The 52,866-nt window shown below is 70.1% G+C and carries 61 protein-coding genes (2 of these 61 running past the window's edge); 33 read left to right on the top strand and 28 right to left on the bottom strand.

Annotation, left to right across the window (positions count from 1 at the left end):
• The 8 genes from CNO20_RS01385 to CNO20_RS01355 all read left to right on the top strand — a co-directional run.
• Positions 1-792, top strand: partial view of a carbohydrate ABC transporter permease gene (locus CNO20_RS01385; RefSeq protein WP_101294243.1) — the 3' portion only. It extends 126 nt beyond the left edge of the window; the window shows 792 of its 918 coding nt (coding positions 127-918); its start codon lies off the left edge, out of view; its stop codon occupies positions 790-792.
• Between the two features lies 1 nt (position 793).
• A complete protein-coding gene (locus CNO20_RS22860; protein WP_158237349.1) occupies positions 794-934 on the top strand; it encodes a hypothetical protein in 141 nt (46 codons plus the stop codon).
• Positions 934-1,827: a carbohydrate ABC transporter permease gene (locus CNO20_RS01380; RefSeq protein WP_101294985.1), complete on the top strand. Its 894-nt coding sequence runs from the start codon at positions 934-936 to the stop codon at positions 1,825-1,827. Before CNO20_RS22860 ends, CNO20_RS01380 begins: the two co-directional genes overlap by 1 nt.
• A 120-nt stretch (positions 1,828-1,947) precedes the next feature.
• A complete protein-coding gene (locus tag CNO20_RS01375; RefSeq protein ID WP_101294242.1) occupies positions 1,948-2,958 on the top strand; it encodes a Gfo/Idh/MocA family protein in 1,011 nt (336 codons plus the stop codon).
• Between the two features lie 2 nt (positions 2,959-2,960).
• A complete protein-coding gene (locus tag CNO20_RS01370; protein ID WP_101294241.1) occupies positions 2,961-3,749 on the top strand; it encodes a hydroxypyruvate isomerase family protein in 789 nt (262 codons plus the stop codon).
• A gap of 348 nt (positions 3,750-4,097) precedes the next feature.
• Complete coding sequence (locus CNO20_RS01365) at positions 4,098-5,447, top strand: sulfatase family protein (RefSeq protein WP_101294240.1); 1,350 nt, start codon at positions 4,098-4,100, stop codon at positions 5,445-5,447.
• A 206-nt stretch (positions 5,448-5,653) separates the two neighbouring features.
• A complete protein-coding gene (locus CNO20_RS01360) occupies positions 5,654-6,259 on the top strand; it encodes a TetR/AcrR family transcriptional regulator (protein WP_101294239.1) in 606 nt (201 codons plus the stop codon).
• Positions 6,256-7,674, top strand: coding sequence for an MATE family efflux transporter (locus tag CNO20_RS01355; RefSeq protein ID WP_101294238.1), 1,419 nt, complete (start codon positions 6,256-6,258; stop codon positions 7,672-7,674). The genes CNO20_RS01360 and CNO20_RS01355 overlap by 4 nt, the downstream gene beginning before the upstream one ends.
• A gap of 30 nt (positions 7,675-7,704) precedes the next feature.
• Here CNO20_RS01355 and CNO20_RS01350 read toward each other — a convergent pair whose 3' ends face one another.
• Together CNO20_RS01350 and CNO20_RS01345 are read right to left on the bottom strand one after the other, a co-directional pair.
• Entirely contained in the window at positions 7,705-8,145 is a 441-nt protein-coding gene (locus tag CNO20_RS01350) for a hypothetical protein (RefSeq protein ID WP_101294237.1), read from the bottom strand.
• Between the two features lie 90 nt (positions 8,146-8,235).
• Positions 8,236-9,030, bottom strand: coding sequence for an HpcH/HpaI aldolase family protein (locus CNO20_RS01345; RefSeq protein ID WP_101294236.1), 795 nt, complete (start codon positions 9,028-9,030; stop codon positions 8,236-8,238).
• Between the two features lie 143 nt (positions 9,031-9,173).
• Here CNO20_RS01345 and CNO20_RS22495 point away from each other — a divergent pair, with 143 nt between their 5' ends.
• Positions 9,174-9,323: a rubrerythrin-like domain-containing protein gene (locus tag CNO20_RS22495; protein WP_143423124.1), complete on the top strand. Its 150-nt coding sequence runs from the start codon at positions 9,174-9,176 to the stop codon at positions 9,321-9,323.
• A 27-nt stretch (positions 9,324-9,350) separates the two neighbouring features.
• Here CNO20_RS22495 and CNO20_RS01340 read toward each other — a convergent pair whose 3' ends face one another.
• A complete protein-coding gene (locus tag CNO20_RS01340; protein ID WP_101294235.1) occupies positions 9,351-10,568 on the bottom strand; it encodes an MFS transporter in 1,218 nt (405 codons plus the stop codon).
• A 263-nt stretch (positions 10,569-10,831) separates the two neighbouring features.
• Here CNO20_RS01340 and CNO20_RS23160 point away from each other — a divergent pair, with 263 nt between their 5' ends.
• The 3 genes from CNO20_RS23160 to CNO20_RS01330 all read left to right on the top strand — a co-directional run bounded on the left by CNO20_RS23160 (position 10,832) and on the right by CNO20_RS01330 (position 11,943).
• Positions 10,832-10,999 (top strand): HVO_A0556 family zinc finger protein, encoded by a 168-nt coding sequence (locus CNO20_RS23160; protein ID WP_199174737.1) that lies wholly within the window; start codon positions 10,832-10,834, stop codon positions 10,997-10,999.
• A 158-nt stretch (positions 11,000-11,157) separates the two neighbouring features.
• The gene (locus tag CNO20_RS01335; protein ID WP_101294234.1) at positions 11,158-11,475 is read left to right on the top strand and encodes a DMT family transporter; all 318 of its coding nucleotides are present in this window, start codon (positions 11,158-11,160) and stop codon (positions 11,473-11,475) included.
• A gap of 156 nt (positions 11,476-11,631) precedes the next feature.
• Positions 11,632-11,943, top strand: coding sequence for a hypothetical protein (locus CNO20_RS01330; RefSeq protein WP_101294233.1), 312 nt, complete (start codon positions 11,632-11,634; stop codon positions 11,941-11,943).
• Positions 11,944-11,953: 10 nt separating this feature from the next.
• On the opposite strand, the gene CNO20_RS01325 is transcribed toward CNO20_RS01330, so the two are convergent.
• From CNO20_RS01325 to CNO20_RS01310, 4 genes are all read right to left on the bottom strand, one after another.
• Positions 11,954-12,778, bottom strand: a complete 825-nt coding sequence (locus CNO20_RS01325) for a phosphosulfolactate synthase (protein ID WP_101294232.1) — start codon at positions 12,776-12,778, stop codon at positions 11,954-11,956.
• A 95-nt stretch (positions 12,779-12,873) separates the two neighbouring features.
• Positions 12,874-13,386, bottom strand: a complete 513-nt coding sequence (locus tag CNO20_RS01320) for an HPP family protein (RefSeq protein ID WP_101294231.1) — start codon at positions 13,384-13,386, stop codon at positions 12,874-12,876.
• A 132-nt stretch (positions 13,387-13,518) separates the two neighbouring features.
• Positions 13,519-14,874, bottom strand: a complete 1,356-nt coding sequence (locus CNO20_RS01315; protein WP_101294230.1) for an MmgE/PrpD family protein — start codon at positions 14,872-14,874, stop codon at positions 13,519-13,521.
• Positions 14,875-15,019: 145 nt separating this feature from the next.
• Positions 15,020-15,982, bottom strand: coding sequence for a transcription initiation factor IIB (locus tag CNO20_RS01310; RefSeq protein WP_101294229.1), 963 nt, complete (start codon positions 15,980-15,982; stop codon positions 15,020-15,022).
• A gap of 373 nt (positions 15,983-16,355) precedes the next feature.
• Here CNO20_RS01310 and CNO20_RS01305 point away from each other — a divergent pair, with 373 nt between their 5' ends.
• Positions 16,356-16,553 (top strand): DUF7501 family protein, encoded by a 198-nt coding sequence (locus CNO20_RS01305; RefSeq protein WP_101294228.1) that lies wholly within the window; start codon positions 16,356-16,358, stop codon positions 16,551-16,553.
• A gap of 70 nt (positions 16,554-16,623) precedes the next feature.
• The gene (locus tag CNO20_RS01300; RefSeq protein ID WP_101294227.1) at positions 16,624-17,184 is read left to right on the top strand and encodes a metal-dependent hydrolase; all 561 of its coding nucleotides are present in this window, start codon (positions 16,624-16,626) and stop codon (positions 17,182-17,184) included.
• Between the two features lie 40 nt (positions 17,185-17,224).
• Here CNO20_RS01300 and CNO20_RS01295 read toward each other — a convergent pair whose 3' ends face one another.
• The 3 genes from CNO20_RS01295 to CNO20_RS01285 form a co-directional block, all read right to left on the bottom strand.
• Positions 17,225-18,007: an ABC transporter permease gene (locus tag CNO20_RS01295; RefSeq protein ID WP_101294226.1), complete on the bottom strand. Its 783-nt coding sequence runs from the start codon at positions 18,005-18,007 to the stop codon at positions 17,225-17,227.
• Positions 18,004-18,990 carry an ABC transporter ATP-binding protein gene (locus tag CNO20_RS01290; protein WP_101294225.1) on the bottom strand — a complete coding sequence of 329 codons (987 nt, stop codon included), beginning with the start codon at positions 18,988-18,990 and terminating at the stop codon, positions 18,004-18,006. The genes CNO20_RS01295 and CNO20_RS01290 overlap by 4 nt, the downstream gene beginning before the upstream one ends.
• A 184-nt stretch (positions 18,991-19,174) precedes the next feature.
• Positions 19,175-20,992 carry an L-aspartate oxidase gene (locus tag CNO20_RS01285; protein ID WP_101294224.1) on the bottom strand — a complete coding sequence of 606 codons (1,818 nt, stop codon included), beginning with the start codon at positions 20,990-20,992 and terminating at the stop codon, positions 19,175-19,177.
• A gap of 203 nt (positions 20,993-21,195) precedes the next feature.
• Between CNO20_RS01285 and CNO20_RS22855 the strand changes: the two genes are divergently transcribed.
• The 5 genes from CNO20_RS22855 to CNO20_RS01270 all read left to right on the top strand — a co-directional run bounded on the left by CNO20_RS22855 (position 21,196) and on the right by CNO20_RS01270 (position 24,097).
• A complete protein-coding gene (locus CNO20_RS22855) occupies positions 21,196-21,357 on the top strand; it encodes a hypothetical protein (RefSeq protein WP_158237348.1) in 162 nt (53 codons plus the stop codon).
• Positions 21,358-21,691: 334 nt separating this feature from the next.
• Positions 21,692-22,027: a hypothetical protein gene (locus CNO20_RS01280; protein ID WP_101294223.1), complete on the top strand. Its 336-nt coding sequence runs from the start codon at positions 21,692-21,694 to the stop codon at positions 22,025-22,027.
• A gap of 57 nt (positions 22,028-22,084) precedes the next feature.
• Positions 22,085-22,291 carry a hypothetical protein gene (locus CNO20_RS22490; RefSeq protein WP_143423123.1) on the top strand — a complete coding sequence of 69 codons (207 nt, stop codon included), beginning with the start codon at positions 22,085-22,087 and terminating at the stop codon, positions 22,289-22,291.
• Between the two features lie 193 nt (positions 22,292-22,484).
• The gene (locus CNO20_RS01275; protein ID WP_143423122.1) at positions 22,485-23,534 is read left to right on the top strand and encodes a hypothetical protein; all 1,050 of its coding nucleotides are present in this window, start codon (positions 22,485-22,487) and stop codon (positions 23,532-23,534) included.
• Between the two features lie 47 nt (positions 23,535-23,581).
• Positions 23,582-24,097, top strand: a complete 516-nt coding sequence (locus CNO20_RS01270) for a DUF4112 domain-containing protein (protein ID WP_101294221.1) — start codon at positions 23,582-23,584, stop codon at positions 24,095-24,097.
• Positions 24,098-24,168: 71 nt separating this feature from the next.
• On the opposite strand, the gene CNO20_RS01265 is transcribed toward CNO20_RS01270, so the two are convergent.
• A complete protein-coding gene (locus tag CNO20_RS01265; RefSeq protein WP_101294220.1) occupies positions 24,169-25,191 on the bottom strand; it encodes a DMT family transporter in 1,023 nt (340 codons plus the stop codon).
• Between the two features lie 214 nt (positions 25,192-25,405).
• On the opposite strand from CNO20_RS01265, the gene CNO20_RS01260 reads away from it, so the two are divergent.
• The 4 genes from CNO20_RS01260 (at position 25,406) to rnhB (ending at position 28,464) form a co-directional block, all read left to right on the top strand.
• Entirely contained in the window at positions 25,406-25,966 is a 561-nt protein-coding gene (locus CNO20_RS01260; RefSeq protein WP_101294219.1) for a hypothetical protein, read from the top strand.
• A 197-nt stretch (positions 25,967-26,163) separates the two neighbouring features.
• Positions 26,164-27,444: a tRNA pseudouridine(54/55) synthase Pus10 gene (locus CNO20_RS01255; RefSeq protein WP_101294218.1), complete on the top strand. Its 1,281-nt coding sequence runs from the start codon at positions 26,164-26,166 to the stop codon at positions 27,442-27,444.
• Between the two features lie 79 nt (positions 27,445-27,523).
• Positions 27,524-27,682 (top strand): hypothetical protein, encoded by a 159-nt coding sequence (locus tag CNO20_RS22850; protein ID WP_158237347.1) that lies wholly within the window; start codon positions 27,524-27,526, stop codon positions 27,680-27,682.
• 134 nt (positions 27,683-27,816) lie between these two features.
• A complete protein-coding gene (gene rnhB, locus CNO20_RS01250; protein WP_101294984.1) occupies positions 27,817-28,464 on the top strand; it encodes a ribonuclease HII in 648 nt (215 codons plus the stop codon).
• Positions 28,465-28,869: 405 nt separating this feature from the next.
• On the opposite strand, the gene CNO20_RS01245 is transcribed toward rnhB, so the two are convergent.
• On the bottom strand, positions 28,870-30,450 hold the full coding sequence (locus CNO20_RS01245) for a preprotein translocase subunit SecD (protein WP_101294217.1): 1,581 nt from the start codon (positions 30,448-30,450) through the stop codon (positions 28,870-28,872).
• Positions 30,450-31,328, bottom strand: coding sequence for a protein translocase subunit SecF (gene secF, locus CNO20_RS01240; RefSeq protein ID WP_101294216.1), 879 nt, complete (start codon positions 31,326-31,328; stop codon positions 30,450-30,452). Before secF ends, CNO20_RS01245 begins: the two co-directional genes overlap by 1 nt.
• A gap of 120 nt (positions 31,329-31,448) precedes the next feature.
• Between secF and CNO20_RS01235 the strand changes: the two genes are divergently transcribed.
• Complete coding sequence (locus CNO20_RS01235) at positions 31,449-31,775, top strand: DUF7968 family protein (protein WP_101294983.1); 327 nt, start codon at positions 31,449-31,451, stop codon at positions 31,773-31,775.
• 59 nt (positions 31,776-31,834) lie between these two features.
• Here CNO20_RS01235 and CNO20_RS01230 read toward each other — a convergent pair whose 3' ends face one another.
• Positions 31,835-32,332 carry a DUF5812 family protein gene (locus CNO20_RS01230; protein ID WP_101294982.1) on the bottom strand — a complete coding sequence of 166 codons (498 nt, stop codon included), beginning with the start codon at positions 32,330-32,332 and terminating at the stop codon, positions 31,835-31,837.
• A 231-nt stretch (positions 32,333-32,563) separates the two neighbouring features.
• Between CNO20_RS01230 and CNO20_RS01225 the strand changes: the two genes are divergently transcribed.
• From CNO20_RS01225 to CNO20_RS01215, 3 genes are all read left to right on the top strand, one after another.
• On the top strand, positions 32,564-33,166 hold the full coding sequence (locus CNO20_RS01225; RefSeq protein ID WP_101294215.1) for a GNAT family N-acetyltransferase: 603 nt from the start codon (positions 32,564-32,566) through the stop codon (positions 33,164-33,166).
• A gap of 147 nt (positions 33,167-33,313) precedes the next feature.
• Entirely contained in the window at positions 33,314-34,009 is a 696-nt protein-coding gene (locus tag CNO20_RS01220; protein WP_101294214.1) for a CDP-alcohol phosphatidyltransferase family protein, read from the top strand.
• The gene (locus CNO20_RS01215; protein WP_101294213.1) at positions 34,006-34,824 is read left to right on the top strand and encodes a CehA/McbA family metallohydrolase; all 819 of its coding nucleotides are present in this window, start codon (positions 34,006-34,008) and stop codon (positions 34,822-34,824) included. Before CNO20_RS01220 ends, CNO20_RS01215 begins: the two co-directional genes overlap by 4 nt.
• Before the next feature lie 64 nt (positions 34,825-34,888).
• Here CNO20_RS01215 and CNO20_RS01210 read toward each other — a convergent pair whose 3' ends face one another.
• Entirely contained in the window at positions 34,889-35,401 is a 513-nt protein-coding gene (locus CNO20_RS01210; protein WP_101294212.1) for a DUF8056 family protein, read from the bottom strand.
• 114 nt (positions 35,402-35,515) lie between these two features.
• Here CNO20_RS01210 and CNO20_RS01205 point away from each other — a divergent pair, with 114 nt between their 5' ends.
• Positions 35,516-36,835, top strand: coding sequence for a hypothetical protein (locus CNO20_RS01205; RefSeq protein WP_101294211.1), 1,320 nt, complete (start codon positions 35,516-35,518; stop codon positions 36,833-36,835).
• A 73-nt stretch (positions 36,836-36,908) separates the two neighbouring features.
• The gene (locus CNO20_RS01200) at positions 36,909-37,658 is read left to right on the top strand and encodes a CPBP family intramembrane glutamic endopeptidase (RefSeq protein ID WP_101294210.1); all 750 of its coding nucleotides are present in this window, start codon (positions 36,909-36,911) and stop codon (positions 37,656-37,658) included.
• Positions 37,659-37,721: 63 nt separating this feature from the next.
• Here CNO20_RS01200 and CNO20_RS01195 read toward each other — a convergent pair whose 3' ends face one another.
• Positions 37,722-38,180 carry an NOB1 family endonuclease gene (locus tag CNO20_RS01195; RefSeq protein WP_101294209.1) on the bottom strand — a complete coding sequence of 153 codons (459 nt, stop codon included), beginning with the start codon at positions 38,178-38,180 and terminating at the stop codon, positions 37,722-37,724.
• A complete protein-coding gene (locus CNO20_RS01190; RefSeq protein WP_101294208.1) occupies positions 38,181-38,420 on the bottom strand; it encodes a PRC-barrel domain-containing protein in 240 nt (79 codons plus the stop codon).
• Positions 38,421-38,714: 294 nt separating this feature from the next.
• Here CNO20_RS01190 and infB point away from each other — a divergent pair, with 294 nt between their 5' ends.
• Together infB and CNO20_RS01180 are read left to right on the top strand one after the other, a co-directional pair.
• Positions 38,715-40,517, top strand: a complete 1,803-nt coding sequence (gene infB, locus CNO20_RS01185; protein ID WP_101294981.1) for a translation initiation factor IF-2 — start codon at positions 38,715-38,717, stop codon at positions 40,515-40,517.
• Positions 40,518-40,707: 190 nt separating this feature from the next.
• Positions 40,708-40,932 carry a DUF8015 family protein gene (locus CNO20_RS01180; RefSeq protein WP_101294207.1) on the top strand — a complete coding sequence of 75 codons (225 nt, stop codon included), beginning with the start codon at positions 40,708-40,710 and terminating at the stop codon, positions 40,930-40,932.
• Positions 40,933-41,145: 213 nt separating this feature from the next.
• Here the strand turns inward: CNO20_RS01180 and CNO20_RS01175 are convergent, their stop codons facing one another.
• The 4 genes from CNO20_RS01175 to pepF all read right to left on the bottom strand — a co-directional run bounded on the left by CNO20_RS01175 (position 41,146) and on the right by pepF (position 45,303).
• Entirely contained in the window at positions 41,146-41,529 is a 384-nt protein-coding gene (locus CNO20_RS01175) for a DUF5811 family protein (protein ID WP_101294206.1), read from the bottom strand.
• A gap of 52 nt (positions 41,530-41,581) precedes the next feature.
• Positions 41,582-42,052 (bottom strand): pyruvoyl-dependent arginine decarboxylase, encoded by a 471-nt coding sequence (locus tag CNO20_RS01170; RefSeq protein WP_101294205.1) that lies wholly within the window; start codon positions 42,050-42,052, stop codon positions 41,582-41,584.
• A gap of 105 nt (positions 42,053-42,157) precedes the next feature.
• On the bottom strand, positions 42,158-43,384 hold the full coding sequence (gene pan2, locus CNO20_RS01165) for a proteasome-activating nucleotidase Pan2 (protein WP_101294204.1): 1,227 nt from the start codon (positions 43,382-43,384) through the stop codon (positions 42,158-42,160).
• 119 nt (positions 43,385-43,503) lie between these two features.
• Entirely contained in the window at positions 43,504-45,303 is a 1,800-nt protein-coding gene (gene pepF / locus CNO20_RS01160; RefSeq protein ID WP_101294203.1) for an oligoendopeptidase F, read from the bottom strand.
• 157 nt (positions 45,304-45,460) lie between these two features.
• Between pepF and CNO20_RS01155 the strand changes: the two genes are divergently transcribed.
• The gene (locus CNO20_RS01155; RefSeq protein ID WP_101294980.1) at positions 45,461-46,879 is read left to right on the top strand and encodes a M28 family peptidase; all 1,419 of its coding nucleotides are present in this window, start codon (positions 45,461-45,463) and stop codon (positions 46,877-46,879) included.
• A gap of 22 nt (positions 46,880-46,901) precedes the next feature.
• Here the strand turns inward: CNO20_RS01155 and CNO20_RS01150 are convergent, their stop codons facing one another.
• From CNO20_RS01150 to hisS, 5 genes are all read right to left on the bottom strand, one after another.
• Positions 46,902-47,132, bottom strand: a complete 231-nt coding sequence (locus tag CNO20_RS01150) for a hypothetical protein (RefSeq protein WP_101294202.1) — start codon at positions 47,130-47,132, stop codon at positions 46,902-46,904.
• Between the two features lie 41 nt (positions 47,133-47,173).
• Positions 47,174-47,776 carry an HAD family hydrolase gene (locus CNO20_RS01145; RefSeq protein ID WP_101294979.1) on the bottom strand — a complete coding sequence of 201 codons (603 nt, stop codon included), beginning with the start codon at positions 47,774-47,776 and terminating at the stop codon, positions 47,174-47,176.
• 206 nt (positions 47,777-47,982) lie between these two features.
• A complete protein-coding gene (truA, locus tag CNO20_RS01140) occupies positions 47,983-48,792 on the bottom strand; it encodes a tRNA pseudouridine(38-40) synthase TruA (protein WP_101294201.1) in 810 nt (269 codons plus the stop codon).
• 159 nt (positions 48,793-48,951) lie between these two features.
• Positions 48,952-49,404, bottom strand: coding sequence for a universal stress protein (locus CNO20_RS01135; RefSeq protein ID WP_101294200.1), 453 nt, complete (start codon positions 49,402-49,404; stop codon positions 48,952-48,954).
• Positions 49,405-49,627: 223 nt separating this feature from the next.
• Complete coding sequence (gene hisS, locus CNO20_RS01130) at positions 49,628-50,929, bottom strand: histidine--tRNA ligase (protein WP_101294199.1); 1,302 nt, start codon at positions 50,927-50,929, stop codon at positions 49,628-49,630.
• A 149-nt stretch (positions 50,930-51,078) separates the two neighbouring features.
• On the opposite strand from hisS, the gene CNO20_RS01125 reads away from it, so the two are divergent.
• Positions 51,079-51,525 (top strand): universal stress protein, encoded by a 447-nt coding sequence (locus tag CNO20_RS01125; RefSeq protein ID WP_101294198.1) that lies wholly within the window; start codon positions 51,079-51,081, stop codon positions 51,523-51,525.
• A 7-nt stretch (positions 51,526-51,532) separates the two neighbouring features.
• Here CNO20_RS01125 and CNO20_RS01120 read toward each other — a convergent pair whose 3' ends face one another.
• Positions 51,533-52,624, bottom strand: coding sequence for an S-adenosylmethionine:tRNA ribosyltransferase-isomerase (locus CNO20_RS01120; RefSeq protein WP_199174695.1), 1,092 nt, complete (start codon positions 52,622-52,624; stop codon positions 51,533-51,535).
• Positions 52,612-52,866 carry the 3' end of an SDR family NAD(P)-dependent oxidoreductase gene (locus CNO20_RS01115; RefSeq protein WP_101294197.1) on the bottom strand. 453 nt of this gene lie beyond the right edge of the window, so 255 of the gene's 708 nt are visible here — the last part of the coding sequence; its start codon lies off the right edge, out of view — the gene reads right to left on this strand; its stop codon occupies positions 52,612-52,614. The genes CNO20_RS01120 and CNO20_RS01115 overlap by 13 nt, the downstream gene beginning before the upstream one ends.

The raw sequence follows: 52,866 nt of genomic DNA, 5'->3' as shown, positions 1-52,866 counted from the left end.
GTCGTCTACCCGACGGTGAGCGGCGTCTGGATCAGCCTGTTCGAGCAGTCGCTCATCAATCCGGGCGACGCCGAGTTCGTCGGCCTCGGAAACTACGCGCGGATGGTGGCGGACCCGACGTTCTGGCTCGCGTTCAAAAACTCCGTCCTGTTGACGGCGGTCGCCGTCTCGCTGGAGTACCTGCTCGGCCTGGGCCTCGCGCTCGCGCTCAAGGAGAAGGTGCCCGGGATCGGCCTCTTTCGGAGCGTCTCGATGGTGACGTGGGTCCTGCCGATCATCGTCATGGTGATCATCTTCCGGTGGCTCGTCCAGCCCGACTTCGGGTTCGTCAACATCGTGCTCGACTGGCTCGGGCTGCCGACGACCTACTGGTTCGGCAACGAAACCTGGGCGTTCCCGCTCGTCGTCGCGATGCACGTGTGGCGGAACGTCCCCTTCTTCGCCATCGCGCTGATGGCGAGCATGCAGTCGGTCCCGGAGTCGCTGTACGAGGCCGCCCAGCTCGACGGCGCGGGCCCCCTCCAGCGGTTCCGGTACATCACCCTGCCGCAGATCTCCTACGTGTCGATGATCATGATCGTGCTCCACGTCATCTTCACGTTCAACAACTTCGACATCGTCTACCTCTCGACCGGCGGCGGGCCCGTGAACAGCACCGAGGTCCTCGCGACGTACGTCTACAAGCAGGCGTTCACCTCGTACGCGCTGGGCTACGCGGCCAGCGTCGGCGTGGTGATGCTGATTCTGCTTTTGACGTTCACCGCGGTGTACGTGAAACTGGAGGAGACCTGAGATGAGCGACGAACCGACGACCGACGCGAGCGCCGGAGACGACCCCCACTGGCTCGGCGTCACCGGCAGCCACCTCCCGGCCGGCGCGCGCCGCGCCCGCGCGCTCTGCGGAGCCCACCGGACGCGCGGGAGGTGGCGCTGATGGCGACGCGCGACGTCGGCGGTCGGGGGCTCCTCGGTCGGTTCGACGACTGGCTCGACGAGGAGACGAGCCCTCGCCGCGCGCTCGCCGTCTACGGCGTCCTCGCCGTCTACTTCGGCTTCCTCCTGCTCCCCATCGCCTGGCTGATCCTGTCGACGCTCATGTCGACGGAGGTGATGTACTCCGGCCGGGTCGTTCCGGCGGCGGACGAACTCACCCTGCGGAACTACGCGCACGTCCTGGCGCGCCCGGAGTTCCGGCGGTACTTCGTCAACTCGACCGTCGTCGCGACCGCGACCACCGCGCTGACGCTCGTGTTCGGAACGCTCGCCGGCTACGCGCTCAGCCGCTTCGAGTTCCCCGGACGGAGCGTGCTCCTCCTGGGGTACATCTCGACCCAGATGCTGCCGTGGGTGCTCGTGCTCATCCCCTTCTTCCTCCTGATGTTCGAGCTGGGGCTCGTCGACTCGTTCACCGGCATCGTCCTCGCGCACACCGCCTTCGCGCTCCCCTTCGCGACGTGGATGCTGAAGGGGTACTTCGACGACATCCCGGAGTCGCTCGACGACGCCGCGAAGATGGACGGCTGTTCGCAGGTGGACGTCCTCTGGCGCGTCATCCTGCCGCTGTCCGCGCCGGGGATGGCCGTCGCCGGGTTCTACACGTTCGTCCTCTCGTGGAACGACTACCTCGCCGTCTCGGTCCTCTCTCAGACCGCCGCGACGCGCACCCTGCCGTTCGGCCTCCAGCTGTTCCAGACGCAGAACCAGATCAACTGGGGGCTCGTGCTCACGGCCGCCGTGATCACGATGGTCCCCGTGATCCTCCTGTTCGCCGTCGTCCAGCGGTGGCTGGTCGAGGGGCTGGCGAACGGGGGAATGAAAGGGACCTGACCCCGAAGCAACCCTTCCGGAAGCCCCTCCGTTAGCCTTATTTGCGCATTATTCCCAACTAATGGAGACCGTTTCCGTGAAAGGTAGGTTAAAGTGCCGGCGATTTCCTACTGAATCTGTATGACGGTAGCGTTAGCCTTCATCGGAGCGGGCGGCATCGCGTCGATCCACCTCGGAAACCTCGAAGCGCGCGACGACGTCGACGTCGTCGCCGTGTGCGACGTCGCGGAGGAGGCGGCCCGGCGGGCCGCAGAGCCGCACGGGGCGTCCGTGTACACCGACCACCGGGAACTCCTCGAAGCCGAGGATCCGGACGCGGTGTTCGTCGCCATCCCGCCGTTCGCGCACACGGATCAGGAGGTGCTGGCCGCCGAACGGGGGTTCGACCTCTTCGTGGAGAAGCCGATCGGGCTGCGGACGGAGACGGCCGACGAGGTCGAGGCGGCGATCGAAGACGCCGGGGTCGTCTCGCAGGTCGGACACATGCTCCGCTACGCCGACGCGGTGGAGAAGGCCCGGGAGCTGATCGGCGACCGCGACGTGGCGCTCGTCGACGGGCGGTGGGTCGGCGGCGTGCCCGGCGCTAGCTGGTGGGGGATAAAGGAGAAGTCGGGCGGACAGGTCGTCGAGCAGACCGCGCACGTCTTCGACCTGGTGCGGTACTTCGGCGGCGAGGTCGAGAGCGTGCGCGCGGTCGGCGGCAAGCGGGTCGTCGGCGACGAGATCGACTTCGAGGACGCCGTCTCGGCGACGATGAAACACCAGAACGGGACCGTCAGCCACGTCTCGACGTCCGCCGCGTCCCCCGGCGACGACGTCGGCCTCCTGCTCGTCGGGGACGGGTTCCACCTCGAACTGTCGTTCGGCTTCGCCGACGGCTCCCCGCCGGAGTCGACCAGTTCGCTCGAAGGCGTTGTCGACGGCGAGGAGATCGAGTTCGAATCCGAGGGCTGTGCGTGGCGCTCGGAGGTCGACGCGTTCGTCGAGGCGGTGAAGGCGGGGGGCGGCGACGTCCGGTCGGCGTACGCCGACGCCCGCCGCACGTTCGACCTCACGCTCGCGGTGAACGAGGCGATCCGCCGCGACGGGCCGGTCTCGCCGAAGCGCGAGCGGCAGGCGGTGGTCGAGTGACCATGGTGAGGATCAGCGCCACGCTGCCGATGGCCCTCCGAGCGGACTCGCTCGAAGCCGGCATCGAACGGGCCACCGCGATCGGCGTCGACGGGTTCGAGTTCTTCCGCTGGGAGGAGCACGACGCCGGGACCGTCGGCGAACTGTGCGACGAACACGGGGTCGAAGTCGCCGCGACGCTCTCGGCGGGGGGCGGTTCGAACATCGACGACTTCGACGGTCCCGCCATGACCCGACCCGAGTCGGTCGAGACGGTCGTCGCCGACGTCGAGCGCTCCCTCGACGCCGCGGCCGCCCTCGGCGCTCGGAGCCTGATCGTCACGACCGGGCCGGAGCAGCCGAACCTCGACCGGGACGCGCAGCGGGCGAGCGTCGCCGAGGTCCTCGACCGCGTGGCCCCGGCCGCCGAGTCCGCGGGCGTCACGGTCGTCGTCGAGCCGCTGAACGTGGCGGTCGACCACCCGGGGTACTTCCTGACCGACTCCGAGGAGGCGTTCGAGATCGTCGAGTCGGTCGGCAGCGATCGCGTCCGGGTGCTCTACGACGTGTACCACCAGCAGATAACGGAGGGCAACATCATCGAGACGGTGCGAGAACGCGTCGGCCTGATCGGCCACTTCCACGTCGCCGACGTGCCGGGCCGCCACGAGCCCGGAACCGGGGAGTTGAACTACCCGAACGTCCTGGCGGCGATAGCCGAGACGGGGTACGACGGGTACGTCGGCTGCGAGTTCTTCCCGGCCGGCGATCCGGACGAAGCCGTCCGGTCGGTCGTCGACATGGCTCCCTGACCGCCGGATCCGCGCGGTTTCGACCACCCGTCGTCCGCCGGCCGATCCGGGCTGCGACCGTCTGTGGCGCGGTTCGACGACTGTCAGATAGAATAATTCGTATTTACCAATTTTCCCGCGTCTTTATTTCATTATTTATTCTTTGTATATAATATAGACGAGTCTTTACCTTCGACTTACTGTGCATATTGCGCGATACTCCTAATATTACAACAAATACGTAACTCCTCTTGATCGGAGCGGTCTAATAAATAACGTTCAGGTGGGGGCGAGACGAGCCGTCGATTCGGTCGACCCGCCGTCGCATCGAACGGTTCTTATGCGTCCTTCGGGTTTGTCTCCGGTACGATGTCGGACGGCGGCGAGTTCCCCCCGAACGTGCTCATCGTGTTGACCGACCAGCAGCGCTGGGACACCGTCGGCGCGTACGGCTGCCCGATGGATCTGACGCCCAACGTCGACGCGATGGCCCGGCGGGGGGTCACGCTGGAGCGCGCCTTCTCGGCGCAGCCGCTGTGCGGACCCGCCCGGAGCGTCCTCCAGACGGGGCGGTACGCGACGCAGACCGGCGTCTGGCGGAGCGCGATGCCCCTCGCCGAGGGCGAGCGGACGCTGGCACACGAGTTCGCGGACGAGGGGTACGAGGTGGGCTACGTCGGCGACTGGCACCTCGCGGGAACCGTCGACGATCCCGTCCCGGCCGAGCGACGGGGGGGATACGCCGACTACTGGCTCGCCGCCGACGTCCCCGAGTTCACCTCCCGACCGTACGAGGGCGTACTCTACGACGGCGACGGGGAGCCGGTGGAGTTCGACGGGTACCGGACGGACGCGTTCACCGACTTCGCGGTGTCGGCGCTGGAGGCGCTTTCGGAGCCGTACCTTCTCACCGTCGCGTACCTCGAACCGCACGACCAGAACGACGAGTGGACCTTCGTCGCCCCGGACGGCTACGCGGACCGGTACCGGCGAAACCCGCACGTACCGCCGGACCTCCGCAACCGCCCCGGCGAGTGGTACGAGGAGCTCCCGGACTACTACGGGATGTGCAAGCGGATCGACGAGTGCGTCGGCAGGCTCCGTTCGACCCTTGAGCGCCTGGGGCAGACCGAACGGACGATCGTGCTTTTCACCTCGGACCACGGCTGTCACTTCCGGACGCGCCCCGGCGAGTACAAGCGGAGCTGCCACGAGGCGTCGATCCGCGTCCCCGCGATCCTGTGCGGTCCCGGCTTCGACCGCGGACGGACGGTGTCGGAGATCGTGAGCCACGTCGACATCCCGCCGACGCTCCTCGACGCGGCGGGGTGCGACGTGCCGGACCGGATGGAGGGGGACAGCGTCGTCCCGCTGCTCTCGTCCGCGGACGCCGAGTGGTCCGACGACGCGTTCGTCCAGATCAGCGAGTCGGAGATCGGGCGGGCGATCCGGACGGACCGCTGGAAATACGCCGTCTCCGCGCCGACGATGAACGGGTGGCGCGGGGGCGTCGGAGAGGAGAAGAGCGACCTGTACGTCGATCGGTACCTCTACGACCTCCGCAGGGATCCCGCCGAACGGATCAACCTCGTCGGCCGACCCGAGTACCGGGACGTGGCCGACGACCTCCGCGAGCGCCTCCGGGAGTACGTCCGCCGGGTCGAGGGGGACGACCCGGAGATCCGCCCGTTCGAGAATCCGGGATACCGCGAGTACTAGCCTCGGACGGCCGCGGGCGCGGGCGTCCCCGACGGCTCGGACCTCGACGGGCTCGGCGTCGACGCCCGCGACGCGGGGAGCGGGCGGTACGTCGGCGAGTCGGCTCTTCGCGCGGGTCCCGCTCTTCGAGGATTCTTCGCGCGGATTCCGTTATCCGAGGATATTTGACTGACCGGCCAGTTAGTTACGACGAGAACGGGTCCCCCATGAGCGAAGACACGACCGAAGAGATCATGGGCGCGACGTACTGCGCCCTCTGCAAGCACGGGTACGCCGCGCTGACGATGCAGAACATCGCGGACGAGTCGGGGCTGAGCAAGGCCGCCCTCCACTACCACTACGACAGCAAACGCGACCTCCTCCTGGCGTTCCTCGACTACCTGCTCGACCGGTTCCGCGAGCGGATCGACGCCGCCGACGCCGACGACCCGGCCGAGCGCCTCGCCGCCTTCGTCGACGTGGTGTTCACGCCGCGGCGCGAGGACACCCACCGGGAGTTCAAAACGGCGGTCCTGGAGATCAAAGCGCAGGCGCCGTACGACGACGGGTTCCGCGAGCGGCTCGCCGAGTTCGACCGGCTGATGCACGACCGCGTCCGCTCGATCGTCGCCGACGGGATCGAGCGGGGCGTCTTCAGGGGCGACGCGGACCCGGACGACGTCGCCTCGTTCGTGATCACGGTGATGAACGGCGCGAACGCGCGGTACGTCGCGGTCGGCGCGCCCGTCGGGGACGCCCGTCGGACCCTGATGGCGTACCTCGAAACGCAGCTCTTCGCCGACGGCCGCGACCCGGAGGTCGCCGCCGAATGAGGCTGTTCAAGGGCAGGGACGAGTTCGACCTCACCTCGGGCGGCATCGCGTGGCCGCTGTTTTACCTCTCGCTGCCGATCGTCGTCACGAACCTGCTGCAGACGGCGTACAACCTCGCCGACACGTTCTGGCTCGGCCAGCACAGCACCGAGGCGCTGGCGGCGATCAGCTTCGCCTTCCCGATGGTGTTTCTGCTCATCGCGCTGGCGATCGGGATCTCCATCGCCGGCAGCGTCCTCGTCGCGCAGAACGTGGGCGCGGGCGACGAAGCGCGCGCCGAGTACGTCGCCTCCCAGACGATGAGCTTCGCCATCCTCGCCGCCCTGGCGCTCGGCGGCGTCGGCTACTTCCTCGTCGAGGACTTCGTCGCGCTGCTCGGCGCTTCGCCCGCGGTCCTGCCGCTCGCGGCCGGCTACATGGAGGTGTTCTCGCTCGGGCTGGTGTCGGTGTTCGGATTCGCCGTGTTCATCTCGCTGATGCGCGGCTACGGCGACACCGTAACCCCGATGCTGGTCATGTTCGGCTCGGTCGTCGTCAACATCGCGCTCGACCCGTTCCTCATCTTCGGCTGGTGGCGCTTTCCGGCGCTGGGCGTCGAGGGCGCGGCCGTCGCCACCGTGTTCTCGCGCACCCTGGCGCTGGCCGTCGGGCTGTGGATCATGCTCCGCGGGACCCGGGGCGTCCAGATCCACCCGAAGCAGATGATCCCTGACCCGGCGTTCGCCCGCAGGATATTCGAGGTCGGCGCGCCCGCCTCCGTCGAGGTGACGGGTCGCGCCCTGTCTGTCAACCTGCTCCTCGTCATCGTCGGGCTGTTCCCGACGACGGTCGTCGCGGCCTACGGGATCGGCGCGCGCGTCTTCTCGGTCATCTTCCTGCCCGCGATTGCCGTCTCCCAGGGCGTCGAGACGATGACCGGCCAGAACATCGGAGCCGGCGAGCCGGACCGGGCGGCCGCCGCGAACCACTTCGCCGCGAAGGCGATGTTCGCGATCCTCTCCGCGGTCGGCGTCGTCGCGTTCGTCGCCGCCGAACCCGTCATCTCGGTGTTCACGTCCGACCCCGACGTGATCGGCGTGGGCGTCGATTTCCTCCGCTACACGGCGCTGACGTTCGGCGGCATCGGCATCATGCGGGCGTACACCGGCGGCTTCCGCGGCGCCGGCAGGACCCTGATCGCGGCGGCGGTCTCCGTGCTCATGCTCGGGGTCATCCGGCTCCCGGTCGCGTGGGTCGGCGCGGAGGTCGTCGGCGCGACGGGGATCTGGATCGCGTTCGCCGTCTCGAACGTCGCCGGGGCCGTCATCGCCTACCGGTGGTTCGAGCGCGGCACCTGGCGCGGAGCCGACGTGACCGGCGCGGGCCCCGCCGCGCCGGGCGAGCTCGGGGCGGAAAAGAGCGCCGCGGACGATTAGGGTCCGACGGATCGGCGGTCGACGGCCGCGTTACTCGCTCTCCGGGTCGTCGCGCTCCGCCCAGATCGCGGGGTCCCCACCGAGAGCGTCGTCGTCCTCGGTTCCGTCGTTCCCTTCGGACGTTTCGACCGCTTCGGGCGCGTCGCTCACCTCGGTCCCCTCCGCCCGCCCGAAAGAGAGGGAACAGACGGCGAGTCCGACGACGACGGCGAGGGCGAAGGCGAGGCTCACCGAGCCCCACGCGACGCTCGTCGGCAGACCGAGCGCGACGTCGAGGGGCCTGATCGGTGCCGGCCGCACGTCGACCGGGAGGGACGCGAACGCCGCGTTGACGCCGCGGCGGGCGCCGAGCGCGATGCACGCGTAGACGAAGAAGTACGTGAAGACCCCCGCGCGCTTCAGGCGCCGCAGGTTGATCGATAGGACTCTCGAGCGCAGTCGACCGAGCAGCGTCGTGTGTTCCGTTGCCATCGGGACCCGTCCTCTCGGTGTGACGTCTCCCTCTCGTCGGCTACAGGGGGAAAGGTTTGCGGTCGCGCCGGTGGCGATCCGCGTGCCCGCTCAGGGACGGTCGCCCTCGAACGCCTCCAGTCGGGACGAGACCATCTCGGAGACCGCTGCGATCGAACTCCCGACGTTGAGGATCTGATAGCCCCTCTCCGCCTTCTCGTTCACGTCGTCCATGCCGAATCCGAGACCGCCGACCGTCACGCCCGCCTCCAGGCTCCGTTCGCGGATCGTCTCGACCGCCTCCTGCACGTCGGGGTGGTCGACCTCGCCGGGGTGGCCGTACGCGACCGACAGGTCGTACGGGCCGATGAAGACGAACCCGAGTTCGGGGACCGCGAGGATCTCGTCGAGCGCGTCGAGCGCCGACGGGTTCTCGACCGTGACGCCGACGAAGATCTCCCGGTCTTCGACCGTCGCGTAGTCGTCGGCCAGCCCCCACCGGCTCGCCCGCGGTGCCGCCAGCCCGCGCTGACCGGGGTCGCCGTCGTACCGGAACCGGGTCGCCCGGACGGCCTCGCGGAGCTCGTCGGCGGTCTCCACCCGCGAGAAGAACACGTTGCGGACGCCGGCGTCCAGCGCCTTGCGTGCGAGCGCCGGCTCGGCCTTCGGGAGCCGGACGAGCAGCTCCGTGCCCGTCGCGTCGGCGGCGCGGAGGAGCGCTTCGATCGCCTCCGCGTCCCACGGGCTCGGCCCGGCGTGCTCGAAGTCGTGCCAGACGAAGTCGAGGCCGAGCTCCCCGCAGAGTTCGACGGTGGTCGGGCTGTAGAAGCCGTCGAGGACGCCGAGTGCGACGTCCCCCGACTCGACGGTCTCGCGCAGGGCGTTGGTTCTGAGGTCGTCCTCCATAGGAGGGGGTGCGACCGACGGACGGATAACGGTGCGGGCCCGCCCCTTCGACCGAATGTCCGGCGGAGGTGAGGGTCGCCGCCGCGCGACGGACAGGGCTACCGTCGGAAACCGCTTTGGTCCCGTGCCACGTATTCGCACGCATGACCGGAAGCCGACGACCGGAGGTGAAACGGATGCACACGTACGAGTGCGACGACTGCGGGTACCGAGTCCGCGCGGAGCGGTCCCCGGGCACGTGTCCGGACTGCGGGAGCCAACTGCGGAACATCGGCGTCGCGCGCGAGCAGTGAGCCGACTGACGGATCCGACGCGGGCACTCAGTCGGCCCCGCCCGCGTCGGTCGCCGGGCTGACGCTCCCGGTGTGGGCGTACGCGCCGGCGACCAGCACGATCCCCGCAAAGAGGGGAATGAGGGCACAGGCGGCGTACACCGGGGCGAAGCCGACCGCCTCGACCAGCGGCAGCGACACGAGGGGACCGAGCCCCCCGCCGACGTCCCCCAGGACGTTGTTCGTGCCGGTCGCCCGCCCCATCCGCTCGGTCGGCGTCAGGTCCGCCAGGAACGCCATGAGGGGGCCGCCGACGCCGCCCTGCCCCGCGCCGATGAGCAGGCAGCCGACCAGCAGGAGCGGGAGGGAGTCCGCGACGACGAGGAGCAGAAAGCCGACGGACGCCAGCCCGAGGAAGGAAAGGAGGATCGGGACCCGCGCGCCGAGGAGGTCGCTCAGCTTGCCCCCGAGCAGCATAAACGCGGAGCCGGCGAGGACGGTCGCCGCCATGAGAAAGCCGGAGGTGCCCTGCGCGGAGTAGCCCAGGAACGCGAAGCCGCGGACCTGGAGGAACAGCACGAGCGTCGAAAAGAGCACCCCGGCGTAGGAGAAAAAGAGGCCGAAGTTGACGAGCCCGGCCGTGAGCGCCGGGACGCTCCGGTCGACGTCCCACGGCGTGGAGGTCGCTCGGTCGGTGACGTGCGTCTCGGGAACCACGAGGTACGCGACCACGCCGGCGACGAGCGCGAACGCGGCGGCGAGCGCGAACGCCGCCGACACGCCGTAGACGTCGCTCACCACCCCGCCGAGGACGAGCCCCGCGGGGAACCCGAAGGTGATGCCCGCGCGGACGAGCCCCATGCTGGTCCCCCGCGACTCGCGGGCGCTCACGTCGGCGGTGATCGTGTAGGCCGTCGCGAACACGAGCGCGCTGCCGAGCCCCCACGCGACGCGGGCGGCGAGGAACCACGCCTCCGGCGCGGACGAGCCGAGCGCGGCGACGTACCCGAGGGTCGCGATCCCCTCGACGACGAGACCCGCGACGAACGGTTTCCGCGTTCCGATGCGGTCGACGAGCGCGCCGGCCGGCGCGTTCGCCACGAGCCGGGCGAACCGGTTCGCGCTCAGGATGAGTCCGACCAGAAACGGCGAGATCCCGAGCACCGTCCCCAGGTTCGGCAGGATCGGGAAGATCACCCCGCCGCCGAATCCGACGAAGAACGTGCTGGCGATGACCGCGAGAACGATCGTCCGGGCCCGGGTCACCGTCGGATCGCGACCCCCGTCGTCGACTGTCGATCCGCGCGGTGGACGTCTTTCCTCATTCGCAACAGCGCCGGTAGGAACCGGGAGCGCAAATATCCCGCTATCGCGGAAGTTCGTGCGGTGCCGGTGCCGTCGGCGGCGCGTCCGGATCGACGCGCCGTTCGTCCCCGAACCGTGCCGCGGTTTACCGAACCCCTCTGGCAGAATAATTCTACCCTTTCTTATAGAAATTTTTATCCCGCGGTGGAAACAACCCACTCCCGATGAGCGTTATCGAGCAGGCGGAGGACGGACGCGAGGCGCTGCTGGAGGCCGTAGACGGGCGCGAGTGCGAGTACTGCGACGGCGGGACCGTCGAGATCGGGACGTACAAGGACAACCGCGCCGCCGTCTGCGAGGAGTGCGGGTCGCCCGTCGTCCAGCTGTACTAGCTGTATCGAACCACCCACCGGGAGGAGTTCGACCGCGAACGCCCCCGACGATGCGCCTTCTTCGTTCCGGGCTACCCGCTCCGAGAGCCGCGCGCGAATCCGGTTTCGCGGCGGACGGAAACCGCAACCGCCATCCGAACCGATCCCGAGGAGCGGCCATGTCCTGGGGCACCCTCTTCGTCGCTGGACTGTTCGAAATCGCGTGGGCCATCGGTTTGAAGTACGCGGACGGGTTCGAGAACGTCCCCGCGACCGTCGCGACCGTCGTCGCGCTCGTCCTCAGCATGGTGCTGCTCGCGCGCGCCGTGGAGACGCTCCCGGTCGGCACCGCGTACGCGGTCTGGACGGGCATCGGCGCGGTGGGGACCGCGTCGCTCGGCATCGTGCTGTTCGACGAGCCGGGCGATCCCGTCCGCCTCCTGTGCATCGCCGTCATCGTCGCCGGAATCGTCGGTCTCCAGACGACCGCGGCGTAGCGACCCCGGTCGGACCGGCGCGCTCGCGCGCGACGCGGCGAGGACTCGTCTCGCGCGACCGTCGCGGGGTCGACGAGCGCGTCGGCCGCGCCGACGTGTCCCCGCGGCCGCCGACGGCCAAAGAATATGTCCGTGAGCCGTGTTCGTTCGGACGAGATGGGGACGCCAGACACGGAAAGCTGGGGAGACGAACCGACCGGGGGGCCGCCGCCCGCTGCCGACTCGTGGCTCGACGCGTTCGAGGAGATCATCGTCACGATGGAGCGGCGGCCGGAGGTCGTCGAGTGCACGTTCGAGGACGTGCGGGTCGACGTGCCGATGGGGATGGGGGAAGAGGCGGCGAGCGCGAACTGGCGGCTCGACGGGACCGTGCGCGTTCGCGTCGAGGAGTGGACGCGACCGCTCGTCCAGTGGCTCCGCTGGTGGCGACAGCAGACGCGAACCGAGCGGGCGCGAGACGAACGGTAGGCGGGGAGGGCTACTCGCGGCTGTAGCTCGTGATCCGGCCCCAGGAGCTCTTCTTCCCCCACAGCCCCGACCGCATGCACTCCAGTTCGACGATCTGGGAGTTGTCGACGAACAGGTTCACCTTCGGGCCGAAGTTCTTGATGTACCACTCGAACACCTCCGGGTCGGCCGCCTCGAAGACGCAGTTTTCGACGCCGACCTCGTTGGCGATCTCGAAGGCGACGTCCGTCCGCCACTCGCGGACGCGCTCCGTGATCCCCTCCGACTCGACCATGATCTTGTAGGCCCCGGCGTCGAGGTGCCGCCTCGCCTCCTCGATGGCGCTCCCGGGATCGATCGCGGCCTCGCTTTCGAGCTCCTCGACGCTCGACGCCCCGCCCGCGCCGAACTGGACGTTGATCTCCGGCTTCGCCTTCAGACCCGCCTCCGTCACCTGCTCCGTCAGCGCGACGAGATCCTCGGTGTCGATCGCGAGAAATCCGCTCGAAATCTCGACGATGTCGAAGCCGAGCTCCTTCGACTCCTGTATGTAGTCGTCGACCTTGTCGTGGTCCGCGATCAGGACGTGCTCTATGAACCCGCCGGTCGACACCTGCACGTCGTGATCGTGGCAGATGCCGATGAGTTCCTCGACCACCTCGCGGTCCATCAGGGCGAACGACCCGCCCGAGAACTTGTAGATGTCGACGTACCGACCCATCGTCTCCAGGATGTCGCGCAGCTCGCGCGGTCCCATCGGGTCGTAGTACGGCCCGCGTATCTCCGTGATTCCCTTCTCCCGGGGCTTCTCGCCGCGTTCGTTGACGCGCAGAAAGTCGAATGCTCGCTCGGTCATGGTTCGGTCGGACGTTCGCCCGCGACGCACTTAGTGATTCGTCAGTGACACGCGAGAGTAGCCTGCGGGGGACTTTCAGGGAGACCGGACGGAGCTCACGACCACGGGTACGTCTCGGGGACGAGCGTCGGCGCGACGTAGCGCGTCACGGCGACGTGGATCGCAAAGAGGATCGCCACCGAGACCAGGATGATGATCCCGTCGATCGGCGACGGGAGGAGGCCGAGCGAGACGATGAGCGTCGTCGCGCAGGCCGGCGGGTGGACGGCGTCCGTCCACGCCATCCCCGCGGTCGTGAGCGCGACCGAGGTCACGGCGCTCCCGACGAGGCGAAGCTGGTCGGGCGAGAGGGACGGAGCCGCCCCCGTGATGGCGAGTCCCGGAGCGAAGACGTTGTACGCCAGGAGGCCGGCGACCACGCCGATGGCGTGTCCGCCGAGGAAGTACCGCGCCGAGATGATCTCGCCGCGTCGGACCGACGCGAGGAGGTAGGCCGACGGACCCAGGCTCGGGAAGATGAACGCCCGTCCGGTGAGCCACGCGACCGCGCCGAGAACGCTGATGAGAAAGCCCGCGTAGACGCTCGTCACGGTGACCTGCTTCACCATGGCCGCGCGTTCGAGAGACGGACTAAAGTACTTGTATCTCCGCGTCGGCCGACGGCCCTCGGCCGGTGATCGCCGCTGCGACCACCCCGCTGCGACGACCGCCGCCGAGACGACCGCCGCCGCGACGGTCGGTCAGTCGAGCAGCGCCACGAGGTCGACGGTGTCGCGCCCTTCGAGCGATCGGATGACCTCGATCAGGTCGTCCTGCCGGGACTCTCCGTAGATCGGCGCGGCCAGCGTCCGGAACTTGTCCTCGATGTCGGGCCAGTCCATCGGGTCGTTCGGGTGGCCCTTGAACTGGTCTTTTTCGACGTGGTGGACGGTGCCGTCCGACAGTTCGATGTCGACGACAGCGGGCATCTCGCCCGCCTCGAACCGCTCCGTGAGCTCGGGGTCCTCCTCGACCTCGACGGTCTGCAGCAGGTCCTGCACGTCTTCGAGGCTGATGCGCTCGGGATCGTAGGCGTCGTCCGTGAGCTCCTTGTCGATGAGCGCGACCGCCAGCATGTACGGCAGCGAGTGGTCGGCCTGCGCCTTCGTTTCGACGACGTAGCGGCTCCCCTCGCCGCCGCCGATGATGAGTTTCGCGCCCGCGAACGTCCGCAGGCGGATCTCCTCGACCTCGCGCGGGTCGATCCCCTCGCGCTCCGCGACCTCGATGATGCCCTCGACGGCCGACTGGGCGTACGTCTCGGCGACGTACCGCTTCGTCATCACGTCGAACAGGCGCGTACAGCCGGGATCGAGATCCACCTCGAAGTCCCCCGAGATCACCTGCTTCCAGCCCTTCCGCCCCTCGAAGAGGTTCACCGGGCCTTCCACGCCGTTCTCGGCGAGCAGGGCGGCGTAGACGGCGTTGCGGGCGGCGTTGGCCGAGGCGATTCCCTTCCACATGTTGATCCCTTCGGTCCGCGTCACGCGGAGGGCGTTGTGCGCCGTCCCGGCGATGCCGATGGCGTTCCGCGTCTGCTCGTAGTCGAGTCCCAGCAGCTTCGACGCCGCGCACGCCGCCGAGATGACCGTGTGGGTGACGTGGTCCCACCCCTTGTCGCGGACTGGCGCGTTCCACGCGAGCTCGCCCTGGACCTCGTAGGCCACGGCGATGCCGGTCAGCAGGTCCTTCCCGGAGGCTTCGGTGTACTCGGCGCAGGCGACCGCCGCGCCGATGTTGTCGCTCGGGTGCGGCGTCTCGCCGGGGGCGAGAAACGAGTCCATGAAGTCGAGGTACCGGGTCAGCGACGTGTTGTACATCGCCGCCTGCGGCGGCGAGGCGAACCGGTCCGTCGCCCAGAGCCGACAGTCGCCGCCGCCCGGACTCGCCTCCCGCGCCGTCGCGAGGACGGCCTCGGTCGCCTCCGCCTCGACGGCGCCGAGCGCGATGCCGACGGAGTCGAGGACGCGCTTTTTCGTCTCCTCGACCACCCCCTCCGAGAGGTCGTCGAACCCGGTTTCGGTGACGAACGCCGCCAGTTCGGCCGTCGTTGTCATACCCGAACGATCCGCGCCGACGGCCAAAACAGTGCGGTCGCGTCGGTTCTGCGGACTGTCAGCGTCGGTTCTGTGGACTGTCAGCATCGATTCGGTCGACTGTCCGTCGTCCGGACACGTCCGGAAGACGACCGCCCCCGCGCCGTCAGTACAGCCCCATCGCTTCGATCTGCTCTTGATACCTGTTGCGGATGGTGACCTCGGTGACTTGCGCGACGTCGGCGACCTCTCGCTGGGTCTTTTTTTCGTTGCAGAGGAGCGACGCCGCGTAGATCGCCGCGGCCGCGAACCCCGTCGGCGACTTCCCCGACAGCAGCCCCTGTTCTGCCGACACGTCGATGATCTCCGTCGCCTTCGCCTGCGCTTCCTTGCTCATGCCGAGTTCCGAGGCGAAGCGGGGGACGAACTGCTTGGGGTCGACGGGCTTGAGTTCGAGGCCGAGCTCCTGGGAGATGTACCGGTACGTCCGGCCGATCTCCTTCTGCGGCACCCGCGACACTTCGGCGACCTCGTCGAGGCTGCGCGGGATGCCCTCCTGGCGGCAGGCGGCATAGAGGGCGCTCGTGGCGACGCCCTCGATCGAGCGCCCGCGGATCAGGTCCTCGTTGAGCGCGCGGCGGTAGATCACGGACGCGACCTCCCGAACCGACTGGGGCACGCCGAGCGCGGAGGCCATGCGGTCGATCTCCGAGAGCGCGAACTGGAGGTTGCGCTCGCCCGCGTCCTTCGTGCGGATGCGCTCCTGCCACTTGCGGAGCCGCTGCATCTGGCTACGCTTCTGCGAGGAGATGGACCGCCCGTAGGCGTCCTTGTTCTTCCAGTCGATCGTCGTCGTGAGCCCCTTGTCGTGCATCCGCTGGGTAACGGGCGCGCCGACGCGCGATTTGCTGTCTCGTTCCTGCTGGTTGAACGCCCGCCACTCGGGGCCGCGATCGATGCTTTCCTCCTCGATGACGAGGCCGCAGTCGTCGCAGAGGAGTTCACCCAGGTCCTCGCTTCTGACAAGGGTGTCGGAGCCGCATTCCGGGCACGTCCGCTCGCGCTCGCCTTCGGACTCCGTCGCATCCGTTTCGCGGGCGCGCTCTCGGTCACGAAACGAATTTGTCATCAATTGCATACCAGGTGGTTCGGCACTTAACTCTGTGTCGGATGCCGTCGCCAAGCGACGACCGGATGATATATCTGTGAGCGCCTCGGCCGCGGCGCTTCGAACGGAGGAACCGCACCGACAGCCGCCGTACCGGGCCGTTCAACCGACCCGCGCGCCGCTCGATCGCGGCACCGCATCCCGCCGATCGCCGGAACCGCTGGACGGGCGGGGAACGCACGCGGCGGACGGCGGAGTCAGCCGCAACGGCACCACTCGTGTATTCATACGTACCGATTCACACCGATTCGTCAGAGGTATCCAAGGATATTTTCGACATAATAGCCCGATAAGCCAAAAATTGATTACCTCTCTCGCCATACGTCCACTCGACATGAGCGCCCAGACGACAACGACAGCGACAGAAACGCGCTGGAGCGATCCCGAGCGGTGCCCGTTCTGCGGCGCGGCGCTGGAAGACGGCGGCGCCGGATTCATCGCGCACATCGACGACCGGCCGGCGTGCGCGGGGCGGTTCGAGCGGTGGCGGACGCAGGTCGCGTCGGACATCGAGGGCGAGTGGAGCGGGTGAGAGAGGGCAGCGCCGACGCCGCACCCCGAGTGCGAAGCGCCTTTACCGGGCGTGGACGTACCGCCGGCCGATGCTCCCCTGGGGTCACGTCGCGTTCGGGTACCTCCTCTACACGCTCTGGACGCGGCGACGGACCGGGATCGGTCCCGACGGGCTCTGCGCGCTCGCGCTCGCCGTCGGCAGCCAGTTCCCCGATCTGATCGACAAGCCGCTGTCGTGGACGTTCGGCGTGCTCCCCACGGGGCGCTCGTTCGCGCACTCGGCCTTCTTCGCGGTCGCCGTCGGCGTCGCCGCGGTGTGGCTCGGGCGTCGGTACGGGCGGGAGTCCGCCGGAGCGGCGTTCGCCTTCGGGCACGTCTCGCACCTCGTCGGCGACTCGCTGTACCCGCTGCTCCGAGGTGATTTCGCCGATATGGCCTTCTGGCTGTGGCCGGCCGTCCCCGCGGACCGGATCGAGTACGACCGCAGCTTCCTGGAGTTCTTCCTGTCGCTGGATCCGACGCCGACGCTCCTGTTCGAGTGCGCGCTCGCCGCGGTCGCGCTCGGCGTCTGGGTGCACGACGGAGCGCCGGGTCTCGGGGTGCTCCGCGACGGGGCGACCCGGGTCGGACCCGAGATCGACCGGGAGTGACGCTTGTGTCCGAAAAAGACAGTCGCGGAGAGGGGTCGCCTCACTCGGTGAGCCCGTATCCGCGCCGGAACAGGGCGACGTCCAGCGCCGCGACCGCCGCGGCGAGGACCGTCAGGACGACGAGCGAGGCGTTCGGGTCGACCTCGGCGGTGCCGATGAAGCCGTAGCGGACGCCGTTGACCATGTAGATCATCGGGTTGAACAGCGAGACGGTGTAGAACAGCTCCGAGTTCAGGTCGTCCAGCGAGTAGAAGACCCCGCCGAAGAACACCAGCGGGCGGAGGATGAACTGGTTCATCATGGTGAGATCGTCGAAGTCCTCGGCCCAGAGGCCCCCAAGAACGCCGAGCCCGGCGAACAGCACGGTGATGACCAGCATGAACGCGACGAGGTAGAACGGCCGCTCGACCCCGACGGTGGTGAAGATCGCGCCGATGACCGAGATGAGGACGCCGACGGCGATTCCGCGGATCGCGCTGGAGGCGACGTACGCCCAGACCATCTGCGCGTACGACAGCGGCGACGTGAGCGTCTCGTGGATGTACTCGTTCCAGCGGCCGTGGAAGATGGAGAAGGAGGCGTTCTCGAAGGCGTTCGAGATCGCGCCGAGGACGACCAGCCCGGGGAGGATGAAAAGGATGTACGGCACGCCGGCGATCTCCCCGACGCGGGTTCCGAGGACGACGCCGAACACCGAGAAGTACAGGACGTTCGTGATGAGGGGCGGGACGAACGTGTTCTTCGGCCGGCGGACGTACCGCAGGATCTCCCGCTTGGCGAGGGTGTAAAAGCCGACCGGCAGGAGCTTCGAGGCGACGCTCATCGACGTCCGCCCTCACCGTTCGCCGCGAGCGCGGGGGCCGGCTCGTCGACCGCCGCCCCGTCCTCGGTGCGCGTCAGCTCGACGAACACCTCCTCCAGCGAGGTCCGCGATATCTCCAGGTCGACGATCCCGTGTCCCGCGCGGTCGAGCGCCCGGACGAGGTCGGGCGCGACGAGTCCGCCGCGCCGCGCGGTGACGACGAGGCGGTTCCCGTCGAGTTCGACCGCGTCGACCCGATCGTCCTCGAAGGGGAGGTCTGGCGTCCCCGCCGGAGCGTCCTGAAGCTGGACGACGATCCGGTCCGCGCCGCGGTCGATCAGCTCCTCGGGGCTCGCCACCGTGACGACGTTCCCGGAGTCGAGGATGGCGACCTCGTCGCAGAGCCGCTCGGCCTCCTCGATGTAGTGGGTGGTGAGGAGGATCGTCGTCCCCGCCTCGTTGAGGTCGATGATGAGGTCCCACAGGTCCCGCCGGAGCTGCACGTCGACGCCGGCGGTCGGCTCGTCCAGGATCAGGAGGTCGGGGTCGGTGATGAGCGCGCGGGCGAGCATGAACCGACGCTTCATCCCGCCGGAGAGCCAGTCGAACCGGGTGTCGCGCTTGTCGTAGATGCCGACCTGCTTCAGCACCTCGTCGGCGCGCTCGCGCGCCTCGTCGGCCGGAATGCCGTGGTAGCCGGCCTTGTGCTCCAGCACCTCCTTGATCGGGAAGAAGCGGTCGACGTTGAACTCCTGCGGCGCGAGGCCGATCCGGTCGCGCGCCTCCTGGTAGTCGTCCTCCACGTCGTAGCCGAACACCCGGGCCTCGCCGCCGCTCTTCCGGACGAGGCCGACGAGGATGTTGATGAACGTCGTCTTGCCCGCCCCGTTCGGGCCGAGAAGTCCGAAGAAGGAGCCCTCGGGGACGGTCAACGAAACCCCGTCGAGCGCCTGCACGTCGGCGTAGCGCTTCCGCAGGTCCCGTATTTCGAGCGCAGCGGTCATTCGACCCTAGGTCGGGGACGAACGCGATTAAGGTCAGCGACGGCGGATGATAATGGTTACCACTGGCACGCTCGCGGTCTTCCGCTTTTCCGCCGTCCCACCTCCCGCCTCGCGCGTCGGTGTGCCCCCGCCGACGCAGACGCAGACGCCGACGAACCGGGGATCGGGAGGGCGGGGCCGGACGTCACTCCAGGTGGTGATAGTCCAGTTCGTATCCCTCGTCCAGCGCCTCCCGAACCTCCTCGCTCGGAGTGCCGACGGGCCGGGTCCGCAGGTCCATCCCGTCGTCGCCGCGGGCGAGGACGACGTTGACGCGCCAGTCGTCGTCCTCGTCGGGGAAGTCCGTCCGGAAGTGCGCCCCGCGCGACTCGGTGCGGAACGCCGCCGACCGGAGGATCGCCTCCGCGACCGCAAACATGAACGCGAGGTCGACGGCGAACTCGAAGTCCCGGCCAGTACGGCCGCCCTCGACGCGGAGATCCGACAGCCGCCCGCGGAGGTCGTCGAGCGCGCCGAGGCCGGCTTCGAGCCCCTCGGCGTCCCGGAGGAGTCCCGCGCGCTCCCAGAGCAGGTCTCCGAGGGCCGCGACGAGCTCCGCCGGCGCGGTGTCGCCGTCCGCCCCCTCCAGGGCGACGAGCGCCTCGAACTCCCGCTCGGCCGCCGCCCGCATCCCGTCGGGGAGCGCCGATTCGGCCCCGTCGAGCGTCGGATCGGCCTCGTCGATCGTCTCGGCGAGGTGGTCGCCGACGAGCTGGCCCAGCGCGACGGTCTCCGCGAGGGAGTTGCCGCCGAGGCGGTTCGCGCCGTGGAGCCCGCTGCTCGTCTCGCCGACCGCGTAGAGGCCGTCGACGCTCGTCCGACCGGTGCGCGGGTCGACGTCGACGCCGCCCATCGAGTAGTGCGCCGTCGGGGCGATCTCCATCGGCTCCTCGGCGATGTCGACGCCGAGGTCGGCGAACCGCTCGTACATCCGCGGCAGGCGCTCCTCGATGAACGCGCGGTCGCGGTGGGAGATGTCGAGGTGCACGCCGCCCCGCTCGGTGCCGCGCCCCTCGCGGATCTCGCGGGCGATCGAGCGGGCGACGACGTCGCGGGCGTCGAGCTCCATCCGCGTCGGCGAGTACCGCTCCATGAAGCGCTCGCCCCGCGCGTTGTACAGTCGACCGCCCTCGCCGCGGACGGCCTCGGTGACGAGCTGGCCGTCCCAGTCGTCGTCCCACTCCTCGCGGGCGACCATGCCCGTCGGGTGGAACTGCACGAACTCCGCGTCGAGCAGGTTCGCGCCCGCGTCGCAGGCGAGTGCCGGTCCGTCGCCGGTGTTCTCGTCGGCCTCGGACGTGTGGCGGTTGTACAGCGCGGCGTAACCGCCGGCCGCGAGCACGACGCGGGGCGACTCGAACAGGACGAACCCGCCGTCGTCCATGTCGTAGCCCGCCGCGCCGTGGACGCGCCGGCCGTCCGAGAGCAGCCGCGTGATCATCACGTCGTCGCGGTACGGGACGCCGAGTTCGCGGGCGTGCGCGACGAGCGCCGAGAGGATCGCCTCGCCCGTCCGGTCGCCGACGAAGCAGGTCCGGCGGAACGACTGCGCGCCGAAGTACCGCTGGTTGATCTTCCCGTCGTCGGTCCGGTCGAACCCGGCGCCCCACTCGTCGAGTTCGAGGATCCGCGCCGGGGCGTTTCGCGCGACCAGTTCGACCGCGTCGGGGTCGTTGACGAAGTGGCCCTCCCGGAACGTGTCCGCGGCGTGGATCGTCCAGTCGTCCTCGGGATCGAGGCTGCCGAGCGCCGCGTTGATCCCCCCCGCCGCCCAGGTCGTGTGCGCGTCCCCGTGGGCGCGCTTGCCGATGACGAGGGGTTTGACGCCGTTCTCGGCCAGTTCGATCGCCGTGCGAACGCCGGCCGCGCCGGCTCCGACGACAAGCACCGGCGTCGAGACCTCCTGGTAGTCGGGCGTGGCTGCGCCGTCCGTCCCGGACGGCTCGATCGGTGTGATGGGCATGACAAGACGTGCTCCGTTCGGCACTCGGAGGCGACGGCTCCTAAGCCCGTCGCGGGTAGGCGGGCCTGAACGTCCCGAGACGGAGTCTGTCCCCTCCGTGCCACGTTATGCCCACCCACACCTCGGCAAATTTTAAGTACCGTCCGAAAGATGAATCGTGTACGTCGTTCGCGTGACATCCCGGTCACGCACGAGGTGAGCACATGACCGTTCCGAACCACACGCTCCGGCCGATCGCCCGTTCCGCCGAGAACGGCGGGTACGGCCGGTATCCCCGCGTCGGCACCTGCGCCAAGCGGGACGGCGGTCGGTTCGGAACGGCGGTGATGCTCCCGCGCACCCCGTCCGACCTCGTCGTCGCGTAAGCGGAAGACGCCGCGGCGACGGTCGACCGTTCTCTCGGACTCCGACCGGAGAGCGTCGACTGCGAAGTCGGAACCGGGTGCGGTTCCCTTCTGTCGCCGCGTCGTCGCCGACGACCGTCGGGCGTCCGCGCGTCCGCCGCGTCCCGAATCGCCGTGCACGTCGTTCGCGCGAGCGCGAACCGCGTCGGGACCGGCCGACCCGCCGACGCCCCCGAGGCACGGGCCCGCGAGAGGCGTCTCCGCCGCTCGCCGCACCGCGACGCCGACCGCTCCTGGGAATCGATCCCCGGAGGCGCGCCCCGCGCGTCAGCGTTCGAATCGCGACAGGAGCCTCATGTCAGTCCAGAAACGGCCCGAAGTGGTCGCCAGAGCCGATCTCACGGTGCTCGTATCGAGACACACCCCCGGAGACCTCCGCGAGGGCGTCACGGAGCGCATCCGGCGGATCGAGGGCGTGACGGCCGTCGACGACCTCGACGTTCGCGGCCTCCGACCGGGCCTGAACGACCTCGCGGTCGAGGCGACCGTCACCGTCACACTCCGCCCCGTCGGCGACCCCCCGCCGGGGCGCGTCGACGACGACGCCGTCTCGGCGCAGCTCGCCGACGGCTTCGGCGTAAAGCGCGCCGACGCCGCGATCGAGTCGGTCCGCGGCGCCGACCGCGGCTGACGGGGTCGCCCCGCGCTCGCACCGCCCGCCAGTCACAACTCCGTCCGAGGAAACAGCATGAGAAGACGCACGCGATCCGACCGACGCCGAACCGCTTACCCGCCGACCCACCGACGTCCCGCGCCGTCGCTCGCCGCGATGGTCGCGCTGACGGCCATCCCCTTTGCGGCCGTCGCGCTGCTGTCGTACCCCGCGTTCGCCGCCGGCCTGCTGGTCGGCGCGGCCGTGGCGACCGCGGCGGGCGTCGCGCGGCGGCGCGACTGATCCCCGGTCCGGACCCCTGGTCCGCGTAATCACCCGTTTCGGGCCCCGAAACGGGCGCTTGATCCGATTGCGCCCCGTGATCTCCGACGGTCAACCGACCGGACACACGCCTTTTGACGAATGTACCGCGTTCTGATCGATAGGTTTCGATGAATAAGATTTATCCCATTAATCAGCCCAAACTATTCCGTAAGTGACCCACCCTATGAACGATTCGTCCTTTTACCGACGGCGGTTCCTCGCAGGGGGCGTCGCGCTGCTCGGCGCGACGCTCACGGGCGTACAGGCGCGCGGAGACGAGGCGACGCGCCTGGTCGTCAGGAGCGACGCGGCCGAGCGCGTCAACCGGTACGAGTTCCTCGTCGACGGAACCGTCGGGCGGGCGGTGTCGTCCGGCGGGAGCGCGGAACAGCAGGTCTCGACCGTGTCGAAAAACGGGACCAGCGTGACCCGCGTCGCGGGCGCGATCGGAAACGGGACCGCCGAGTTCGCCGTCGAGGGCGAGGTGCGACTCTTCGGCGCCGACCGGGGGATCACGGTGCTCGCGGACGGATCGCGCGTCTCGCCGGCCGAGCTGAGCGGCGATGCGCGGTACCTCGTCGTCGACGCCCGCGACGCGGGGTCCGCGGTCACCTACCGGGCGGAGACGACGGGCCGCGTCGTCAGAACCGGGACGGTCGGCGGCGCACCGGTCCCCGCCGCGCGCATCGATCCCGGGGCGCGGGTGGACGGCGGAACCGTCCGCGGTTCGGTCGACGGCGTCGTCGCGTTCCTCTTCACGGGCGACCTCGCGGCGCTTCGCGTCGACGGCGACGCGACGGTTTACCTCGACGGGGAGCGGATCGATCCGGAGTCCGTCGGCGAAGGCACGGGGACGGACGACCGCGGATCGGGGAACGACGGCGGAGGCGCGGCCGGGCCGCCGGGGATCAGGTTCGTCGACTGCACGACCGTCGAGGTGCGGGGGTCCTACGAGGAGGTGCTCCTGGAGGTGCTCACCGCCCAGGCGGACTGCGCGCTCGGGACGGTGTACAACGAGGAGGAGTACGTCTACGGCCTCCGGGACGATCAGGTGGTCGAAGGAACGACCCGGATCCGCCTCCCGCCGAACTACTTCGCGGAGCGGCAGATCGTCGAGGCGGCCGTGGCGATCGACGGGGACGACCAGCTGTCCGCGAGAAACCCCCACGCGGACGCCTGCCGCGCGGGCATCGAACCCGACGACCCCGGCCAGTGCGACTGAGGCGGTCGCCCGGGAGACTCAAGCCCCCGCGGCTCGACCGGGCTGACGTGAGCGAGCAACCGGCCCAGACGCGGCCGAGACGCGACGCCGAGCGCGAGGGGGCGGGCGACGCGACGCGCGAACGGCTCCGCGCCCTCAGCTACCTGCTCGACAACGCCATCCGGGTTCCGGGGACGGATCGCCGCGTCGGCCTCGACCCGGTGGTGGGGCTGGTGCCGGTCGTCGGCGAGTTCCCCACGACGGCGCTGTCGGCGTACATCGTCGCCGAGGCGGTCCACAGCGGGGTGCCGCGCGCCACTTTCCTGCGGATGCTGTTCAACCTCTCCGTCGACGCGATCGTCGGGGCGATCCCCGTCGTCGGCGACGCCTTCGACGCGGCCTGGAAGGCGAACGCGAGGAACGTCGCCCTCCTCGAAGCCCGCGTCGACGACCCGAACGCCGCCCGGACCGACCGCCGATACCTCGCGGTCACGACGGGCGCGATCCTCCTTTTCCTTCTCGGGATCGGCGCCGCCGCGACGGGGTCGCTCCTCTGGCTGCTCCGGACCGCCGGGGTTCTCTGACGGAGGCGGAGAACCGTCCGCGCGGTCGTCGCCACCGACGGCGCGCCGGCTCGTCATCGCCGACGACGCGCTCAGTCGTCCGCGTACGCCCGCTCGCCGGCCGACGACCCGGAGAACGCTCCGCCTTCGAGCACGTAGACGTTCTCGGCGGACGCGCCGCGGCCGGCCCGCGCCTGCAGGCGGACGATCCGCGGGAACAGCGCGTCCCACTTGAGCAGGCCGAAGCCGGCGAAGATGACGAGGAAGCCGACGGCGGTCGTCGCGGTGATCCGCTCGCCGAGCGCCGCCCACCCCGCGAGCGCGGCGACGACCGGGACCGCGTAGTTGACGAGGCTGATCTCGATCGCGCCGACGCGGTCGAGCAGGTCGAAGTAGATGAGAAAGCCGACCGCCCCGGCGACGACGGCGAGGTAGGCGAGCGCCGCCGCGGCCTCCGGCGTCCAGCCGACGCGGCCGACGGACGGTTCGCCGAGGAGCGGACTGAGCCCGTGCAACATCGCCGCGCCGACGAGCATCATCCACGCCTGCGTCGCGGCGAGTGGGAGCGCGGCGCGCATGCGCTTCACCAGCACCGCGCCGAAGGCGAAGCTTGCCGCCGACAGGAACAGCAGGCCGACGCCGTGAAGCTGGTCGCCGATCGCGCCCGGATCGGGGTCGGCGACGATCGCGACGCCGACCAGCCCGAGCAGCGCGCCGACCGTCCCGGCCCGCCCGATGCGCTCGTCGGACAGGAGCAGCCAGGCGAACACCGGCGTCAGCATCGGAGCCGTGCTGAGGACGATCGCGGCGGTTCCGCTCGTGACGTACTGCTGGCCGGTGAAAAGTAGCGCGAAGTGGACGCCGATAATGAGGGTTCCGCCGACGGCGACGAGCCGCCACTCGCTTCCGGTTTCCGGGCGCCAGCGCTCGCTGGCGACGGCGGCGTACCCGAGCAACAGCAGCCCGGCGATGTCGTACCGCAGCGCCGCGAACAGCACCGGGGGGAGCACGTCGAGGCCGGACTTGATGGCGATAAAGGACGTGCCCCAGACGAGCGCGAGCGCCAGGAACAGCGCTCCGTTTCGGTTTTCCGAGAGGATTCGAAGAGGTGTCATATCGGTGAGATCCCGTGGTGGTAACGGTGGTACCCGTCCGACGCACATGAAATTTCTCGGATTCGCGGTATCACGCCCCACGGCATCCGTAGGCGAACGTACCGGACCGCTGTCACGGTTTCTCACGGCCGACCGGGAACGGTCGCGTCAGGCAGTTGACCGGAGGTAGCAGTTAACACGTCGACCGTTGATCACTCCACCGGGAGGAGAGACAATGACAGAACACACGCGGCAACGAAGCGAGAGCGACTTCCGCGCGCCGCGTCGGCGGTTCATGCGGGCCGTCGGCGGGATCGGGGCGGCGGTCGGCCTCGCCGGTCTCGGGAGCGCGCAGGAGGGAGGCGCACAGAGCGGATCGCAGCAGGGCGGCGGGCAGAACGGACAGCAGCCGACGACGTACGTCCTCGGGGGGCTGACGGAGCACTGGGTGGGGCTGTCGCCCGTCGTCGACGCCTTCCACCGTCAGGAGAACCCGCCGCTGAAGTTCCAGCCGGGCGAGCAGTACCGGGTCGTCTGGATCAACCTCGACGGGGCGAACCACGAGTTCCAGATCCTGAACCGGGGGGGAGAGGAGCTCGTCGCGACCGAGTCCACCGCCAACGTGGGGGAGGCGCGCTCCGTCGACTTCCGGGCGACCCAGGAGATGGCGCGGTACCGATGTGAGTACCACCCGCAGACGATGATAGGCGACGTGCAGATCGGCTCCGAGTACGCGACGCCCACCCCCGCGCAGACGCCGTCGGGCAACGAGAGCGGCGGGGGCGGCGGATACTGATAGGGGGTACCGTAGCCGACCGGGGGGAACGAGCCCCCCGACCAGGTGCGGGAGGTCGATCCCACGAGACGAATCTGTAAACTCCTCCGATAACCCCTATGAGGAGGTCGGTAGGTCGGTCCGGAGACGGGCCGACCGCCCGTTCCCCGCCCCCCGCGATAGCAAGACAGTTACGGGTGCCGCGTCTGAGTCGCCGTATGAGTGTTCTCGAGGACGCCCGCGCGCTCGCGGACGCCGGGCCCGTCTGCGACGCCTGCCTCGGCCGCGTCTTCGCCGACCGCAGTTACGGGCTGACGAACGAGGAGCGCGGGCGGTCGCTCCGGATCGCGGCGGCGCTCGACGCCGACGAGCCGTTCGAACCGGTCGACGCGTCGGAGTGCTGGGTGTGCGAGGGCGAGACTGACCGCTTCGACGAGTGGGCCGAGCGCGCCGCGGAGGCGGTCGGGGACGTGGAGTTCGAGACCTACCAGGTCGGAACCCGCGCGCCCCCCCTGATCGAGGAGAACGAACTCCTGCTCCGCGAGGGCGCGGGGCTGCCCGAGGACGCCGGCGAGGCGTTCAAATCGGAGTGCAACCGCGAGGTCGGAAAGCGAATCGGCCGGCTCACCGGGACGCGGGTCGACTTCGACCGGCCGGACGTGCAGTTCGTCCTCGACGTCGACCGCGGGACCGTCGAGACGACGGTCAACTCGGCGTTCGTGTACGGCCGGTACCGGAAGCTCGAACGCGACATCCCCCAGACCGAGTGGCCCTGCCGGGAGTGCGACGGCAGCGGCCGGCGGGGGCGAACGGCGTGCGACCACTGCGGGGGGTCGGGCTACCTGTACGAAGAGAGCGTCGAGGGGCTGACCGCGCCGGTCGTGCTGGACGTGATGGACGGCACCGAGGCGCTGTTCCACGGCGCGGGCCGCGAGGACGTGGACGCGCGGATGCTCGGCACCGGCCGCCCGTTCGTGATCGAGGTGAAAGAGCCCCGACGGCGCGACGTCGACGTCGAGCGCCTCGAAGCCGACATCAACGCGTTCGCGGAGGGGAAGGTCGAAGTCGAGGGGCTCCGCTCGGCGGAGCACGACATGGTCGAGCGGGTGAAGGAGCTCGACGCGAGCAAGACGTACCGCGCGGCGGTCGAGTTCGGCGACGACGTGACGCCCGAGGCGCTGGACGAGGCGCTCTCGGAGCTCCGCGGGGCGACCGTCGAGCAGTACACCCCGCACCGCGTCGACCACCGTCGGGCGGGCCTCACGCGGACGCGTCGCGTGTACGACGCGAGCGGCGAACTCGTCGATCCGCGCCGCGCGACCATCGAGATCCACGGGGAGGGCGGCCTCTACATCAAGGAGCTCGTCTCCGGCGACGAGGGGCGGACCGAGCCCAGCCTCGCGGGGCTCCTCGGCGTCGACGCGACCGTCGCGGCGCTGGACGTGATCGCCGTCGAGGGCGAGGACGAGCCGTTCGAGCGCGAGGAGTTCTTCCGGTAGCGCCGGAGAGTCGCCGGGCGACGACGCTTCGCCGTCCCGACGGGCGACACGGTTTTGTCTTCCCGGACCCGACCGACTGGTGAGGCGAGCTACCATGTGCCACCACTTCGAACGAGAACGGGAAGCGCTGCGTGAGAACCTCCGCGAGGCCGAAGACGAGCCGGAGCCGGAGGAGACCGCACGCGAGGAGTCGGCGCGCGAAGAGAAGAGACGGACGCCGACGCCCGCGGACGACTGAGCGGCCCCTCGCCGCGTCCTCGCGGCGGCCGCCGAGATCCGCCACGTTCCGCTTTTTCGCCGTCCGCCGTCGGCGCGGGCGAGCGGGTTCGGAGAGAAACCGATTAGTGCGCGCTCGACCACTGCGGATCCATGGTGCGCGTCGGCGCGGACGAGGCGGGGAAGGGTCCGGTGCTCGGTCCGATGGTTGCCGCCGCGGTGCGCGCGGAGCCGGGTGCACTACCCGACGGGATCGACGACTCGAAGCGCCTCGCGCCGGCCAGGCGCGAAGCCGTCGCCGCCGACCTCCGGGCGGCGGAGGGGATCGAGATCGGCGTCGCGGTCGTCGAGGTGGAGACGATAGACGACCCGGAGACGGACATGAACGCGCTGACGGTCCTCGCGCAGGCCGAGGCGATCGCGGCCGTCGCCGACGCGGACGACGCCGTCGTCGTCGACGCCGGGGACGTGAACGAGTCGCGGTTCGGCCGGCGCGTCGGGGCCGCGGTCGCAGAAACCGGCCCGGAGGTGGACGTGCTGGCCGAACACCGCGCCGACGAGCGGCACGCCCTCGTCGGGGCGGCGAGCGTCGTCGCCAAGGTCGAGCGCGACGCGCGGATCGACTCCCTCGCCGCGGAGTACGGCGCGATCGGCAGCGGCTACCCGAGCGACCCGAAGACCCGGGACTTCCTCCGGGCGTACGTCCGGGAGCACGACGGCCTGCCCGCCTGCGCGCGGACCTCGTGGAAGACCTGCGCCGACCTCCTCGACGCGGTCGAGCAGTCGGCGCTCTCGGATTTCTGATCTCGCGCCCGCGGCGGCCGGGAGGCTCAGATGACGCCGAAGTACAGCGCCGCGAAGATCGCCCCGAAGAACGCCGCGCTCGCGAGGATGAACAGCACGATGTAGTCGAAGAGACCACCGGGCGAGGTCATCGACGGAAGTTTCATACCCCGTCTATCCGCGTTTCATCGACTTGGGCCTGGTGGCTCGCGTTTCTGAACGATCAGCGCGCGTGACTGAGAGGGAGTATCGGAGGAGTTCATAGATTCTCGGCGACGAACCGAGAGCCACCACCCAAGGACGGGCTTCAGAACCACCGGCTGGCTACGATAATCCCTCCGAGTGAAGGGCGACCGGACGCCCGGACGGCGGGCGGTCCCGATCTCGGTCGAGAGGGAAACCGGCGCGACGGCTCGGGTTCGACCCTCAGCGGTCGTCGGTCAGGAGCGACCGGAGGATGTCGCCGTACGCCGGGCGCGTGACCAGGACGCCGACGATGACGCCGAGGATGGTGAAGATGGCGAACCCCTGCAGGTCGCCGAGCGACAGCACCGCGAGCGGGCTCATCGCGATGATCGTCGTCGCGGCGGCCGCGCCGATGACCCAGAACGCCTTGCGGAAGCGCGACCGGAACACCCGGCGGCTCCTGACCTGTCCTTCGGCCATCACCTCGTCGGCGATGATGATGAGGTCGTCCACGCCGGTGCCGATCACGGCGATGAACCCGGCGACGACCGCGAGGTCGATCGGATAGCCGATCCCGGCGGCGAACCCAAGGAGGATCACGACCTCCGAGAGCGCCGTCACGATCATCGGCAGCGCGACCTTCGCCTCGCCGTAGCGGACGAACACGACCCCGCTGACCGCGAACACGGCGATGAGGCCGGTGATGACGGAGTCGGTCTTGAAACTCTCGCCCTGGGTCGGCGAGATGTACGAGGACGTGCCCTCGCCGTCGGGACCGAGATCGAGCTTCGCGGGCAGCGCGCCGGCGTTGAGGTTGATCGACAGCTCCTGGGCCTCCGAGAAGTTCTGCGTCTGGAGGACGAACGACGGGTCGCTCGCCCAGTCGCCGCTGCGCATGCTCGACGCGAGACTGGGGTGCATCCCGAACGATCCCACGACCCGGTCGTCGACGACGACGAGCAGGCAGGGACCGGTGGTCTGCCGGTTCTCCTCGTAGGTGCAGGTCGAACCGCCCCGCTGTGCGACGCCCGTATCGACCATCTTCTGCTGGAACTCGGGAGCCGTCTCCTGCGTGAGGACGACGGGGACGTGCGGCGGCTGGCCGTTGCCGCCCTGCTGGGCCGCGCCGATCGTCTGGAAGTCGTCGCGCTCCAGAACCGCCCGGTCGCGCTGGTACTCCGTCGACCCGTTCCGTTCGACCGGGTAGTACACGTCGACCCGGACGGTGCCGCGCGACTGCACGAGGTCGAGCACCTCCGACCGGTCCTCGCCGGGCACCTCGATGAGGATGAAGTGCTCGCCGGAGGCCGTCGTCACTTCCTGGACCGTCCCGCCCGAGAGGCCCGCCTGGTTGATCTTGTCCTCGAGGATGCGGACCGTCTCCTCGCGGGTCTGCGCGGTGACGCCGTCGCGCACCTCGCCGTGGCCGTAGCCGGCCGCGTCGAGCGCGGTGGCCAGGTCGGACTGGGTGACGTTGTCGGCCGTGACCTCGACGGTGCCGCCGGACTGGCTCGTCTGCCTGGCCGTCACGTCCGTCACGTCGGCTCCCCGCAGCTGGGCCGCCACGTTCCGCTCGACCTGTCCGGGGCTATCTCCCCCGAACTGCACCTCCTCGGCCGTGACGCCGACGAGCGGGGCGCGGATGCGCGTCCCGCCGGAGAGGTCGAGCCCGAACTTGAGGTTCGTCGCGCCCTCGCTCGCCGCGCCGGGCGAGCCGGGCCCCTCGTCGGGGGCGACCGTCGGCGATAAGAGCGCGAACGTGCTCGCGAGCACGAAGACGACGAGCAGGAGCACCCGCCAGTTGTCGCGGAGCGCCCCCATCAGCGCGCCACCCCCTCGTACTTGTACCAGCGAAGGAGGCTGAGGTTCAGCATGTAGGTGTTCATGAGGTCGGCGGCGAGGCCGAAGACGAGGATCGTGCCGATCGCGGACAGCAGCTGGATGCCGAAGACCGTCGCCGTGATCGTCATGACGATCATCGCCGCGAGCGACGTGAGCGTCATCGTCACGCCGGTCCGCATCGCCCGGTACGTCGACTCGTAGAAGTCGCCGGATCGCCGGAGGATGTGGTTGTTGAGCAGGATGTCGGAGTCGACGCTGTACCCGATGAGCATGAGGAGCGCCGCGACCGTCCCCAGCGAGAGTTCGATGCCGAGGAGGTTCATCATGGCGACCGGGATGACGATGTCCGAGAAGGCGGAGAGGACCACGGCGATAGAGGGGACGAACGTCCGGAACAGGAGGAACACGAGGACGCTCATGCCGACGAACGCGAGCGCGACGCCGCCGAGCGCGAGCCGCTGGGTTTCGGCGCCGAAGCTCGCGGAGACGGAGTCGATCGATCTGATATCGAAGCCGGCGTCCTCGGCCTGCCGTTCGAGCTGTGCGGCGCCGACGTCGGACGCCTTGAACGTCACGACGTACGTCCCGTCGGAGGGGACGGATCTGATGGACTCGGGCTCCTCCGAGAACGCGGCGCGGATCTGTTCGCGCGCCGCCTGGTCGGAGGGTGCGTCCACGGCGATCCGGAGCTCCGTCCCGCCGGTGAAATCCAGCCCCGGCGTCACCGGCGCGCCCGTCGCGACGTACCATCCCGCGATGACGAGGAGGGCGACGACGAGCACCGCGACGGGGACGGCCGCGAGCTGGCGATTCGTGTACCGGGTGTAATCGACCTCCGGTACTTCGAACGTAACCATGCGCGGCGGTGTGAGGGCCCACTGAATAAGCCTTCTCAATCCGTCGCACCGCGCTCTCGACCCGGCGCGGACTCCCGGTCCGCCGCGGAGCCTATGTTCGCGCGGCGCGTACTCGCGCGCATGAGCGAAGCGCAGACTCCGGCAGACCGCGTCGTCGTCTCGTACCCCGCGGAGCTGAGCGACTGGGGGCGCGATCAGCTCGAAAGCGACCGGTACGTGAACTACCTCCGAAAGACCGTCGGCGGGGTGTTCGTCGGCAAGGAGTGGGAGGAGTTCGCCGACGTCGGCTGCTGCGGGGACACGCTCGACGTCCCGCTCCGGGTCGAGGCGGTCGAGGGCGGCGACGCGATGGGTCCCGAGACGGAGATCGAGTTCGCGGAGCGCGACGCCGAGATGCGCGGCGGCTGGCTCGTCCAGAGCGCGGCCGGGCCGGAGCCCGAACGGTAAATCGCCGGTTCGCGCCGGAGCGCGTTCGCGCGGCCGCCGATCGACCGCCGGATCGGGGATCAGGGCATGTAGCGGACGCTCACGACCCCCGGCGCGGAGCGGATTTCGACCCGGGAGACGCCGAGCCGGGCGGCTCTGGCGAGCAGCCCCTCTTCGTCGTCCAGCACGTCGCGGACGGCCCGCTCCGTCGTCCCCTCGGGGACGGTGATGACGTGTATCTCGCCGGTTCCGGCTCGGGGTCTGCGCGTCAGATCGCCCGCGTCCCGTTCCGCCGCGATCCCCTTCGTCGTCGCCGTGGGCGACTCGGCGCTCTCCTCGACGGAGAGCGCCCGCCGTTCCCTGATCTCGACGAGCCGCCAGGAGACGTTCAGCGGCGGGTCGGACGCGACGACGCCCTCGACCGCGTCGTGCCGCTCGACGCCCGGATTCGACGAGAGCGCGTGCACCTGGCCGTCGGTCACGTCCTTCAGGACGGCGGAGCCCTCGTCGGCGGCCGTGACGAGGAACGTCCCGTCCTTCTCCGTCGCCCCGTCGGCGTTCACCTCGTCGGTGGTCATGACCGGCTCGTCGCCGCCCACCTCGCCGGCGTTCGGAGCCGGCTCGTCGTCCTTCGAACCGTCTGGATCCGCGTCCGGCCCGTCTTGCTCCGTCATCGCCCCGTCGTAGGCCGTCGACCCTTTTCGGGGTTTCGTCCCGCCGCGAGCGCCCGGGAGCCGCCTCGACCGACGGCGGTTCGCCATCGGTTCGCACGCCGGCTATTTAGCCCCCCGACGCGACCCACCGCCCGCATGCTTCCACTCTGGCGGCTGACCCGGAACCGGTACGGGCGGGCGCTGTACGAGTCGCTGGAACGGGTCGGGGTGAAGGGCGCTCGGATGTACGAGTACGTCGCCGGAACCCGGCGGGCGGACGACGAGCGGACCGCGGCGCGGCGGGTCGACGAGCGCGTCGAACTCGGCGTCTTCCGCCGCGACGAACTCGACGCGACGGGCGGGGCGTTCGACGAACTCCGGCCGGGCGAACTCGTCGTCGCGGCGCTGGACGACGGTACCGCGGTCGGCCGCCTGTTCCTCAGCGTCGACGACGACCCGTACGTCGCCCCCCTGGAGACGTCGATGGCGTTCGAGGGCGCGTACGTCCGTCGCCTGTTCGTCGACCCCGACCACAGGGGGCGCGGAATCGCGACGGCCCTCGTCGCCCGGGCGGTCGAGACGGCCCGCGAGGAGTTCGGGGCCGACCGCGCCACCGCGCTGGTCGCGGTCGACAACCGACCCTCGCAGTGGGTGTTCGAAGCCAACGGGTTCCGCCGCCGCCGGGTCCACGGCTACTACCGGCTGTTCGGGCTCCGCCGACGGACGGTCGCGCCCGTCGCCGACGCGTCGGGGGCGTGACACCGACTCGACCGGCGGTCGGCGGTCGCGGGGGACCGGTCTCTCGGGAGCGCTCCGTACGGGAACATACCTATATATTTTAGTACAAACTATTTACTAACTGGGCAAATTTTATATTCCCGAGCGTACGACTTCCGATAGAGCCAGATGCCAGACGAACTCAGATCGACGATACGGGGCGCGCTCGACCGAATAGACGCCCGGAATCGGCGGGTTCAGTCGAAGAACCGGACGAACGTCATCCGGCGGCTGACGGCGGCGGACTACCTCAGCCTCGTCTCGCTCTTTTTCGCGTGGGTGAGCGCCATCCTCTTCCTCTCGGGGGAGCCGAACTGGGCGATCGTCGTCATGTTCGGGGCGTTCCTGTTCGACAAACTCGACGGGTACTACGCCCGAAAGCGCGGCATCGAGTCGCGGTTCGGCCGGCAGGTCGACTCCTTCATCGACATCTTCGCGTACCTCGTGACGGCCGCGCTGCTGTTTCACTTCGCGCTCGCGCCGCACATCCTCGTCAGCGTCGTCGTCGGGTTCGCCGTCCTCTCGCTCGGCGGCCTGCGGCTGATCCGTCACAACAGCGAGGGGTTCGGTGACGACGACGGCACCAGCTACTACCACGGCACGACCGTCGTCCACACGAACGCGGTCGTGCTGGCGAACTACCTGCTCTCCGCGTTCGTGGGCTTCTGGAACGGGTGGTTCGCCGCCGCGACAGTCCTCGCGGTCTGCCCGCTCATGGTCTCCGACTACAAGGCGTACAAGACGACCGCCGGGCACTTCCTCGCCGGACTCCTCGCGGTGATCGTCGCCGGGCTCTGTCTCCTCATCGAATTCGGATACGCATGAGCGACGCGAGGGAGCCGAACGCCGGCGGAGAGCGGCGGCTCTCCGCGCCGTCGCGGCGCTCGCAGGTCGTCGTCCGGATCGACGCGCACGTCCACTCGGAGGCGTCCTACGACGCGGAGACGCCGGTCGAACGCGTCCTCGAACGGGCCCGCGACGTCGGGCTGGACGGCGTGGTCGTCACCGACCACGACGCCGTCGGCGAGTCGCTTCGGGCGGCGGCGCTCGCGCCGGAGTACGGCCTGATCGGGATCCCCGGCGTCGAGGTGTCGACGGCGGACGGGCACCTCCTCGCGGTCGGCGTCGAGCGCGCGCCCGAACCCGGACGACCGCTCGCGGAGACGGCGGCGACCGTCCGATCGCTCGGCGGCGTGGCCGTCGTTCCGCACCCGTTCCAGCGGATCCGCCACGGCGTCCGGCGGCGGACGCTCGCCGGGAGCGGCGACGGGGGGAGGGAAGCGGACGGAGGGGAGAAAGCGCACGAAGGGCAGGGAGACGGAGCGGGCGGCGCTCCCGTCGACGGGATCGAGATCTACAACGCCCACACCCTGACCGGCGTCCGGAACGCGCAGGCCGCCGCGTTCGCCCGGGCGCACGGCCTCCCCGGCTTCGGCGGCAGCGACGCCCACCGCGCGGATCTCGTCGGACGCGCCTACACGGAGGTGACGGTTGTCGCCGCCGGACCGATCGACGCCGACGCGGTCGTCGAGGCGATGCGCGCCGGTCGGACGCGGGCGCACGGGCGACGCATCACGGTGAGGGGGTACGTGAGAAAGTACGCGCGGAACGTCCGGCTGAAGACCACCTCGATGCTTTGAACGCCGTCCGTTCGGACGCCGAATCGCCGATTCGGACCGGAATCGCCGGTTCGCACGGCAGGGATCACCGACTCGCGTACCGGTGAACGGCCCCGATGAGGAGCGCGCAGACGAGCGGCGGGACGAGCCCGAAGACCGCCGGCAGGCCGTAGAGGAATCGGACCGCGGGGGCGAGCGGCCCCGTCGCGGGCGTCTGCTGCGACGGCGGGACCGTGATCACCAGCCCGACGTACAGCGAGGCGAGGAAGAGAAAGCCCGCGAGGGCGAGCAGGGCGTCGTAGTGGTCCGTCCGCGCGAACCCCCGCCGGTGCCGGCGGGCGACGAACAGCGCCGGCGCGATGAGCGGCCCGACGATGAACAGCCCGACGAGCACGTAGAAGGCCCGCGAGAGGGTGAGCGACCCGCCCTGGAGGGCCGCCGTCTCGGCGATGAGGACGACCAGTCCGAGGGCGACGAGCAGCGTAACGGCGAGGGAGGCCAGGACCGCGACCACGACGTACAGGCGAAACAACCAGGAGTCGCTCTTCCGGAAGGCGTAGGGGAACGCCCCGAACACGCCGTCGTACCCGTCGGCCATCGGTCGTGGTTGGTCCCGGGTGCGATTAAACTGCCCGGTCCCGCTTTCCCCGCACTCCGGCGCTCCGGATGCCGGAGGACAACGACTTTACCGCCTCCGGACGGCGCACTCTCCATGTACGTCGACCTGGGCAACGCACTCGACGCATCGCCGGGCGTCTCCCGCGAAGCGCTCGAACGCCTCGACGAACGCGTCGCCGACGCGCACGAGCGGATCCAGCGGGGCCGCGAGGAGTCCGAGCACGGCTACGCCGCGCTGAATCTCCCCGAGACCGCGGACCCCGACGCGATCCGGTCGGCGGTCGAACCGTTCGCGGACGCGGAGGCGGTGCTGACGGTCGGCATCGGCGGCAGCGCCCTCGGCGCGGCCACGATCGCGGAGGCGCTGGAGGGATCCGGAGACGGGGACGAGACCGCCTCCGAGAGCGGCGCCGAGGCGCACTTCCTCGACAACGTCGACCCGGAGCGGGCGACCGCGCTGCTCGACTCGCTCCCGCTTGACCGGACGGCGGTGAACGTCGTCTCGCGGTCCGGGACGACCGCCGAGACGCTTGCGAACTTCCTCGTCGTCCGCGAGGCGATGGCGGACGCGGGCGTCGACTGGACCGAGCGGACGTTCGTCACCACGGGCGAGGAGGGGAACCTCCGGGACCTCGCCGAGAAGCACGACCTCCCCGCGCTCGACGTTCCGGAGGGCGTTCCGGGCCGGTTCTCGGCGCTCTCGACCGTCGGGCTGGCCTGCGCGGCGATCCAGGGCCGCGACGTCGAGTCGATCCTGGCCGGCGGCGCGGCGGAGGCCGAGCGCCTCTCGGGGTCGCTGTTCGAGTCGCCGGCGTACGCCTACGGCGCGACCGCGTACGCGCTGGCTCGCCGCGGCGCGTCGGTCAACGCGATGATGCCCTACGCGGAGTCGCTGGAGTACTTCGCGGAGTGGTTCGCACAGCTCTGGGCCGAGAGCCTCGGCAAGGACGGGGTCGGCCAGACCCCCGCCCGCGCCCTCGGCGCGACGGACCAGCACTCGCAGCTCCAGCTGTACCGGGCCGGGCCGCGCGACAAGCTGATCACCCTCGTCCGCCCGCGCGAGCGCGAGGATCGGCCCATCCCGGAGACGGACCTGGAGGGGCTGTCGTACCTCGGCGGGTCGAGCCTCGGGGAACTGCTCGACGCGGAGTTCGAGGCGACGGAGGCAAGCCTCGCCGCGGCGGGGCGGCCGAACGTCAGGATCGAGATCGACCGCGTCGACGAGCGCGGGCTGGGGGAGCTGTTGTACGGCATGGAGGCCGCCTGCGTCCTCTACGGCGAACTCGACGCCGTCTCGACGTTCACGCAGCCGGCGGTCGAGTGGGGGAAGCGCGCCGCGCGCGGCCTGCTGGGCGGCGGGGACTTCCCCGAGGCCGACGCCGTGAGCGACAAGCGGCGGTTCGAAATCGGGTGACGAACCGAAGCGCCCGGCTCCAGCCGCGTAGCGAACCGGAGCGCCTATTCGAGCCCGTCGCCAAGTGAGTCCGATGGAGACGAACGACGTTGCGGTCGAGCGTGGCAAGCGCGGGCTCGTCCGCTTCGGACAGGCGATGCTCGTCGTCCTCGGCGCGTTCCTCTGCGCGAGCGCCCTGGCGATCCCGGCGGCGGAGCTGTTCGCGGGCCTCGGGCTCGTCGGCCCGCGGGGCGTCGGCCGGCAGGTCGTGCTGACGGTGTTCCAGTTCGTCGGGTTCGGCGTCGCCGTCGCCGGCTACCTGGCCGTGACCGACGACTGGCGGCTCATCCGCGCGCGAGTGCCGACCGGGCGCGACCTGCTGCTCGTCGGGGGCGGCGTCGCGTTCCTGCTCGTCGCGCAGTTCGTCATCGTCGCGGCGCTCGGCGCGCTCGGCGTCAACGCCGGCGAGAACCAGGTCGTCGCGACCGGGCGGCGCTCGCCCGCGTACCTCCTGTACATGATCCCCGTGACGCTCCTCCTCGTCGGTCCGACGGAGGAGCTGCTGTTCCGCGGCGTGGTGCAGGGGCTCCTCCGTCGGGCGTTCGGCGCGGCGAGCGCGATCGCGCTCGCCTCCGCGGTGTTCGGGCTCGTCCACGTGTTCGGCGTCACGGGCACGCCGGGCCAGCGGCTCGTGTACGCGCTGGTCGCGGCGCTCCTCGGCGTCGTCCTCGGCCTGCTGTACGAACGGACGGGGAACATCGCGCTCCCCGCGCTCGTCCACGGCGGGTACAACGCGGTGCTCTTCGCGTTCCAGTACGCCGCCGTGACCGGCGCGCTCCCGTGAGTCTTCCCGCGAGTCGGGCGGAAACCGGGCGGCCCCCCTCGGGCACGGAGCCTCGGGGGGAGCTCAGGCAGGGTTCTTTCTGGAGAGGCCGCTCCCGCAGACGGGGCAGCGGTCGCGGTGCTCGTCGAACTCGCGGCCGCAGCCGGCGCACTGGAAGATCCAGCTCCGCTGTTCGGTGATGCCGTCGCGGGCGATCACCTCGACGGCGATCCCCAGGCGGTCGGCCACGTTCTGCATCGCGTAGTCGTCGGTGACGAGCGTGGCGTCGAGTTCGAACGCGGCGGCGAGCAGTCGGATGTCGGTCTCCGACAGCACTTCTCGATCCCCCGTTTCGACGGCCGCACGGCGGACCTTCTCGACGGTCCCGTCCGCCGGGATGTGGATGTGCATCCCCGCCCCCTCCATCGCGTCGAAGCGGAAGGCGTGCTCGCCTTCGAGTTCCTCCTGGACGAGCGGAATCGAGGCCGTCTGCTCGTCGGTGTGGTACTCGTGGATGAACGCTGACGTGTCGAGAACGTGCATCTACCGCTGAATGACGATGTAATCCTTGACCGCCTGTACCCGGCCCACCGGCACGTGAACGTGTCCCTCCTCGTCCCGCTCGAACGACTCCTCCGTCATCGTCTCGTGGGGGTCGACGACGAGGTCGTGCAGCGCCCCCGTCTTGAGGTTCATCGTGATGTTGTACAGCATTCCCAGTTCCGTACCGTCGGAGCCCATGACGGCCTTCCCCGAGAGGTTCTCGGCGAGTATGTCGGCCATACGGGGGGTATTCGGCCGCCGTTACATAAACGCCACGGGGTGCGTCCGACGGGCGGCGGACGCGCGGGAGGCCGGACGGCGCGGCTCGGCATCGCTCGGCGTCGCTCAGCATCGCTCGGCACTCGACGGCACTCGGCGTCGAAAACCGCTGAGGACCGGCGGGGCGGACGATTCGACGCTCCCCCGCGGGTCGGTGGTCGGCGGTTCGATGACGGTTCGGCGGTAGGAGGACGATGGACTTAACTACGATCCGCCGCTCAAACCCTACAAGAGCATTTCTGCTGGGTGATCTCGATGTCTGATACCGATACACGCGGCCCGACCGAAGCGCTTCGCACACCCATCGTCGCCGTCCTCGGCCACGTCGACCACGGGAAGACGACCCTCCTCGACAAGATCCGGGGCTCCGCCGTCAGCGAGGGCGAGGCCGGCGCGATCACGCAACACATCGGGGCGACGGCCGTCCCGCTCGACACCATCTCGGGGATGGCGGGGAGCCTCGTCGACCCCGACGACTTCGACCTGCCCGGCCTGCTGTTCATCGACACGCCGGGGCACCACTCGTTCACGACGCTGCGCTCGCGGGGCGGGGCGCTCGCCGACATCGCCATCCTCGTCGTCGACGTGAACGACGGCTTCCAGCCGCAGACGATCGAGGCCATCGACATCCTCAAGCGGACGGGCACGCCGTTCGTCGTCGCCGCGAACAAGATCGACACCACCCCCGGCTGGAACGCCCGGGAGGGCGCGCCGATCCAGCAGACCTACGAGGCCCAGAGCAAGCAGGCCCGCTCCCGGCTGGACGAGAATCTCTACCGCATCATCGGGAACCTCTCGGAGCAGGGCTTCTCCGCCGACCTGTACTGGCGCGTCCAGAACTTCCAGAAGGACGTCGGCGTCGTCCCCGTCTCCGCGATCACGGGCGAGGGGATCCCGGACCTGCTCGCGGTGCTCATGGGCCTCTCCCAGCGGTACATGAAAGCGGAGATGCAGATCGACATCGCCGGGCCGGGGAAGGGGACCGTCCTCGAGGTCAAAGAGGAGCGGGGCTTCGGCGCGACGCTCGACGTGGTGCTGTACGACGGCACCGTCCGCGAGGACGAGCGGATCGTCGTCGGCGGGACGAACGGCCCGATCGTCACGGAGGTGCGGGCGCTCCTGCAGCCCCGCCCGCTCGCCGAGATCCGGACCGAAAAGCGGTTCGAGCGGGTCGAGGAGGTCTCGGCGGCGGCGGGGGTGAAGATCGCCGCGCCGGACCTCGAAGACGCGATGGCCGGCGCGCCGGTCCGCGTCGTCCGGGACCGTGACCTCGACGCGGTGATCGAGGCGGTCGAGTCCGAACTCGCGGAGATCGAAGTCGAGACCGAGGAGGAGGGCGTCGTCGTCAAGGCCGACACGCTCGGGAGCCTGGAGGCGATGGCGAACGCCCTTCGCGAGGCGGAAGTGCCGATCCTCCGGGCCGAAGTCGGCGACGTGGCCCCGCGGGACATCGCCATCGCCGGGACCGCGCGCGAACCCGAACACCGGGTCATCCTCGGGTTCAGCGTCGACGTCCTCCCGGACGCCGCGGACGAACTCGACCACAGCGAGGTCACGCTGTTCGAGCACGACGTGATCTACCAGCTCGTCGAGGACTACGACGAGTTTGTCGAGGAGCGAAAGCGCGCCCAGCAGGAGACGGTGCTCGACAAGATCGTCCGCCCGTGCCGGTTCCGCGTCCTGGAGGACCACGTATTCCGCCAGAGCAACCCCGCGGTCGTCGGCGTCGAGGTGCTCTCGGGGACGCTGAAGAACAACCAGTACGTCGCGAAGTGGGAGGGCGACGAGCCGACGCGCGTCGGGCAGCTCAACGGCATTCAGGAGCAGGGCGAGGACATCTCCGAGGCGCGCGCGGGATCGCGGGTGAGCGTCGCCATCGACGGCCCGACCGTCGGCCGACAGATCGACGAGGGCGACGAACTCTGGATCCAACTGCCCGAGAAGCACGCGAAGATCCTGGAGCAGGAGCTGTCGGGCGAGATACCGGCGGACGAACTGGAGGCGCTCCAGGGCTACCTCGACAAGCACCGCCGCCGCGACCCGTTCTGGGGGAAGTAGGACGCGGCGACGGAGACCGCCGTCGCACCCCGCGGCGGGCGGCGAACCCCGCTCGACCCGCGTACGCGTCCGAAGCGCCACCCGACGGAGCGGGATGGCGAGTCGGTGAGTAAAACCGAGAGGCGGCGTCGGGGTGCGGCGACAATATTTTGTGGCGCTGCGCCGTACAGTCGCGCGGAGGTGAGCGACGATGAGCGTTCGAAACGCACAGCGAAGCGGCGGCACCGGACCGCCGAAGGTATCGCGGTACGACCTGCTGCTCGCCGCGCTTCCGCTCCCGCTCGTCGCGGGGGTCGCGTGGTCGTTCCTCGCGCCGGTTCCCACGGCGCTCGGCGCCGGACTGGGGTCGCTCCCCTCCGCGGTCGTGCTCGGCTACGGCCTGTTCTGTGACGCCCCCGCGGACGGGACGGCGTGACGGACGGCGAGCGTCGACCGACGCCGCGTCGGAAGCCGGCCGAGAGTAGTCGGAAGTCGGTCGAAGTCGAGTCGGAAATCGGCCGAGAGTAGTCGGAAGTCGGCCGAAGCCGAGTCGGGACGCGGACGCGCCGATCGACCGTACGGGCGCGTCCGGCGTCCCGCGATTCGGTTCTCGGAGAAGGGAAGGAGCGTCGAAGAGCGGCGGCTACGGTTACCGCGCGGTCGGGGTGACGCCGTCGCCGACGGCGTTCATCACCTGGAGCGCCGCGCTCGCGGCGAGGCCGCGGGCGACCTCGCGCCGGTCCTCCTCGGCGAGCCCGGTTTCGAGGTCGTCGAGGTCGGGCGCGAAGCCCGCGCTGACGGGGTGCCCGGCCGGGGGGTGGACGGCGACGGTCGCCCGCGGACCGTCCGCGCCGTAGGAGAGTTCGGACCCGACCGTGTAGCTGTCGGGGAGGTACGCGCGGGTCTGCTCGACGATGCCCGCGACGGCGCGGCGGAGCGTCCGCCGCTGGTCGAGCGTCAGGTCCACGTCGTGCGACGACTCGCCCGCGCCGACGACGCCGGGTACACCGGCGTACGGATCGTTCGCGTTCATAGGAAGGTTCGGGGAGAGTAGGCTGACCCGGGGTAAAAAGCCGTCGAACGCGTCAGAAGACGGGCTCGCTCTCGCCGTAGGCCGCGACGACGAGGGCCGTCGTGTAGCCCTCGGGCGGGGCCTCGACCGACGTCACGGTCACCTCCCGGTCCGTGAACTCCCAGTCGCGGAGCTCCGCCCCGGCGTCGAGGCCCGCCCGGATCTCCGCGGCGACCTCGTCGGGGTCGTCGCCGGTCGCCTCGTAGAACAGCCCCGGACCCGGACCGGTCGCCCAGCCGAGGCCCGCGGCGACGGTGCCCGGCCCGGCCCTCGTCTCCCGCGCCTGGACGACGGTGAGTCGGTCGCCCGCCGGGCCGAGGTCGGGGACGGCGTCGACCTCCTCGACGGTCGCGCCGGCCGGGACGATAGAGGAGACGACGACGAGGTTGTAGTTGTGGACGTTCGCCTCGGCCAGCGCGGCGTCGTACGACGACAGCTCGGTCGGCGCGGTCGCCGCGCCGCGCGCGACGTGGATCGCGTTCATTGTCGGATGACGGAGGCGCGGCTAAGAATGGGTTACGGATCGGCGGCGCGGTCGCGGGTTGCGGAGCCGGGGTCGCAGTTGCGGGTCGCAGATCCCGTTCGCGGCTCAGTACTGGTAGTCGGTGAAGCCGGCGACCGGCCCCTCGTCCTCGGCTTCGACCTTCTCGCGCGCGGCCTCGAAATCCTCGTGTCGGACCTCGACCCGATCGTCGCGGATGGCGAACATGCCCGCTTCCGTCGTGAGGCTGGCGATGTCCGCGCCGCTGTAGTCGTCGAGCGCCGCCGCGATCTCACCGAGGTCCACGTCGTCGGCGACGTTCATGTCGGCGGTGTGGATCTCGAGGATGCGCTCGCGGCCCTCCGCGGCCGGCTTGGGCACCTCGATGAGGCGGTCGAACCGACCCGGCCGGAGGATCGCCTCGTCGAGCATGTCGAAGCGGTTCGTCGCCGCCATGATGCGGATGTCGCCCCGGTCGTCGAACCCGTCCATCTCCGAGAGCAGCTGCATCATCGTCCGCTGGACCTCGGCGTCCCCGGAGGTCTTCGAGTCCGTCCGCTTCGAGGCGACGGCGTCGATCTCGTCGATGAAGATGACCGCCGGTTCGCGCTCTTCGGCGAGGTCGAACAGGTCGCGGACGAGCCGCGAGCCCTCGCCGATGAACTTGCGGACGAGCTCGGAGCCGGCCATCTTGATGAACGTCGCGTCCGTCTCGTTGGCGACGGCCTTCGCCAGCATCGTCTTGCCGGTGCCCGGCGGGCCGTGCAGGAGGACCCCCTTCGGCGGGTCGACGCCGACCGCCTCGAACAGGTCCGGGTTGACGAGCGGGTCCTCGACCGCCTCCCTGACCTCGCGTACCTGCTCGTCGATGCCGCCGATGTCCTCGTAGCGCACGTCGGGCGACGCCTCGACCTCCATCGCCTGCGCGCGGGCGTCGGTCTCGTCGTCGAGGACGCGCTGGACGCCGAAGGAGTCGTTGATCGCGACGCGGTCGCCCTCGCTGAGGGAGTCGGCGAGGCTCGGCGACACCTCGGTGAGCACCTCCTGGTTGTTCCCGTGCTGTTTGATGACGACGCCGTCGTCCGAGATCTCCTCGACGGTCGCGATGTACATCGAGGAGGTCTTCAGCACCTCGTTTCGCCGCTTCAGGTGGTCGACTTCCTCCCGGAGCTCACGTCGCCGATCGTTCGCCTCCTGCAGGCGCTCGTCCAGTTCCTCGTTCACGTGGACGATGCGCGCGTAGTGTTTGCGCATCGCGTTCAGCCGCTCGGCGTCGGACATCTCCGGGTCCAGATCCAGCCGAGGACGGTCGGGAAGGGACGGGCTACGTGACATTCGCTACTGCCCGCTTCGGGATCGGAGTAAATGTGCCTTGTGGGTCCGGAAACCGAACGGGGGTTCGTCGCGGGGTCGGGTCGGCCGCGGACGCGCCGGCTAACGCGGGGCGAGACGGGTCACCGGAGGTCGAGCAGATCGGCGATCTCGTCGAGGTAGCGGCCGTAGACGCCGAGCGCGTCCTCGACCGGGGCGGGCGAGGTCACGTCGACGCCGGCCGTTTCGAGCACCTCGATCGGGTACGCGCTGCCGCCCGCGCGCAGCGCCTCGCGGTAGTCCGCCGCGGCCGGTTCGCCCTCCTCGCGGATGCGCTCGACGATCGAGACGGCCGCGCTGATCCCCGTGCTGTACTGGTAGACGTAGTAGGAGTAGTAAAAGTGCGGAATGCGCATCCACTCGCGGGCGATCCGGTCGTCGATCGCCGCGGGCTCGTAGAACTCCGCCTTGAGGCCGCCGTAGATCTCGTCGAACGCGTCGGGCGTGAGCGCGCCGCCCTCCTCGGCGATCTCGTGGATCCGTAGCTCGAAGTCGGCGAACATCGTCTGCCGGTACAGCGTCGAGCGAAAGCGTTCGAGGTACTCGTCGAGGACGTGCCGGCGGAGCTCGTCGTCGTCCGCGTTCTCCAGCAGGTGGTGGGTGAGGAGCGTCTCGTTGACGGTGCTCGCCACCTCGGCGACGAAGATGTCGTAACTCGAGTAGTGCCACGGCTGGCTCTCGTTGGCGAGGAGCGAGTGCATCGAGTGGCCCAGCTCGTGGGCAAGCGTGAACATCGAGGCGACGTCGTCCTGGTAGTTCATCAGGATGAACGGGTGGGTGTCGTACGTCCCGCCGGAGAACGCCCCGGCTCGCTTGCCCCTGTTCTCGTAGACGTCGACCCACCGGCTCTCCAGCCCCTCGGCCATGCACTCCTGGTACGCCTCTCCGAGCGGGGCGACCGCCTCGACGACGTACTCCGTCGCCTCCTCGTAGGTGACTTCCGGTCCCTCGTCGCCGGTGAGGGACATGTAGAGGTCCCACATCCGGAGTTCGTCCGCGCCGATCGCCTCGCGCTTCAGTTCGGCGTGTCGGTGGAGGTGCCCGAGGTTGTCGCGGACGGTGTCGAGGAGGGTGTCGTACACCGCGACGGGCACGTTCGGGCCGTCGAGCGCCGCCTCACGGGCGGTGTCGTAGTTCCGGGCGCGGGCGAGTTTCACGTCCGCCTTCACGCTGTTTTTCAGCGCCGTACCGACGGCGTTTCGCACGCCCGCCCACTCGTCGTAGAACGCCTCGTACACCTCGCGGCGGAACTCCCTGTCGGGGTGCTTCTGGAGCTTCGTGAAGTTCCCCTGCGTGATCTCGACGCCCTCGCCCGCCGGATTTTCGACGGTGGGAAAGCGCATGTCGGCGTTCGAGAGCATCGAGTAGACGTCGCTCGCCGCGCCCGTCACCTCGGACAGCTCGGCGAGCAGCTCCTCGACCTCCGGCGAGCGGGTGTGGGGCTTCATCCGGAGGGCGTCGTCGAGGTAGTGTTCGTACGCTTCGAGCGCCGGCTCCTCCTCCAGGAACGCCTCGACCTCGTTCCCGTCGAGGCGCTGGAGTTCGGGTTCGATGAAACTCGTCGCGCTCCCGGCCTCGGCGGACAGCGACTCGGCCCGCGCGGACAGGGCCTGGTACTCCTGATTCCGAGTGTCCTCGCTGCTTCGGAGCCGCGCGTAGGAGACGACCGTCGCCACGTCGCGCATCACCGACTCCACGAGTTCGAGCAGTTCGAGGAGCGTCTCCGGGCTCTCCGTCGTCCGCCCCTCGTACTCCCGGATCTCCTCGACCCGGCCTTTCGCCTCCTCGAGCGCCTCCTCCCAGGCCTCGTCCGTCGCGTAGACGCTCTCCAGGTCCCACTTGTACTCCCGGTCGATGTCGCCGCGCTCGGGAACCGAACTCATACCCGGTGGGTGGCGTGTCAGGCTGGTAAGCCTTGCCTATCCGAATGCGAAAGGGTGACGGGGCGCCCCGTCGGGGCGGGCTGCGGCGATCGCGGTGCGGGAGGCGTACTTCACCGCGATCCCGGAGGTTTTAGTCGGAAGCGACGAACGGCGCGCCATGGACGACGACGAACCGCGCTCCGCCGTCGACGAGCGCAGCTCCGCGGGCGACGAAGGGCCAGCTGCGGACGACGAGGGGCCGGCCGCGGACGACGAGCGGCGGGTCGCGGCCGACCGCGCCGCCCTCGGGCGCACGTGGATCGACGACCGACCGTGGCGGTTCCTGACGGACCTCACGAGCATCGGCGATCGGATGGGCGGCAGCGAGGGCGAGCGCCGCGCCGCCGACCTGGTCGCGTCCGCGTTCGAGGACGCGGGCGTCGAGAACGTCCGCCACTGGCGGTTCGAGATGAACGAGTGGGTCCGCGGGCGGACGAAGCTCGAACTGCGCGCGCCGCGGCGTCGGCAGTTCGAAGCGATCGCGCTCCCGTACTGCCCCGCGGGCGAGGCGGCGGGCGAACTCGCGGACGCGGGCTACGGCACCCCCGCCGAGATCGACGCGACGGACGTCGCGGGGAAGGTCGTCGTCGCCAGCACGACCACGCCGGCGGGGAGCCGGTTCATCCACCGAATGGAGAAGTTCGGTCACGCGATCGAGTCGGGCGCGGAGGCGTTCGTCTTCGTCAACCACGTCCCCGGGCAGCTCCCGCCGACCGGATCGCTCCGGTTCGACGAGGAGGCCGAGGCGATCGCCGTCGGCGTGAGCAAGGAGACCGGCTCGTGGCTCTCCGAGTACGCCGACCGCGGGGGCGAGGTCCGCCTCTCGGTCGAGGCCGAGACGAGACCCGGCGAGAGCCAGAACGTGGTCGGTCGCCTCGGTCCCGACACCGACGAGGAGCTGCTGCTGCTCGCCCACTACGACGCCCACGACATCGCGGAGGGGGCGCTGGACAACGGCTGCGGCATCGCGACGGTCGTGACGGCCGCGCGGATCCTCGCCGAGGCGGATCTCGATCTCGGCGTCCGGGTCGCCGGCGTCGGCTGCGAGGAGATCGGGCTCATGGGCGCGGAGCACCTCGCGGAGACGCTGGAGCTCGATCGCGTGAAGGCCGTCGTGAACGTCGACGGCGCGGGGCGGTTCCGCGACCTCGTCGCGATGACGCACGCCTCGGAGGCGACGAGGGGCGCCGCGACTCGCGTGAGCGAGCGGACGCGGCAGCCGATCAAACTCCGCGAGGAGCCCCACCCGTTCAGCGACCAGTGGCCGTTCGTCAAGCGCGGCGTGCCGGCGCTGCAGCTCCACAGCGACAGCGGCGAGCGCGGCCGCGGCTGGGGGCACACACACGCCGACACGCGGGACAAGGTGGACGACCGGAACGTCAGGGAGCACGCGATGCTGACCGCGCTGCTCGTCGCGGAACTCGCGCGGAGCGAGGTGCCCCGGCTCGACCGCGACGAACTCGCCGCGGCGTTCCGCGAGGCCGAGTTCGAGGCGGGGATGCGGGCGGCGGGGCTGTGGCCCGAGGCGTGGGAGTAGCGGGGGCGAACCGGGTTACGGACTACCCGGACCGCGTCGACGCGCCGGCGGCGTCTGAGACGACGATCCACAGGCCCTTCGCGATCTGATTGAGCCCGTAGAGGAGGGTGCTACAGAGCACCAGGAGGCCGAGAGCGCCGCCGAGGAGTCCCGATCCGAGCATCGGGCCGCCGAGTTCGACGCCGAGCGCGATCAGCGCGACGCCCGCGAAGAGGCGGATCGTCGCGTCCCAGGAGGCCTGTTCGAGCGACATGTGCGCGGGGACGCGGGGACGTGTCAAATAGGTGTCCGTCGTCAGCGGGGGACGGGCTCGCAGCCGACCAGCGGGAGGAGCTCCTCCAGCGTCTCGATCTCGTACGTCGGCTCCGCGACCAGTTCGTACTCCGCCCGGTGCGGCCGCCGGATGAACGCCACGTCGACGCCGGCGCGGTCCGCCGCGAGCACGTCGACGTTGCTGTCGCCGACGTAGAGGGCGTTTTCGGCCCCCAGCTCCGACACCGCCAGTTCCAGGTAGTACGGCTCCGGCTTCCGACGGCGGAATCCCTCGATGGTCGGCTCCCGCCCGTAGGCGACCGAGAACAGGTCGTCGAGGCCGAACACGTCGAGGATGTGCTCGACCGTCGCGTGCTGGTTGTTGCTCACCACGGCGAGATCAATCGGACGAGCCGGCCCGTCGCCGGCGAAGTCGACAGGACGAGACGACCCATCGTCGTCGAGGTCCACGGGACGAGTCGGCTCATCGCCGGCGAGATCGAAGAGGTACGCGACGTCGTCGTACAGCGGCTTCGCGCCGGTTTGGAGCGCGGCGCGCTGGGCCTCGGCCGCGCGCACGACGTCGGTCCCCGTCAGGTGCGTCAGGACGCCGTCGTTGTCGAGGATGATCGCGTCGTAGCTCACCCGCCCCACCTCGGTTCCGTCGGCCCGGAGGGATCGCCGTCCGCCGCCGCGAGCGAACCGTCGAACGCGGCTCCGGGCCCGGCGAACCCGATCGGCGTTTCGGACATGGTCACCCGCTAGTGGTCGTTCACTCCATAATTACTTTACTCAATATATAGCAATAGCCCTACGGCCGCGTCGGGAGTCGTTATCGGACTGGGGAGCCGTCAGCGGACGCCGCGGCGGATCTCGTCGGCGACGCGCGCGGCGACTCGGCCCGCGACGTACCTGTCGTCGAACACCGCCCGCGCGCTCCCGGCGGCGTCCGCGTCGACGTCGAACGAGACGTCCGGGTACTCGACGCGGGTCAGGACGAGCGGCGTCGGCGGCGCGGGGGCGACCCCCTCGGGTCCGTCGATCGGGTCGGGGCCGAGCACGCGGTCCACCTTCGCGAGATCCGCCTCGCCGGCCGCGACCGCGCGGACGAGGGAGACGAGGCGGCGGACGAGTTCGCGGGCGAAGCCGCCGGACTCGACCCGGACGACGAGGAACGCGCCGTCGCGCTCGACGGACCCCGAGAGGTCGCGGACCGTGTTCTCGTGATCGGGCGTCAGGTTGTGAAAGTCGTGTTCGCCGCAGAGCGCGTCGAGCGCCGCGCGGGCCCGATCGTCGTCGATCTCCGGCGCGTAGAGGTGGTAGGCGTACCCGCGCCGGACGGCGTCGTGGGTCGCGTGGAAGTCGGCGGGCACCGCGGCGCTCGCCCACGCCCGCACGTCGGCCGGGAGGGCGCTGTTGAGTGCGCGCGGCAAGCACCACGCCGGACAGTCGAAAGCGACCGTCTGGGCGAGCGCGGACACGCCGGCGTCGGTTCTGCCGGCGGCCGCGTAGCCGGTCGGCTTCGGGGCGTCGGCGTCGAGCGCCCCGAGGTCGCGGAGGGCGTCGAACAGCGCGCCCTCGACTGTCGGCACGTCGGGCTGGCGCTGGAAGCCGTGGAACGGCCGGCCGTCGTACGCGATACGGAAGGCCCGCGTCGGCATTGTCGGCCGTTCGGCGAGCGCCGGCTTAACGCGTCCGGCTCCGGGACCGAGCGGTCACGGCGGGCGCGCGTCGGTCGCTCCCCTCGCGGTGCGTCGCCACGCCTCGCGTTCCGCAGTCACTCCCGCCCGCTCTGCGGCCATCCCGCTCGCAGTCCCCGCTCACTCCTCGGCCGCTTCGGTCCCCTCGCGGTGGTGTCGGACGGTGAGCACGGGCACCGTCGCGCTCCGCACGATCCGCTCCGTGGTGCTCCCGAGCAGGTACCGTTCGAGCCCCCGCCTCCCGTGGGTTCCCATGACGATGAGGTCGATGTCGTTGTCGTCGGCGTACCGGAGGATCGTCCGTTCGGGCGACCCGTGGACGATCGCCGTCTCGACGGGGACGGCCGCGTCGCGCGCCGCCTCGGCGACGTACTCGACCGCCCGCTTTCCCTCCTGTTCGAACCCCTCGAGCATCACGTCGGCGTCGAAGTCGGCCGTGCCGAAGGCGGCGGTGTCGACGACGTACAGCGCGTGGAGCGTCGCGTCGTATCGACGCGCGAAGTCCACCGCGCGCTGGACCGCGCTTCTCGCCGTCTCGCTTCCGTCCGTCGGGATGAGGATGCGCTCGTACATGGCGTCTCCGTGCGGGTCTTTCCCGGGCAGCGGGTTAACCCTGACCGCCGATTCCCGCGGGGCGAAAATCGGAGCTGATCGTGGTGGACCCGAACGGATCGCAGTGGATCGAATCGGAGAGAATTGAATCGGATGGGCTCCCCGACGCGCGATTGGACGGTTGAGTCGCGTCGTCTGCGGCGGGGTCGTCCCGTGAGGCGTCCGAGGCGGCGGAGTCGCGCCGTCAGACGGCGAAGTCGTCGTACGTCGGCGCGTCGCGCTCGCCGGGGAAGTCGTCGACCGGCGCGGTCGTCTGCTCGCCCGACGCCATGTCCTTGACCGTCACTTCGCCGTTCTCGAGGTCCCGCTCGCCGACGATGACGACCGTCCGGGCGTTGACGCTGTCTGCGTACCCCATCTGCGCGCCGAAGCTCCGGCCGGAGACGTCCGTCTCGACGACGTTGCCCCGCTCGCGGAGGTCGCGGGCGATGCGGGCCGCCGTGGGGCGGGTGTCGCCGACCTGGAGGACGTAGTAGTCCGTCGAGAGCGCCTCGTCGGGCCAGACGCCGGCGCGCTGGAGCAGGAGCTGAAGGGGCGCGTGGCCCGGCGCGACGCCGACCGCGGGGGTGGGCTGACCGCCGAAGCTCTCGATGAGGTCGTCGTAGCGGCCGCCGCCGAAGACCGAGCGGGAGACCTCCCCGGTCGAGTCGAAGCACTCGAAGACGACACCGGTGTAGTAGTCGAGGCCGCGGGCGGTTTCGAGCGAGAGCGAGCAGTACTCGCGCGCGCCGAAGTCCTCGGCGGCGTCGAGGACGGCCCGCAGGTTGCCGACGGCCTCGTCGACGCGCTCCGTGCCGGCGAAGTCGACGAGCTCGTCGAGGTCCTCCGATCCGAGGAGGGAGTCGAACTGCCGGGCCTCGTCGTAGTCGAGGCCGGCGTCGACGAGGAGGTCGTAGTACTCCTCGTCCGCGATCTTCGCGCTCTTGTCCACGGCGCGGACGGCCGCGCGGACGTCCACGTCTGCCTCGAACGCGGAGAGCAGGCCGCCGAGGATGTCGCGGTGGGACACGCGGAACTCGAACTCCTCGCCCGTGAGCCCGAGGTCGGTCATGGAGTCGGCGGCGAACGCCAGGATCTCGGCGTCGGCCGCGGGGTCCGACGAGCCGAACACGTCGACGTTCGTCTGGTAGAACTCGCGGAATCGGCCCTGCTGGGGCTCCTCGTAGCGCCAGAACGGGCGCGTGGAGTACCACTTGATCGGCTTCGAGAGCTCCTGCTGCTTCGCGACGACCATGCGCGCGACCGTCGGCGTGAGTTCGGGCGTCAGCGCGACGTCGCGGCCGCCCTGATCCGTGAAGGAGTACAGCTCGTCGACGATCTCCTCGCCCGACTTGTCCACGTACATCCGCGTCCGCTCCAGCGCGGGCGTCCCCACCTCCCGGAAGCCGTAGCGCTTCGCGACGGACTCCATGGCGTCGATGACCGTCCGCCGAGCCTGCATCTCCCCAGGGTAGAAGTCTCGGAACCCCTTGAGTCGCTCGTACATTGTATTGTGTCGTGGTTCGCACAGCGCTCGCTTGAAGGCTGTCCTTTTCGAGTGGAGCCGGATCGGCTCGCGCGACGGACGGCCGCCGGCGTACCCATCGGCAACCCTGAACAAGGGCTATCAGGGCGGAACGCCAACCCATGCGTGGAATGACACTACTGGTGCCGTTCGACGGCTCCGACCTCTCGGAGGCGGCGTTGAAACGGGCGACGGAGTTCGGCGAACTCGTGGACGAGGAGGTCGTCGCCCTCACGGTGGTCCCGGACGACGCGGAGTACGCGCTGGAGCGGGGCTGGATCGCGGAGAACGAGCCGTTCGGCGTCGAACGGGTCGGCGAGTCGATGCGGGAGCGCGTTTCCGCCCTCGCCCCCGAGGCGACGTTCCGGACGGAGGTACCCCGAGGCGACGATCCGACCGCCACGCGGACGATGGACATCGCGCGGACCGTCCGCGAGGTCGCGGACGAAGTCGACGCGTCCGTCGTGTTCGTCGGCAGCCAGAACGCCGGGAAGGTCTCCGCGCCCCTCACGAGCGTCGGTAACCCCGTCTCGGAGGATCCGCGGTACGACGTGCACATCGTCCGGCACGCGGAGTGAGGCCGCCCTACCGCGCCGACCCCGGCAGGATCAGGTGGCTGTCGCCGAACTCGTGCCAGAGGTAGCCCTCTCCGACGGCCGCCCGGTACGCCTCCCCGATCACCTCCGCGCCGGCGATCGCGTGGAGCATCGCCAAGTGCGTCGTCTCCGGGTCGTGCATCCCCGTCAGGAGGCCGTCGGGGACCGCGACGCCCCGCTTCGGCGTGATGAACGCCCGGGTGAACCCGCGGACAGGCCGAGCCGCCCCGATCGCGCCGTCGTACGCGCTTTCGAGCGCCCTGACGACGGTCGTGCCGACTGCGACGACGCGCCGCCCGTCGCGTTTCGCGGCCGTCACCGCGCGCGCCGTCGCGGCGGGAACCTCGAACGGTTCGCCGTACAGCGGGTTCCAGTCGTCCTCGCAGCCGCATTCGAGCGCGTCGAACTCGACTTCGAGGCTCGACACGCCGGCGTGGAGGGTGATCGACGCGATTCCGACGCCCTTCGCGCGGAGGCGTTCGACGACGCGCTCCGTGAACGGCCGCGCCGCCGAGGGCATCTCGGCGCTCCCGGGGCGCGCCGCGAAGGGGGTCTGGTAGGCGTCGAGGGGCTGCGGTTCCGCGAGGTAGCCGTAGCGGATCGGCTCGCCCGCCGCCTCCATCGCCTCCCGGAGGTCGCCGTCGAACCGAACGAAGCTCAGCCGCGGAATCTCGGGGTAATGGGCGACGACGCGACCGGCGATGCCGGGGACGCGGATCTCGTCTCCGGGGTTCAGCCCGATCGGCCCGGGTTCGCCCGGGCCGTGGCGGGGTTCGACGAGCCACAGGTTCCGGCCGTAGTCGGTCGAGGCGTTCAGCAGGAACGTCCCATCCGGTCCCGTCGCCGGGAGGCTGGCCGGGAGCGTCGCGCTGTCGTTGACGACGAGCAGGTCGCCCGGGTCGAGGAAGTCCGCGAGGTCGACGAAGCCGGCGTGGACGTGTTCGCGCCCGCGGCTGACGAGCAGGCGCACCCCGTCGCGCGCGAGGCCGCGCGCCTCCGGCGGCAGCGTCGCCTGCAGATCGACCGGCCGTTCGAACCGGAAGTCCGCGAGTTCCATCCCGCCGCCCATCACGCCTCCCACCGTTCGGCCTGCGCCTCGAAGCGGCGGCCGGTAACGTCGAGCGGATCGCGGCCCAGCAGCCACGCCCAGAAGGGGAGCGTGATGTCGGGCAGCGGGCGATCGGAGATGTCCTCGCCCGGGAACGCCCGCCGGTGCATGTCGGTCCGCATGTCGCCGGGGTCGACGCTCACGACGCCCACCGCGGTCTCCTCGGCCGCGAGCGCGCGGGTCAACTGGTCGAGGGCGGCCTTGCTCGCGCCGTA

This window comes from Halegenticoccus soli (genome assembly GCF_002844195.1).
Classification (GTDB): Archaea; Halobacteriota; Halobacteria; order Halobacteriales; family Haloferacaceae; genus Halegenticoccus; species Halegenticoccus soli.
This window is presented reverse-complemented; position numbering and strand designations above follow the sequence as displayed.

What these genes read in the sequence shown, in the direction of transcription:
- CNO20_RS01310 (WP_101294229.1), bottom strand. Translation starts at nt 15,982, where the DNA reads ATGACAAATTCGTTTCGTGACCGAGAGCGCGCCCGCGAAACGGATGCG.
- CNO20_RS01135 (WP_101294200.1), bottom strand. Translation starts at nt 49,404, where the DNA reads ATGTACGAGCGCATCCTCATCCCGACGGACGGAAGCGAGACGGCGAGA.
- CNO20_RS01285 (WP_101294224.1), bottom strand. Translation starts at nt 20,992, where the DNA reads ATGCCCATCACACCGATCGAGCCGTCCGGGACGGACGGCGCAGCCACG.
- CNO20_RS01370 (WP_101294241.1), top strand. Translation starts at nt 2,961, where the DNA reads ATGGTGAGGATCAGCGCCACGCTGCCGATGGCCCTCCGAGCGGACTCG.
- CNO20_RS01215 (WP_101294213.1), top strand. Translation starts at nt 34,006, where the DNA reads ATGAGCGACGCGAGGGAGCCGAACGCCGGCGGAGAGCGGCGGCTCTCC.
- CNO20_RS01325 (WP_101294232.1), bottom strand. Translation starts at nt 12,778, where the DNA reads ATGACCGAGCGAGCATTCGACTTTCTGCGCGTCAACGAACGCGGCGAG.
- CNO20_RS01355 (WP_101294238.1), top strand. Translation starts at nt 6,256, where the DNA reads ATGAGGCTGTTCAAGGGCAGGGACGAGTTCGACCTCACCTCGGGCGGC.
- CNO20_RS01365 (WP_101294240.1), top strand. Translation starts at nt 4,098, where the DNA reads ATGTCGGACGGCGGCGAGTTCCCCCCGAACGTGCTCATCGTGTTGACC.
- CNO20_RS01375 (WP_101294242.1), top strand. Translation starts at nt 1,948, where the DNA reads ATGACGGTAGCGTTAGCCTTCATCGGAGCGGGCGGCATCGCGTCGATC.
- CNO20_RS22490 (WP_143423123.1), top strand. Translation starts at nt 22,085, where the DNA reads ATGAGAAGACGCACGCGATCCGACCGACGCCGAACCGCTTACCCGCCG.
- CNO20_RS01225 (WP_101294215.1), top strand. Translation starts at nt 32,564, where the DNA reads ATGCTTCCACTCTGGCGGCTGACCCGGAACCGGTACGGGCGGGCGCTG.
- truA (WP_101294201.1), bottom strand. Translation starts at nt 48,792, where the DNA reads ATGCCGACGCGGGCCTTCCGTATCGCGTACGACGGCCGGCCGTTCCAC.
- CNO20_RS01265 (WP_101294220.1), bottom strand. Translation starts at nt 25,191, where the DNA reads ATGACACCTCTTCGAATCCTCTCGGAAAACCGAAACGGAGCGCTGTTC.
- infB (WP_101294981.1), top strand. Translation starts at nt 38,715, where the DNA reads ATGTCTGATACCGATACACGCGGCCCGACCGAAGCGCTTCGCACACCC.
- CNO20_RS01180 (WP_101294207.1), top strand. Translation starts at nt 40,708, where the DNA reads ATGAGCGTTCGAAACGCACAGCGAAGCGGCGGCACCGGACCGCCGAAG.
- pan2 (WP_101294204.1), bottom strand. Translation starts at nt 43,384, where the DNA reads ATGTCACGTAGCCCGTCCCTTCCCGACCGTCCTCGGCTGGATCTGGAC.
- CNO20_RS01150 (WP_101294202.1), bottom strand. Translation starts at nt 47,132, where the DNA reads ATGTCGCTCGAACAGGCCTCCTGGGACGCGACGATCCGCCTCTTCGCG.
- CNO20_RS01380 (WP_101294985.1), top strand. Translation starts at nt 934, where the DNA reads ATGGCGACGCGCGACGTCGGCGGTCGGGGGCTCCTCGGTCGGTTCGAC.
- CNO20_RS01290 (WP_101294225.1), bottom strand. Translation starts at nt 18,990, where the DNA reads ATGACCGCTGCGCTCGAAATACGGGACCTGCGGAAGCGCTACGCCGAC.
- CNO20_RS22495 (WP_143423124.1), top strand. Translation starts at nt 9,174, where the DNA reads ATGACCGGAAGCCGACGACCGGAGGTGAAACGGATGCACACGTACGAG.
- CNO20_RS01205 (WP_101294211.1), top strand. Translation starts at nt 35,516, where the DNA reads ATGTACGTCGACCTGGGCAACGCACTCGACGCATCGCCGGGCGTCTCC.
- CNO20_RS01230 (WP_101294982.1), bottom strand. Translation starts at nt 32,332, where the DNA reads ATGACCACCGACGAGGTGAACGCCGACGGGGCGACGGAGAAGGACGGG.
- CNO20_RS23160 (WP_199174737.1), top strand. Translation starts at nt 10,832, where the DNA reads ATGAGCGTTATCGAGCAGGCGGAGGACGGACGCGAGGCGCTGCTGGAG.
- CNO20_RS01345 (WP_101294236.1), bottom strand. Translation starts at nt 9,030, where the DNA reads ATGGAGGACGACCTCAGAACCAACGCCCTGCGCGAGACCGTCGAGTCG.
- CNO20_RS22860 (WP_158237349.1), top strand. Translation starts at nt 794, where the DNA reads ATGAGCGACGAACCGACGACCGACGCGAGCGCCGGAGACGACCCCCAC.
- CNO20_RS01155 (WP_101294980.1), top strand. Translation starts at nt 45,461, where the DNA reads ATGGACGACGACGAACCGCGCTCCGCCGTCGACGAGCGCAGCTCCGCG.
- CNO20_RS01320 (WP_101294231.1), bottom strand. Translation starts at nt 13,386, where the DNA reads ATGGTGAAGCAGGTCACCGTGACGAGCGTCTACGCGGGCTTTCTCATC.
- CNO20_RS01300 (WP_101294227.1), top strand. Translation starts at nt 16,624, where the DNA reads ATGCTCCCCTGGGGTCACGTCGCGTTCGGGTACCTCCTCTACACGCTC.
- CNO20_RS01245 (WP_101294217.1), bottom strand. Translation starts at nt 30,450, where the DNA reads ATGGGGGCGCTCCGCGACAACTGGCGGGTGCTCCTGCTCGTCGTCTTC.
- CNO20_RS01235 (WP_101294983.1), top strand. Translation starts at nt 31,449, where the DNA reads ATGAGCGAAGCGCAGACTCCGGCAGACCGCGTCGTCGTCTCGTACCCC.
- secF (WP_101294216.1), bottom strand. Translation starts at nt 31,328, where the DNA reads ATGGTTACGTTCGAAGTACCGGAGGTCGATTACACCCGGTACACGAAT.
- CNO20_RS01195 (WP_101294209.1), bottom strand. Translation starts at nt 38,180, where the DNA reads ATGCACGTTCTCGACACGTCAGCGTTCATCCACGAGTACCACACCGAC.
- CNO20_RS01125 (WP_101294198.1), top strand. Translation starts at nt 51,079, where the DNA reads ATGACACTACTGGTGCCGTTCGACGGCTCCGACCTCTCGGAGGCGGCG.
- CNO20_RS01170 (WP_101294205.1), bottom strand. Translation starts at nt 42,052, where the DNA reads ATGAACGCGATCCACGTCGCGCGCGGCGCGGCGACCGCGCCGACCGAG.
- pepF (WP_101294203.1), bottom strand. Translation starts at nt 45,303, where the DNA reads ATGAGTTCGGTTCCCGAGCGCGGCGACATCGACCGGGAGTACAAGTGG.
- CNO20_RS01200 (WP_101294210.1), top strand. Translation starts at nt 36,909, where the DNA reads ATGGAGACGAACGACGTTGCGGTCGAGCGTGGCAAGCGCGGGCTCGTC.
- CNO20_RS01315 (WP_101294230.1), bottom strand. Translation starts at nt 14,874, where the DNA reads ATGACAACGACGGCCGAACTGGCGGCGTTCGTCACCGAAACCGGGTTC.
- CNO20_RS01260 (WP_101294219.1), top strand. Translation starts at nt 25,406, where the DNA reads ATGACAGAACACACGCGGCAACGAAGCGAGAGCGACTTCCGCGCGCCG.
- CNO20_RS01305 (WP_101294228.1), top strand. Translation starts at nt 16,356, where the DNA reads ATGAGCGCCCAGACGACAACGACAGCGACAGAAACGCGCTGGAGCGAT.
- CNO20_RS22855 (WP_158237348.1), top strand. Translation starts at nt 21,196, where the DNA reads ATGACCGTTCCGAACCACACGCTCCGGCCGATCGCCCGTTCCGCCGAG.
- CNO20_RS01210 (WP_101294212.1), bottom strand. Translation starts at nt 35,401, where the DNA reads ATGGCCGACGGGTACGACGGCGTGTTCGGGGCGTTCCCCTACGCCTTC.
- hisS (WP_101294199.1), bottom strand. Translation starts at nt 50,929, where the DNA reads ATGTACGAGCGACTCAAGGGGTTCCGAGACTTCTACCCTGGGGAGATG.
- CNO20_RS01330 (WP_101294233.1), top strand. Translation starts at nt 11,632, where the DNA reads ATGGGGACGCCAGACACGGAAAGCTGGGGAGACGAACCGACCGGGGGG.
- CNO20_RS01335 (WP_101294234.1), top strand. Translation starts at nt 11,158, where the DNA reads ATGTCCTGGGGCACCCTCTTCGTCGCTGGACTGTTCGAAATCGCGTGG.
- CNO20_RS01360 (WP_101294239.1), top strand. Translation starts at nt 5,654, where the DNA reads ATGAGCGAAGACACGACCGAAGAGATCATGGGCGCGACGTACTGCGCC.
- CNO20_RS01190 (WP_101294208.1), bottom strand. Translation starts at nt 38,420, where the DNA reads ATGGCCGACATACTCGCCGAGAACCTCTCGGGGAAGGCCGTCATGGGC.
- CNO20_RS01350 (WP_101294237.1), bottom strand. Translation starts at nt 8,145, where the DNA reads ATGGCAACGGAACACACGACGCTGCTCGGTCGACTGCGCTCGAGAGTC.
- CNO20_RS01220 (WP_101294214.1), top strand. Translation starts at nt 33,314, where the DNA reads ATGCCAGACGAACTCAGATCGACGATACGGGGCGCGCTCGACCGAATA.
- CNO20_RS01295 (WP_101294226.1), bottom strand. Translation starts at nt 18,007, where the DNA reads ATGAGCGTCGCCTCGAAGCTCCTGCCGGTCGGCTTTTACACCCTCGCC.
- CNO20_RS01255 (WP_101294218.1), top strand. Translation starts at nt 26,164, where the DNA reads ATGAGTGTTCTCGAGGACGCCCGCGCGCTCGCGGACGCCGGGCCCGTC.
- CNO20_RS01175 (WP_101294206.1), bottom strand. Translation starts at nt 41,529, where the DNA reads ATGAACGCGAACGATCCGTACGCCGGTGTACCCGGCGTCGTCGGCGCG.
- CNO20_RS01280 (WP_101294223.1), top strand. Translation starts at nt 21,692, where the DNA reads ATGTCAGTCCAGAAACGGCCCGAAGTGGTCGCCAGAGCCGATCTCACG.